The following is a 44,087-nucleotide window of genomic DNA, read 5'->3' on the forward strand; positions in this document are numbered from 1 at the left end:
AAAGTGCTCAAAAGCCTCAAAGCCGCCGCCGAGCTCAAATCCAAGCCGCTCGAGATGAAATTCACCGCCGTCGATGGCCGTGAAGTCGATCTGGCGAAGATGCGCGGCAAAGTCGTCCTCATCGACTTCTGGGCCACCTGGTGCGGCCCCTGTGTGCAGGAGCTGCCGAACGTAATCAAAGCCTACAAAGAACTGCACCCGAAAGGCTTCGAGATCGTCGGCATCTCACTCGACTCCGACAAAGAGAAGCTCGAATCCTTCGTGAAGGACAAAGGCATGGAGTGGCCACAGTTCTTCGATGGCAAAGGCTGGAAAAACGAGATCGCCACCACGTACGACATCCATTCCATCCCAGCCATGTGGCTCATCGATCAAAAAGGCATGGTCGTTGACACCGCCGCTCGCGGAGGACTAGAGGAGAAAGTGGCCAATCTCCTAAAATAAGACCTTCCATCTGTACAGCCTTCAAACCCGAAAGCCGGAGACCATCGTCTCCGGTTTTCTTTTTACCGGCGCATCAGGAACTCATCCAGATTCATCACCACATTCGCCACCGTGGTCCAGGCGGCGAGTTCGGCGATGTTGGCGGCTTTGGGTGCAGGGCCGATGGGATCGTTCGCCATCTTCGCCGCACCCTCCTTGTCCTGCTGGAAGCTAGCGAGGCTTTCATCGTGCAGCCGCATCAATGCAGCGATCTCCTTGGCACTTGGTTCGCGAGAAACGCAGAGTTTGAACATGAGCTTCAAGCGCGCAGTGGTGTCTGCTGCCTCCCTGCTCACTCGACGTGCCATGGCCTGATGCGTCTCGATGAAAACGGGATCGTTCAGCGTCACAAAGGCCTGTAGCGGCGTGTTCGTCCGGCCACGGCGAATCATGCAGACCTCGCGATTCCCGGCATCAAACGTGGCGAAGCTTGGATACGGGCTGTTGCGACGAACTTCCGTGTAAAGGCTGCGGCGGTGCTTGTCCTCCCCCTCGCTGGTGGTCCAGTCATTGCTGCGGCCAAAGGCGGTGCTCAGTCCCATATTCGGAGCGATGGGCCGCACGCCAGGACCGTACATTTTATCACTCAGCAGTCCGCTCACCGCCAGCGCCTGATCACGCAGCATCTCGCCCGTGGGGCGGAAGCGCGGACCACGAGCCAGCATCCGATTGTCAGGATCACGCTCAGCAAGTTCAGGCGGCGTGATGGAAGTCTGGCGATACGCTTTCGTCATCACCATGAGCTTGATCATGTGCTTCACATCCCAGCCGCTGTCCATGAACTCAGCCGCGAGCCAGTCGAGCAGTTCAGGATGGAAAGGCAGATCGCCCTGGCTCCCGAACTCCTCGCTCGTGCGCACGATGCCGACGCCGAAGAGCGTCTCCCACAAACGATTCACCTGTACGCGGGCCGTGAGCGGGTTGTCCCGGCTCACCACCCACTTTGCCATGGTGAGGCGGTTGCGAGGTTCATTGGCTGGCAGCGGATGCAGTGCCGCCGGTGTGCCTTCGCTCACTTCATCGCCCAGCGCCTGCCAGTTTCCGCGCAGTTGCACCTTCGTGGCACGTCTCATCTTCGGGTCGAGGTCCTTCATGACTGGCACCGTGACCGGCTTCATCGCGGCAAGCTGCTTCTTTAATGCAGCGAGTTGCTGGCGCTCGGGCTTGGCTTCCTTTGCCACCGTGCGGACATAATGATCCGTGATCGCCTGCTGCTGCACCGGCGTGCGTTTCTCCGTGGTGATGGCAGCGAGCACGTTGGCTGGCAAAGCAGTGACCGTTTGTACACGTGCATCCTCCGTCGTCAGCAGTCGGAAGCGGCTGAGCACATGCTGCTTGTGCGCCGACTTTTGCTCCAGCGTGACACTCAGCCGCGAACCCGCCGGCACCAGAATCGGCGATGCGCTGAGCAGCGTGAGGGTATGTGCCTTGTCAGTCTGCGGCGCGATGGCCCAGCCTTGGTTCGTCTTGTCCTTCGGCAAAAGCACGGACGCTGCGGTGAAACCACTCTGCTCATGATCAGCCATCGCCGTGGCGAAGGTCACGCTCGTCGGACCGCCGATGGTGAAAGCCTTGTCTTTCTCCGGCGCAGACGTCGCCTCGCTCTTCCACACCGTCTGACGTTTCGCATCCAGCAGCACGACGCGGAAGCCATCGAGCCGCTTGCCCACAGCGCCATCCGTGCGGTTCCAGACCACGACGCGCTCCACTGGCAGATCGCCCGCGAGTTCCACTTCCCACCAGGGATCGCTGTCCTGACCACTCGTGTGCGCCACGCTGCCCTTCGCATAAATCCCATCCGTGTTGCCATCGACCGCGCGGCTCGCGGCGGCATCCGTGTAGAGGCTGCTTTGCTTCGCGGGGCGCTTCACCGCCACGTTTTCCTTGCCGTTAAAAACCTGCACCTCGGCGAGTTGCAGCATCTTGTCTTTCCCCGGCAACTCTACCCGCACAAAACGCGCCTTCGGAGCAGGCAGACTAGCGGGCGGGATGATCTGCGCCTTCACGCTTGTGATGACAAAATTGCCCTGGGCAGGTGTTTCGAGCCTTAGCGCCGTAAGTTTCGCTGTCTTCAAAGGAAGCTCAACGGTGTAGCTGTCCACGTCACGCCTCTCAGGCACAGAGATTGCGCCATCGGCGGCGATGCTGACCTTCTGCTGGCTCTGCGTCGTGACTTTCGTCGGCGCTTCAGCCTTCCAGGCCAGTTCCTGGCTGAACTGCTTTTCCCAATCGCCGAGCCCCGTGAGCCACTTCGCCTCCGGTTTGGCAAAGCGCGACTCCAACGCGGCGATGTCTGTCTCCATCTGCATTTTCTGACGCTTCAGCTCTGGCGTGTAAAACTCGTGCAGCGGCGACTCATCTTTCTTGTCCGCATCGGCACTTTGATTCAGGAAGGCATAGAACTGGAAGAACTCGTTGATCGTGAGCGGGTCATACTTGTGTGTGTGGCACTGCGCGCAGGCCATCGTGGTTCCCATCCACACGGCAAAGGTCGTGTTCACGCGGTCGATCACCGCCGCATTGCGAAACTCTTCATCACTCGTGCCGCCTTCGTTTTGCGTCATCGTGTTTCGGTGAAATGCAGTGGCGATCATCTGATCGTCCGTGGGATTCGGCAGCAGATCACCCGCAAGCTGCTCGATGGTGAACTGATCAAAGCGCATGTTCGCATTCAGCGCACGGATCACCCAGTCGCGATACGACCAGATCTCGCGTGGCTGATCACTCGGATACCCCGAGCTATCCGCATATCGTGCGAGGTCCAGCCATTGAGCCGCCCAGTGTTCGCCGAAGCTGGGTTTGGCGAGGTAATGATCGACCACGCTTTCATAAGGCTTCTTCGTCAGGCGCTCCAGTTCCTCCAGCGTCGGAGGCAAGCCCGTCAAATCCAGCGCCACACGCCGGACCAATGTGATGGCATCTGCTTCCCCCGAGAACTTGAGCTTCTCCTTCGCCAGTCGTTGAGCCAGGAAACGATCAATCTCAGTCAGTCCCGCCGACTGATCACTCGGCACTTCAGACCTTTTCACCACCTCATAGCTCCAATGCTTCCCCCAGGTCGCACCCTGCTTGATCCACTCTTTGAGCAGCGCCACCTGCGCTGTCGGGATGGTCTTGTGCTGCTTCGGCGGCGGCATGACTTCATCAGGATCGGCAGAGAGGATGCGCTGGATGAGCGCACTCTTCTCCGAGTTCCCCGGAATCACGGCGATCACACCATCGTTGTCTTTTTTGGCCGAAGCTTCGTCATCGAGCCGCAACCCAGCCTCGCGTTTCTTTTCATCCGGCCCATGGCAGAAGAAGCAGTTCTCCGACAGGATGGGCCGGATCTCGCGCGAGAAATCGACGGCGTTGGCAGCGACGGGCAGACAGAGGGCGATGGCAAGGAAGGAGCGCATGAGGAACGATCAACCTATACGCCACTGGGGCGCGCTTCCTCACCGTGAAACAGCATAGGACAAACAGAGGTCTTAATTGAGCTCCACCTTGTCCGGCGTGTGCGCCATGAGCTGATAAACTGGCCCCATCTCTTCCAGCACAGCCTTCCACATCTGGGCGGCTGGTTTGGCCGTTAGGATAGTTTTCCGTGACTCCGTCACGATCCATGAGCGGTGCTTGATCTCCTTTTCGATCTGTCCTTCCGCCCAGCCGGAGTAGCCGACAAACCCGCGCACATCATGTCCCATGCTCAGCTCGTGCAGCGCATCGGTGACGGAGAGGTGAGTCTGGCAGCGCAGTGTGCCCTGCTTGCGATTCCAGTGCAGCGAGGCAAAGGCCAGCTTGTCCGTCGCGACCGGCCCACCGATAAAAACAGGCACCTGCCCCAGCGCACCCAGGGTCTGATCCGGCAAAAGATCCGCCACGCGCTGCTCCAAAGGGCGGTTCAGCACATAGCCAAAGGCGCCTTCCTTCGGAGTATGCGCCGCCATGAAAATGACAGTGCGGGAGAAATTGGGATCACGCATCGAGGGCACCGCGAGAAGCAGATTGCCGGTGAGTGAAGATGAGTCAGCGGGGGCGGGCATGGCAGAGGATGACTGTTGTGACTCCAATACAGCAGCCTGCGTTGATTCGCACTGCTTTTTCAGGCGCGGCTTTTGTCTGGTGTTCGGGATGAAGGTGGCTAGCATCGCCGCTCCCACCATGCCCGCTGAAACACCTTCCCCGCTCGACCGCGCCCGACGCAAAGCCTTCTTCCGCCTGCTGCCCGTGCTCTTTGTGAGTTACATGATCGCCTATGTGGACCGGGTGAATGTGGCCGTGGCAAAGCTGACAATGGTGAAAGACATGCCAGCCTTCACAGAGGCCGTCATCGGCTTTGGCAGCACGCTTTTCTTCATCGGCTACTTCCTCTTGGAGATTCCAGGCTCTCTGATGGTGGAGCGCTGGAGCGCACGAAAGTGGATCTGCCGCATCATGGTGAGCTGGGGGCTCATGGCCGCGCTGACGGCCTTTGTCACGACGCCGAAGGAGTTTTACACCGTGCGTTTCCTGCTTGGTCTGGCCGAAGCGGGCTTCTTCCCTGGCGTGATCATCTACCTCACGCATTGGTTCACCGCTCGCGATCGTGCAAAGGCGCTGTCCTACTTCCTCATTGCCACACCCTTTGCCCAAATGCTGAGCCCGATCTCGAGCTGGCTGCTGAAGTTTGGCACCACGGAGGTGCTGAAAAATGGCGAAACTCTCGTGCATCCGCCGTTACTCGGACTCGTGGGCTGGCAGTGGGTTTACATCTTCTGGGCCATCCCCGCCATCGTGCTAGGCGTGGGTGTGCTCTGGCTGCTCACCGACAGGCCGCGTCAGGCGAAATGGCTCACGCCGGAGGAGAGCGAGGCGCTGGAGTCCGAGCTGGAGCGCGAGCGGCAGATCAAGACACGCGGCAAGCGCATGACGGTGTTCGAAGCCTTCAAACACCCGAAAGTGCTGCTGCTCTGCGCCGCCTACTTTTTCATCACCACATGCAGCCACAGCATGGAGCTTTTCATGCCGAGCGTGATCAAGGACTGGTATGCCCTCAGCCGTGATCAATTCACCTGGCTCATCGTTTTGCCACCGCTGCTGGCGCTGTGCGGGCAGCTCTTTGGCGGCTGGAGCTCGGATCGCTTTCAGGAGCGTCGGCTCCATGCCTGCGTGCCCATCGCCATCGGCGCGCTGGCCATGCTCTGCGCACCGCTAACCAAAGGAAATCTCGCACTGACCATGGTCTGCCTCATGGTCGCCTTTGCCGGATTTAAAACGTACATGCCTGCCTTCTGGTCACTGCCCAGCCTCTTCCTCGCCGAGGCCGCAGCAGCGGGCAGCATCGGGCTCATCAACTCCGTCGGCAATCTTGGTGGAGCCACCGGCCCGTGGATGATCGGCTGGATCAAAGACACCACCGGATCGTATGCCAATGGCTTCTACTTCCTAGCTGCCTCGATGACCATTGCCGCGTGCATCGTCTTCTTCCTCGGTCTCGGAATCCGCGCGCCCGCGAAGTCATCCTGACCTCATGCCCACACTGCAGCCAGTCGCCTTGATCACCGGCGGCGCGGGCACACTCGCCTGCGCCATCCGCGCCGAGCTGGAAAGCCATGGCTGGCACGTCCATGCGCCTTCGCATGAAGAGATGGATGTCACGGACAAAACCCAGGTGCAGCGCGTGATCGGTGCTCTCGGGCGACTTGATCTGCTGATCCACAATGCTGGCATCACGCGGGATGCTTTGATGCTCAAGATGACGGAATCCGAGTTCTCCGACGTGCTCGACGTGCATTTAAAGGGAGCGTTTCTCTGCTCCCAGGCTGCATTGAAACTCATGGTGAAGCAGCGTGCGGGGCACATCATCCACATCGGCTCTTACAGCGCCCTTAGCGGTCCCGCCGGTCAGGCAAACTACGCCGCAGCCAAAGCGGGAATCATCGCTCTCACACAATCCATCGCCGCTGAGTATGGCCAGCGCGGCATCCGGGCAAACTGCGTGCTGCCCGGCTTTCTCGACACGAAGATGACTCAGCATCTCCTTGCTGATGAAACGCAGCGCCAAAGCGTGCTCGCCGTTCACACCTTGGGTCGGCTGAACACACCTGCGGAAGCCGCACGCTTCATCGCCTTCCTTCACACAATGGAGAACATCAGCGGTCAGGTCTTCCAACTCGACAGCCGCATCTCACGCTGGACCTGACTCACGGCCACTCCCGCAGCATCGCCAGTCCATCGCGAAAACGTGGGGCGAGGGCGAGGCAGTCCAAAAGATGCTTCTTCGCCTGAGGCGCATCGGTTTCGCGCAGCAGTTTCGCGAGACGGAAATGCGTCATCGCCGCGCCATCGGGATCGAGGATGAGGACGCGGCGGTAGGCGGCGATGGATCGGTCCTTTTCACCAAGAGCATCCGCAGCATCAGCCATGGCCTGCTGCGGTGTGCGGAGGAAGGGATTCAAGGCAATGGCACGCTCGGCATTGGCGCGCACCTGGGGCCAGTCCTGCTTCTTTTGATCCAGCTCGATGAGGCGAAGAAAGATCGGCATGGCACTCGTCTCGTGCTCGGCGATCTGCCGCAGCACGGCGATCTCTTCGTCGTCGCGCTTCAGTTCTCGCAGCGTTGACGCCTTGATCTGATAGCCGCCTTCGTCGCTGAAGTCTTCCGGCACGAGCGTGATCAAACGCTCGGCAAGCGGCAGCACGTCGGCCCATTTCTCCTGCTCGATGAGCGTGTCGATCTGCCGATGAATCGCCCACAAGCTGTCGGGATGTTTCTTCGTGAACTCCGCGAGCGATTCGGGATCGAGCGGGTTCACGTCCTCGGGCTCGGGCTTCTTCCAGTCAGCCTTTTCACCGAAGGCCACCGCCTTGGCTTGGAGGTGCTTTTCAAAGGCGGGCTCCAGCTTCTCCAGCGGCTCCGTGTTATCGGCGATGGCATCATTGATGCGTTTCCCGCTGGCGAGATCACGCAGGATGGCCTGGAACTTTTCCGTGCCGAATTTCTCCAGCAGATAGCCAACGACCTGGCTGCTCTGGTAGTAGGCGAACATGAGGTGGTCATCGCTCTCGGCATTCAGGAAGGCGCTGCTGAGTTGGCTGATGGGCTTTGCGGCTTTTTCATCGAGGATCATACGGCGGAAGGTGGCGTCCATGGGCATGCCCCAGATGGGATTGCGCTGGCTTTCCTCGTGGACGCTGATGCCCTCGCTCAGCCAGCGCGGCATCTTGTTTTGCGTCAGCGTGAGCGTGACGACATGACAGAACTCATGCCAGAGCGTGCCCTGCCAGTTGTTCCGCCCATGAGCGAGTCCGCCGGGACTGTTCATGGTGATGACGGTGCCGAAGCAGACGCCGAGCAAGCCCTGCCCACCGAGACTGCCAAAAGTGCGGATGGCGAAGTCCTGCTGCTGCCCGAAGAACTCGACCATCACGGGCCGCTTCAAATCGAGCCCATACTTCGCGGTGAGCACCGTCTTTGCCTCGCGCAGCAAGGCGAGCGCTTCTTCGCCATAGATGGGCCAGTCGCGCTTCGGCATCTTGAGGATGAAGTCGTCAAAGCTCTGCGTGGTAAAACCCGCCATCTCCTTCTCCAGCAGGCCGATGTTATGCGCCTGCACGTTGTAGCCATCCTTTTCACGGATCTCGGCAGCGATCTTCCAAGCCTCGTCTTCTTCACCAAGCCGCAGCAGATCATGCGTCAATGCGACCTTGGCAGGAAGGTAGTTGGGATCGAACTCCAACGCCTTCCGCTGATGCTTCGAGCCTTCGGCAAAACGATAAGCTCGTGACAGCACACGCCCGATGGTGTGATCGACTTCGGGATTCTTATCCCAGCGCTTCAAACCATTCTCACGCGCCGACTCGAACTTCTTCGCGTCCGCCGCGCTCAGATGCGTGATGGCAGCGAGCAGCGCCCAGGCTTCAGGGCAGTTGTCGCGGTATTCGAGCACCTTCTGCACGAGCCCGGCGGCATCGAGAAACTTCTCCGCGCCGATCATCGACTCCGCCTGATTCAGCAAAGCCACCGAGTGAACCGGGTTCAGCTCGAGCGCGCGTTTGAGGCTCTCCAGCGACTTTTCGCGGTCGCCATTCGCAAAGGCCAGCGCGAGACCGACTCGCAGCTCCGCCGTCTCACCACAGGCTTTCAATCCCGCGCGGAAGACATCGGCAGCACGAGCCGCATCGTCTTTCGACAAAGCCAGATGCCCCTCGGCGAGGTAGGCAGGCTCAAACTTCGCGTCCTTCTTTTGCGCCACCTGGAAGTATTGCTGGATGACCTTCTTCGCATCCGCTCCGAGCGCGAGCGCCGCCTGCCCCAGCGCCACCCATTCGGCAGCCTTGCGATCTTTCGGCTGCTGCGCACGCGCCGCATCGTTCACCGCCTTGAGCGCTTCATCGGCGATGTCCTTCCGCCCGATACGCCGTGCATTGTCATGCTGGAGCATAAGGAGTTCGAGATGACCGGGGAAGGTCTTTACCGCGAGCTGCACCTCATCCCGAGCCTCGACCTCGCGCCCCAGATTCATGAGCGCCTGTATGCGCATAATCCGCCAGTCAGGCGATTTGAAGCCCTGACGGATGGCGCGTTCGCAGATCATGGCGACGTCGTCGTAGCGCCCCGCAGCCAGCACACGGCGCATGGGCTCCAGGTTGTCCTCTTCAAAGATTTTCTCCAAATCCTGGCCGTGTAGAGCAGAACAAATCGTGAGGAGGAGCAAGGCGCGTCGCATGACAGCAAAGAACGCGCCCGACGGTGGCTTTTCTCAAGCCTTTGGCAGCACGCCCGTGTCCTGAAGGATGGCGAGGATGTGATTACGCTCAGATTCGCCGAGATAGTCAAAGGTGCCGCTCGTATCTTTTCCCGACAGCACATCGTTCAGCATCTTGACGACCGTGGACTTCAAAGGCGGCGAGAGATGGCGGAAGGTCAGCGAGTGAATCATGAAACTGCAGCGGTGCTTAAAGAGCCGCGTGTGAAGCTGGAAGTCCTTCAGCGAGCGTCCTTCCGCCGACTTGGGAGCCCTGGCCGTGAAGGCTGTCTGGAAGTCTTCCTCGCCCTCGATGCCACCTTCAGGCAAAGCGGCCTCGTCTTTGAAAAGCAGCGCCTCGATCACGTCCTCGGCCATGTGATCAATGATACGACGTGCCGTGCCGACGGGCTCATGCTGCACCGGCTCACCGAGTTCTTTTTGAAGGCTGGTCTGCATGTGCATGGCTCGCATGGCGGTGTGATTCGCTTTCGTCAGCACATTCTGCACAGAGGTCTGATGCTCCAGCACCATGAGGGCCACGATGTCGCTCTTCTTGCGCTTGTAAGGGGAGGTATCGAAGAAGCTCGTGAGGTCCGCAATGTTCGCCCCTTTTTCGATGGGCATGTCGCAGCTGTTGTCTGGCTTTTCAGTGGCCGTGACATTGCCGCGATGAAGCTGGCTGCCGTGTTTACCAGTGACATACCAGCCACCCCAGCGGTCAGAGAAAGGCGTCGTCGTATCCACCACCGTGCTGCCCTGGCTCATGATCGGGTGGCCTTCTGGCCCAGGAAAAACGGAGCGCACGATGACGCCGGGAACTTCCGGCGTGAAAGGCCCGCCATGGCAGCTCAGGCAGCTCTGATCACGCTCGAAATGCAGCGGCTTCGAGGACTCCACCTCGGGATCGAGCAGATAAAAGATGGGGCCGAGTTTCGGATCGATGGTGGAGACTTCGATTGAGCCGCCGACGGAATAGCCAACGTAGGCGTCATCGGAAAAATAGATCACGCGCGGTGTCTGCGGACTGATGCGGTCGTTCTGCTTGCTCGTCTTGGAGAAGACCATGACCTGTGACTCCTCAGGGATGCCAAAGCACTTCAGCACACCGCGCAGCACACTCCAGGCATCCGTGCGGTCGATCTTCACCTTGCCCGCGAGCAGCATTTTCTCCAGCGCCTGGGCGGCATCACGCGGCTGGGTCTCCGAATAGCGGATCGGTGCCTGCTCATACTCGTCCTCCGCCTGCACCAAGACGGGCAGCACGAGCAGCGGGAGCAGGCAAAGGAATTTCATGGTTCTGACAATACGGGGTTGGCGCTCTGGCTATTGCCCGCCGATTGCTGTGAGCTACGCCAGTATTGTGAACCAATCTCTCTTGGCATGAATCCCCTACTCCAGCGGCGGCAGCTTCGCACTGTAATGCACGGCGCGGTGGCGATTGTCATCGAAGGCGAAGTGCAGCCATTGGCCATCTTTGCTGACGAAGCCGTCGGGGTAGTTCATGCGGCCTTTCGGTCCATCAACGGACTCCTGCTGGAGGACGCGTTGATAGGGCCAGGTCTTCATGCCGTCGAAGCTAATCCACAGTGCCATGGGGCTGCGATGCTTGCTGTTGGGATTGTGCAGGATGGCCACACGATCTCCACCGAGGTTGTAAAGCGTGGTCTTGCTGCCGGGGTTGGGGATGTCCGTGACGCTGGCAAACTCGGGCCAGGTCTTACCACCATCCTTGGACACGGCTTTGTAAAGCAGGCCGCCGAGGCCGTCGGCGCGGATGACCATGGTGATGCGACCATCGGGATGCTCGAAGAGATCGTTTTCCGCCCAGCCGAAGTAGCGGCTGTTCGGCGTGAGGCGGATGTTGCCGTGCTCACTCCAGGTTTTGCCACCATCGCTGCTGATGAGGACGCCATTGCGTGGATTGGTGAAGGCACGGTCGAGCGGTGCCTTGTACTGCTCATCATCGGGGCCGATGTAATGCTGGAACGGAATCATGAGACGGCCGTCTTTGCAGACGATGTGCTTGCGGATGAACGTGCGCTCTTTGAGGCGACCGGGCACTTCCATCGGCTTGCTCCAAGTCTTGAAGGAGTCGTCGCTGGTGAGATACCACGAGCGCCAGTCGTTGGCCCAGTGCTTGGAGTGGGTGGAGAAGAAGAGCGTGCAGCGCTGGCCGATGATCATGAGCTCCGTCGGGCCCTGCCCGATGGTTTTTCCCTCGCGCGGGAAGCCGACATCGAAGGGTGCCAGCGGCGTCCAGGTTTTGCCCATGTCAGTACTGCGCGTCACGCCAGTGTAGTTCAGCGGCGAAGGTTCAGTGTCTCCACCGGCGAGGATGAAGAGAATCCACGAGCCGTCCGGCAACTCACGCAGCGTTGTGTCGCAGACCATTTTATTCGGCGTGATGCCGTCATACGGGATGCTCTTGAAATCCTGCTTGGCGTCCTCGGCAGCCTGGGCGGTCCACTTGGGATCAGGCCTGATCGACTTCGGCAAATGGGGTGCGTGAGCTTTATTCACGACGGTCTTCTTCGGTATCCAGGCCGGGGCTGCGTTGGTGGCGACTGGTTTGGCATGATCCATCGGAGCAGGTGGTGCGGGTTTGCGTGGAGCAAAGTCAGCTTCGGTGAACTTGGTGTGCAGGATCTCCGCATCCGTGTGGCGGTTCCAATCATAGAGGATGTGGATGTCGCCGTTCGGAGCCTGAAAGCCGTCTGGATACGAGACCGACGCGCGATCATCAATGAGCAGGCCTTTGCCCCAGGTCTTGCCGTCATCATCGGAGAGGAAGGCTTTCAAGTTCGTGCGGTTCGGAAGCCTCACATTGATCGGCCCATTCTTCACGAGGATGAGTTTTCCCGAAGCAAGACGGCGAATGAAGAAGCGGGCGCTGGGATTCTGAATCGTGCTCGGCTGCGGCTCGCTCCATGTCATCCCTTTGTCGGTGGAAACGCTCTCGCTGATGCCGTCCTTCGTGCGCGCGAGCATCCACAGGCTGCCGTCTTTGCGCTCGACGATCATGTGCTCGTCAAAGTCTGTGCGCGGGAATGCCACGCCGCTGCGGCGTGTCCATGTTTTGCCTTGGTCGGTCGAGGCGAAGACATTCGCCATGCGGATCACATCGAGGTCCTTGTGAGCTTCTTTATCCACGCCGGGACCGCCCATGCGATCACGGGTCCAGAGCGCCACCGGCAGCAGCCAGTCGCCATTGCTGAGCACGGTGGGCTTGTTCAGCGTGCAGCCATCGGCGAAACGCACAGGAGCGGACCACTTTGGCTCAGCCGCATCAGGATCATCGCAGCGGATATACCAGTCACCGCAGCGACCGTCGAAGTAGCCGATGCTTTGATCAAAGAAGCACCACAAGCGGCCCAGCGGATCGGTCCAAAGATTTCCAACGAGAGCACGTCGCTCATAGCGCACGCCGTTGAGCTCGCCATCCTGCGGGTCAATCACCACACGCGGCTTCGACCACGACTTTCCATCATCATCACTCGTCGCCAGCATGAAGAATCCATTCGGCGAGTCGCCATTCCCCACCCACGCGGCCCAGAGGCGACCTTTCGGCGTGCGGTCGATGCCGATGATCATGTTTCCAGGCCGCACTTGGTCATCATACGCAGGCCCAGGCGTGGTATTAATGACTGGCGGCTCCAATGCGAGATCGAGCAACGCTTTGTCCTGCGCGGGGGCTGGCAGCACAAACAGGGAGAGGATCAGGAGCGTGTGTTTCATGGTTGAGTCCGTAATGAACGGAGGCAGAACGAGGATTCACGACGCCGCAGGGAAATTCATCGTGTTATGTTAACTCACTCATACTCTGACCATGTCGTCATGAGGCTATTGAGGCTGGCATTCGACCGTATCGAAGTCCCACCGCGTATTCTTCGTCCATAGCCTCGTTGGTCACCGGCGCGGACAACGGCTCCATCATCGTCGTAGGATCGTCTGCGGTGGCATGTGCTTTGATGGTCTGATTCACAGCACGCACAGGCTGGTTATACTGACTCGATCTCGGAAATGGTGCCGGTGCTGCTACCAAACGCCTCCGTCTCGACGCCCAAGTTTTGCAGCATGGAGACGAAGAGATTGCAGAGCGGCTTGTTTTGCACGGCGTCGAAGGCGAGGTGCTGGCCGTGTTTGAAACCGCCACCTGCAAGGAGGACGGGGAGATTGGTGCAGTTGTGGATGTTGGCATCGCCGAGGTTGCTGCCATAGAGGACCATGGTTTGGTCGAGCAGGCGGGCATCCTCGCCAGTGGGAGTGGCGGCGAGTGCGGCGAGGAGTTCGCGCAGGTGGCGCATTTGCTGGAGATCGACCTTTTCGAGTTCGGCGAGCTTTTCCTTCGACTGACCGTGGTGACTTAGATTGTGATAGCCGTCGCGTGTGCGCTGATGGTCGTCGATCTCAAAGACAGGCGTGGCAAAACCATCCACCATGAGCGTGATGATGCGCGTGGAGTCGGACTCAAAGGCGAGCCGCGCCATGTCGAGCATGAGCTGGATCTTTGGGAAGAATTTCGCTTTGTCAGGGATGTCCTTGGGCTCTGGTGTCTTGGTAGCGGGCTTTGGTTTTTGCTCCCATTCGCCGGAGATGGCGAGTCGCAGCTCCAGTTCCCGAATGGAAGTGAGATACTGGTCCAGGCGCGAGCGGTCCGAGTTGCCAAGGCCACGTTGAAAGCCACGCATGTCCTCGCTGAGCACATCGAGCACGCTGCCACGATCCTGGAGGCGTTTGAGGGAGAGCGCGGTCTGCCTGGCATCACCCTGGAGGAACATTTTGCGAAACAAGGCCGCCGGGCTGTCCTCGGCGGGCAGCAGCACGCCGTCGCGTGTCCAGGAGAGGCTGCGGTTGGCTTTGTCGATGTTCACGCCGAGATTCAGCGTGGGGAATCGCGTCTGCTGGCCCAGGGCATCGGCGGCTGCCTGGTCGAGCGAGATGCTGTTGCGGAAGCCGCTGCGAGTCGGGTCGGGCGCGGCGGTGAGAAAGCAGTTTTCGGTGCTGTGCCCGCCCGTGACGGCGGGATGCGAAAGGCCGCTGAAGACGGTGAAGTCGTTTTTGAAAGCGGCGAGTTCCTTCAAGTATGGCGACAGCGTGTAACCTGGACCTTTGACCTTCGGGAAGAAGTGCTGCGGCAGCACGCCGAGGTTGTTGGAGATCAGAAGCATCCGCTTGGGCGGCCTCGATCCTGCGGCACGGGCAAAGACCGGCGTCATGCACTCGAGCATCGGAAGTCCGAGAGTAACGCCGATGCCGTGGAGGAAGCGACGACGCGGGATAGGTGCTGCAATGTAAGGTGTGTTCATGGGATGGACTTTGTTCCAAGGAAAATTCCGCTCCCCACCAGCGCGTGCATGAGATCACGGACATGGTAGCCACTCGCGGCACACGCATCGAGCATGGCTTCGATTTCTGTGCGATCCGCGAAACCTACAGGCGTGCCGGTGGCATGCAGCACGAGGTGTTCGAGGAGGTTTTTGGCGAGCTGGCGTGGGTTGGCGGCGAGCTGGCGTTTGACGTCATGGATGTCGCGAAAGGAATCGCCGCCGGGCAGCTTGCCAGAGGCATCGACGGCGGGGCCGACGAAGTAAGTGTAGGGATGACCGGCGGGATCGAAGCCGGTGACTTTCTCCCCTTTCTCCATGCCGCGATAGCGATCCCGCCAGGCGCCCATGACATCGAAGTTCTCCAAGGCGAAGCCCACCGGATCGAACTTGGCATGACAACCGGCACAGCTCTTCGATTCGGTGTGTTTGGCGAGCAGATCGCGGATCGTAGTCGCCCCACGGATGTCCGGCTCGACGGCGGGCACACTTTTTGGCGGCGGTGGCGGCGGCTGGCCGAGCAGCTTTTCCATGATCCACACGCCGCGCAGCACGGGCGAGGTGGTGGTGCCGTTCGCCGTGTGCTTCATGAGGGCGGCTTGCGTGATGAGACCTCCGAAGGGGCTGCCTTTCGGCAAGGACACACGCTGCATGGAGGAGCCGGAAACACGCGGCAGATCATAGTGCCGCGCGAGGCGATCATTGACGAAGGTGAAGTCAGCCGTGACCAGCGTGGTGACGGGCAGGTTCTCACGAACCATTGCCATGAGGAATGCCTGTGTCTCATGCGCCATCGAATCGACGAGGTAGTCGTCCTTGCGATACTCGGGATACAAACGCTCATCCGGGATGTCGCGGCGCAGCTTGCGGAGATCGAGCCATTCATTGGCAAACATGTGCACGAACTGCTCGAAGCGCGGATCGGCGATGAGACGGTCTGTTTGGGCTGCGAGCGTGGCCGCATCGCGCAGTCGCGATGTCCGAGCGAGCCGCATAAGTTCATCATCGGGCCTTTGATTCCAGAAGAGGTGCGAGAGCCGGGCCGCAATGGCGACGTGAACGTCGTCCGATTCTCCACGCGGCTCGGTGAGATAAAGACAGTGCGAGGAGCACAGCAGCCCCTGATAGCCCGCCAGCATGGCGTCCGCAAATGGCACGCCTTTGGCGAGCTTGGCACGAATGAGTTTCAGGAAAGGTTCATGCGCCTGTTCGCTCATCGGCCGCAAGGCAGCGAGGGCGGCGAAGCGGCGAAACAACCGCTCCGCATCGGGGGCTGTGCCTTTCGCAGGCGAGACATCATCAAACAATGTGCGATGCGATGTCGGCGGCCATTGTGCATCGACGAGCGGCCCCGTGACTTCGAGCCATTGGATCGCCACGCCGCGATGACCCTCCGGCGGCATCGGCGGATAATCATAAAAGAAGCCGCCATCGGTGCGGATGAACGGCACAGGCAGGCCGAGCGGACTGTATTCAAAGGTCTCGCCAGCTTTGAGATGGATCGTCGTCTCAAACTCGCGTGCCTCCGGCTGCAAATCGATCCAGCCGCCCGTCTCGCGCACATCGCCGGAGACGTCCGGCCCTGAAGGCTGCCGTGCGCGGAAGCTCATCGCGACGGGTTCATACGCCGGCACGAGGCGAAAGTCCCGCACCTGCCGCACGGCACGTCCTTTGAACCGCACGCGATATGCTCCGCCGGCCTTCGCACGAAAGCCCGGCGGATAACCATAGTAGGGCCACGTCGCTGAGCGGAAGAGTGCCATCTCCAAGGTGGGATCACTGCGCTGCTCAGGCGTCATCTTTTGCACTTCGGTGCTGGTGATCGGCACCATGCGATTGTCCCGCGCAAAGAACATTGCCTCACGCTCACCGAAGGTGTCGAGGCCAGGGAACAACTGCAAGCCGGTGAAGCGCTGTGTGAGCGGTTTCTGCGGCGGAGTGCTGCCGGCCATCGCCGTACGCAAAGCGGTCTCCGTGGCATCGAGATAGCCCTCCATCTGCACTCGAGACACATCGAGCATGTCAGAAACCTTCGTGAAGCCGTGCGAGTCGCGATCTTCCGGCAGCTTGTCCCGCACATCGAGGTCCGGGAGGTTCAGCAGCACGCGTAGATTGTTTTCAAACTCCACACGCGTGAGCCTGCGCACAGGGCCGCGACCGGCTCTAGCCACTTCCGCTTGAGCTGCTGCCAGCAGCTTCGCTTCCAGCTCCTTGGCAAAGGCGTGGCGCTCCGCCGTGCTCACCTTCGACTTTTCCGGCGGCGGCATCTCTCCCCGTTCCACGAGATCAAACACACGTGCCCAGCGTCCGCGATTTCCGGCATCGTCTAGCTGAAAAGCGAGCGCTGTGATGTCGAAGTCGCCTTTGCTCATCGTATCGTCATGGCAGTCGATGCAATGCTTGTCGATGAAGGCGGGAAGATTGCTCACAGCAGTCGATTTCGACGATTTTGACGTTGGCGCGTTAAAGACCTGCACATTCGTAATGCGCATCTCTTCCAGGCTGCTGCCTTTGTCGATCGTGCCATCGATTTGATCCACCAACTGCTCGCGAGTGAACTTCCACACGACCTTTCCACTGCTGTCGATCTCCGCGAGCAAATCACGGCCCTCGTCAGCCTTTTGCAGATGATAATCCCCGCAAGCGATTAGCACGTTGCCATTGGCCAAGCGAGACATGCCGAGCAGGTAGCGGCACTTCAGCCCGAGGTCTTCCATGGTCCAGCATCCGAGCCTTTTCCCACTCGCATCAAGGTGAAGCAACTGACAACCGGTGGACGTGGACACCCACAAGGAGCCGTCCTCGACTGGCAGCATTGCAAAAGCCTTCTTCACCGTGGGCGATGGCTTCAGCAGCGGATCGAGTGGAATCGTCTGCAACACACGCCCCGTCACAGTTTCCACCTTCAGCACCGTTTTGCGCCCGTATTGCCCGACCCAGAACGCCTTCGCCTCCGGTACCTCGCGGATCATGCGATATCGGAAGTGCAGCGGATCGTCTTTGAGATCGGGCAGCGGCGTCTCGCTCACGACGGCACCGCCACGATCCACGATGCGGATCTGACTCACGCCGCTGTCCATCAACGCGAACTTCTTCCCACCTTCCAGCACCGCCACGCTGTTCGCCTCCGCGCCCATCGCACCTGCGCGAGCCTTGTGTTCCATGACCAGCTTCTTCGCCGCATCAAACACCGCCAGGCCGCCTTTGTGAGCATAGGCGATGCCGCCATCCGGCAGCCGCCACGCATCGTAGATGCCGCCATGGCCTGGGTGCTTCAGTAGATCGGTGACCTTACCGGCACGATTGATCTCAATGACTTGAGTGTCCGCCGCGAGCAGGAAGCGCTCCTCAGCATGAAGAGACGCCGAGAGGAGGAAAACAAAGAGTATTTTCATGCCTTCGAGAGTGAGGGGTTGAGCGCTGCCGTGACCATCGCGCCAGCCTTCTTCACCAAGGGTGCCAGCTTTGTCATGCGCTCCTCCGAAAGGCGCTGGCTCGGCCCCGTGATCCACAGGCTTGCGCTCGCATGACCTTCGGCATCGAGAATGGGGGCACCCAGACAGTGATGCCCCTCCATGTGCTCGCCAGCGTCCACCGCCCAGCCTTTGCTGCGCACCTCGTTGAGGCATTTCATAAACTCCTTCCGGCTGGAAATCGTCCACGGCTGGAAGCGCTCGAACTTCATCCCGGCGATCACAGCATCCCGCTCAGTCTCCGGCATGAAGGCCAGCATCACCTTGCCCGGACCACTCGTATGAAGCGGAAAACGTGTGCCGCGCTCCACATAAAATTTAATCATCGCCCTCCCGATCACCCGCTCCAGCACGATGCCCTCGTGGCCGCTGATGATGCCCAGGTGAGCGGCCTCGCCTGTCTGCTCGCTCAGCCAGCGCATCGCGGGCAGCGCCGCCTCCGCCAGTGGCACGTCATCCACCACCGGCTGGCACAACGCCAGCATCTGCGCCCCGATGCTGAAGCGCTTCTCCGCGTCTCGCACCACGTAGCCATGAGCCACCAGAGACTGCGTGACGCGATACACGAAGTTGACGGAAAGCCCGACCTTGGCTGCGATCTCTGAGAGCGTCAGACCCGACCGCTGACCACCCAGGGACTGCATGATGGCAAGCGCACGGTCGAGACTCGGCGTGCTGAATCCTGAATCGCGAACAGGAGAAACGATTTTGCGTTTGATAGGGCGTGAAGTCGGCATTTTTCTATATCTCGATTTCAATGCATATATAGAAATACGAAATGCGCCAAATTCTTTCACTGATCACAGCTTACGTGACGGACACATGAAGCTTCGACATGTTTTACTGGCGAATCCGATACGCTGAGAGCGTTGGTTCAGCGCATGAGAGTATCCAGTTCACAGGCGCACATCGGCTGCGGCCGCGTGCTGCGATGCACCTGCCCGTCATTTCTGGCATAGCCGATATGGTCACGCTGAAACTCATGGCACCGATGCAGGCCATCACCTCCGAGGCCGGATTGTATCTTGATTGAAAAAAAATCGCCCCGCTCACCAGCGGCGACACGCCCACCGCGACCTTGCAAGCCTCGCCGAATGATCCAATCCGCTCCAAACTCCGCAGCCGAGGCTGGGTGCCTACAAAGTTCTATTCGAAGTCCAAAGTCCCGCGCACGCCCGGCAGCGTGGAAGTAGATGCAGCGGATGACGGAGAGAAGGTTTTCGATGCCAACAAAGATGAGTAAATACTTGGGAATTGCACGTTGGCTTAGCACGTCTTTCCGAATGAACCTCGCACGCCTCCAGCCAAACCAATCCGACGAACTGGCAAAGCTCCTTCATGCATCGCTCGATGTCTGGCACCGCACGCGACTGAACACAGATCGATTTGGCACAGACTGGGAACCGTTCCGGTTCACCGTGGATGTTTATGAGGCGCTTGCCCCAGGGTGCTGCGTCGTGGCATTGGATGACTCTGGGGCACTCATCGGATCGGCATTCTTCCATCCGCGTGAGACGCATCTCGGCGTTGGCGTCGTCGCCGTGCATCCCACCGCGTTTGGCTGTGGCGTCGGACGTGCGCTGATGGAGGAAATTATTCGCCATGCCGATGGCAAACCACTGCGCTTGGTCTCGAGCGCGATGAATCTCGATTCGTTCTCGCTCTACACACGGCTGGGCTTTGTGCCCCAGATGATGCTGCAATCCATGACGCTCGATGTCCCGCCATCCGGCTTCGCTGGCTCGAGTGCGCGGATGAGGATGGCGACGATGGCGGATGTGCCAGCAATCGCTGACTTCGAGTTCCGCCTCAACGGCATCCGCAAAGAGAAGGACTACCGCTTCTTCGTGGAGAACCGATCCGACTGCTGGCGGCTCGCACTCATCGAGAAAGCGGATGGCGCGATCTCCGGCTTTCTCGCGGCATCAGCCTTCCCCACGGATAATCTGCTCGGCCAGGGCGTCGCCGAGGATGAGACGACGATGCTGGAGTTGATGCACGGGATGCTGGCCCAGCATTTTCGCGGACAAACCGTGGCCTTCATTCTTCCATCGAGATGTTCGTCACTCGTGCGACAAGCCTACGCCTGGGGCGCGAGGAATCGCGAGACGAATCTGCTCAGCGTCCTCGGCGAAGCCCCGCCGATGCAAGGAATCACTCTGCCAACCTTTTTACCTGAAAGCGGCTGATCATGAAACACATCGTCATTTTTTGCCTCAGCATCACTCTGCAAGATGTTTCGCTGGCTTTTGCGGCGGAGACTGCCGCTAAAGCCGTCACCATCGAGCAAGCCGACGGCGTGTGGTGGTTTCGCTCGCCCACAGAGGGAAACTTCCTTTCCATCGGCGCGAATCATGTGGAGCCGCTTTACTGGCAGAGTCCGCGGAATGCCGACTTCGTGCGCGAGACGTATGGCGGGGAGATTTTTGCCAAAGACGGCACTTTCGATGAGGAGTCGGCGGCAGTGAAAAAGTGGTCGGCGAATGTGGCGGCGAACTTCAAGGACTGGGGCTTCAATACGCTCGGGTTTCACAATCCACTCTCACGTAGCCTTCAGGAAGCCATTGGCGGCTACTATGTGTGCCAGTTGGCGATTCCGGTGTCGTGGGGTTGGAACATGAAGCGGTCGGAACTCGTCGCCAGCTTCGCGAAACGGCCCATGGATGTGTTTGATGAGGCGTTTCGGGCGCAGCTCGATGAGGTGGCCGATCAGCTCGTGAAACCGCGTGCGCAGGACCCGCAATTGCTCGGTTACGCCTACACCGACGGCCCGCCGTGGACGGTGGACGATGATGCGGGCAGCCCGGCCTTTGCCAAACTCTCGCCTGCACAGCAGCAGCTTCATCCATGGGTTCATGCGCTGATGTCTCTGCCTGCCACAGCGGCGGGAAAGCAGGCGTGGATCGCGCTTTTGCAGAAGCGACATGCCGATCCTGCCAAGGCGGCGGCGGTTTATGCGGTGAAGACGGCGACGTGGGATGAACTCGCGGCTTGCACGCAGTGGCATCAGCTTGGCGATGCCAAAGCAGCCGTTGCGGACAGTCGCGCGTTCCTTTTCATCCTCATGCGCCGCTGGTATGAGGAGCGGCATCGCAGCATCCGCCAGCACGACGCTGCGCATCTCATCCTCGGCGACAAGCTGAACATGAATCGCGACCGCAAGTTCCCTGTGCAGCTCGCGAACAGTCTCAAGGCCATGCGTGGCTTCGTGGATGTCATCAGCGTGCAATACTATGGCCCCGCCGACGAGCAGGTGGCCACGCTCGCCATCGTGCATCGCGAAAGCGGCCTGCCCATCATCAATGGCGACACCACCTGCAAGCCCTTCTGGCCCGACAACCCCCTGCGCGGCGAGAATCCCGCGTTTTATCAATCGCTCGGCCAAACCTACGACGAGACACTGACAAAACTCTTCGCCCAGCCCTGGTTCATCGGCTGGCATCACTGCGGCTATATGCGTGGCCTGCGCAAGCCCTACATCGACGCCGTGAAGAAGGGCAACGACAAGGTAGTCGCCAGCTACGAGCAACGCGGCGTGCTTTACCGTGAAGGTTTCATCGATGACCACGAACGCCCCATCGAGCCTATCCTCACCCCGCTGAAAGCCGCCATCGCGAAGTGTGAGGGGCTGCATCGGGGTGGTGGCAAAGCGAGGCAATAACTCATCATCCGAGCACCACATGAACCCTGCCACGCGCCACCACTCCTTTACCTCTGCCGGAGTCGCCACGCTCGGCGCATTCTCCTGAAAGTGATGCGACTATCACCTCGCTGCGGAATGTTCGCGTGGGGGGCAGAGCCGCTGATCGCTATTTGTGACGAAACACTGTTTTGTCACATAAACATCTGCATCTAGCGGCTTATGAATAGACGTCTGAAATGAACTCCATTTGTATCCTCACCCTGATTGGCATCGCATCGACAAGCGTCGTGGCGCAGGAGGTGGTCTTCAGTGCAGAGCAGGTTGTGTTTTTTGAGAAGCATGTGCGGCCGGTGCTCGCGGAGCATTGCTACTCGTGCCATGGCGCTGAGAAGGCGAAAAGCGGGCTGAGGCTGGACTCGCGGGATACGGTGCTGCGTGGCACGGATGCGGGCAAGGTCGTCATTGTGGGTGATCCTGAGGCGAGTTCCCTGATCAAATCCGTGCGTCATGCGCCGGGTGTGGAGCCGATGCCGACGAAGAAGCCGCAGCTCGCATCGGCGCAGATCGAGGCGCTGGCGCAATGGGTCAAAATGGGGCTGCCGTGGCCGAAGGAGGCGACGGTGGCACAGACCAAGCCCAAGTGGCAGGAGCATTGGTCCTTCAAGCCTATCGCCAAACCGGCAGCGCCGACTTCGGTGGATGCGCTGGTCGCTGGGAAGCTGGCAAAGGCGGGCCTGGACTTTGCTCCACCGGCGGATGCGGCGGTGCTGTGCCGGAGGCTGCATCTGAGCCTCACGGGGCTGCCGCCGAGCTTTGAGGAGGTAGAGCAGTTTAAACAGGCATCTGCAGCGACAAACGTGCCGAATGCGGCGGCGGCGTTGATCGACAAGCTGCTGGCTTCTCCGCGCTATGGAGAGCGCATCGGACGCATGTGGCTGGATGTGGCACGCTACGCGGATACTTGGGGCTACGCGGGTCCAGGCGCGGACAATCGTCTGCCGAATGCGCACACCTACCGCGACTGGGTGGTGAAGGCACTCAACGATGATCTGCCCTATGACCAGTTCATCACGCAGCAGCTCGCAGCGGATCATTTGCAGGCTCCCGGCAAGCCGGTGGGTTCGCTGGCAGCGCTTGGCTTTCTTACGGTGAATGACAGCTTCGTGGGCGATGGCACCTTGCAGATCGATGACCGCATTGATGTGATCTCACGCGGCTTGATGGGCCTCACCGTGTCCTGCGCACGCTGCCATGATCACAAATATGATCCGGTGCCAACGGCGGACTACTATGCGCTCTACAGCGTGATGAACAGTTGCGTCGTGCCACCGGAGTTTCCGATCATCGGTGAGTCACCGGACGCTGCGGCAGCGGCGGCGTTTAAGCAGAAGGTGGCGGCGGTGGACGTGAAAAAGAAGGCGTTCCGCGAGGAGGTTTTCAGCGAGCTGCGCAAGCCGGACAAACTGCGCGACTACCTGCTCTTTGCCCAGCGGGCGACTGCCATGACGCCGGACGCATTCAAGGCAACTGCTGCCACGGAGATGTTCCGCGAGAGTGTGGCGACGAAGTGGCGCGACTTCCTCACGACCTACGCGCTGGTGCCGAAACCGCATCCAGTCATGCTCGCGTGGACAGAGTTTGCCAAGCTATTGGAGCCTGAATTCGCAGCGAAGGCACCCGAGCTAGCCCAACGCCTCGCCAAACCCGAGAGCGGTGCGAATGAAGTGCTGCGCAATGAGCTCGCCAAGCGGCCACCGATGAAAAATTTCGGTGAAGTGGCCGCGCTCTATCAGGAGGTCTTTCTCGCCTGCGTCAGCGGTCTCGTGCCGGATAATCCGCCGTGGCTGGAAATGCGCGGACTACTGCAAACTCCCACGTCGCCGATGTCGGTGCCTGCGGATGGCATCGACCAGTTTTTCAACGTGAAGGACAGCCTGCGCATGCAGGAGATAGATAATGAGATCAAGAAGCTCGCTGTCGAAGACCCCGGTGCCCCCATTCGCGCCATGACCATGCAGGATCGGCCGCAGCCTGCGGACGTGAACATCTTCATCCGTGGCAATCCGGCGCGTCAGGGAGCACTCGCTCCACGCGGCTTCCTGACGATGTTTGGCGGGCAGAAGTTCTCGAAGGGCAGCGGCAGGTTGGAGCTGGCACAGAGCATCACCAGCAAGGAGAATCCGCTCACTGCCCGCGTGATGGTGAACCGCGTGTGGATGCTGCACTTTGGCAAGCCTCTAGTGAGCCTGCCCAGCGATTTTGGCATGCAGACGCCGAAGCCCGAACAGGCTGAACTGCTCGATTACCTCGCCGCCACCTTCATGCAGGAAGGCTGGAGCTTGAAGAAGCTGCAACGCCTCATCCTGAACTCCCGCACCTATCAGCAGAGCTGCGCCAGCACGCCCGACAAGGATGTAAAGGACGCGGAAAACGCCCTGCTCTCGCGCTTCAACCGCCTGCGGCTCGATTACGAGCAGATGCGTGACTCCACGCTCGCCGTCTGCGGCTCTCTCAATGTCGCGAATGCAGGTGGACGCGCCACACCACTCGCCGCACCGGAGGTGGACACCCGCCGCAGCCTCTACCTCTTCATCGACCGTGAAGTGCAGGCCAGCGTGCCCGCCATGTTTGACTTTGCGAATCCTGACATTCACAGCCCCCAGCGCTCCGTCACCACCGTGCCGCAGCAGGCCTTGTTCCTCATCAACTCGCCTTTCATTCAAACGCAGTCGGGCAAGCTCGCGGCCACGCTCCAGGCCAGCACCGGAGGCATTGTGGATGCCCGCACCCTTGAGGCGCTGTATCACCGTGTGCTGCTGCGCGGCCCCAAGCCGGACGAGGCCGAGATGGCTTTGCGCTTCGTGAACAGCGCCCCTGCCACGCCAGCTCCAGCACCGCAGAGCCCGCTCGCCCAGCTCGCGCAGGTGCTCCTCATCGGCAATGAGTTCCAGTTTGCTGACTAACCGCTCACCAACACTTCGCGCCCTTATGTTGCCACCGTCCTCCATCACTCGTCGAGATCTGCTCGGCCGCATCGGCATGGGCTTTGGTGCCATGGGGCTTGGCGATCTGCTCGCGGAGACGTCCTCCATTTCACTGAACCCGCTCGTCGCGCGGCAGCCGCCGCTGCCTGCCAGGGCGAAGCGCGTGGTGCATCTGTTCATGAACGGCGGTCCTTCGCATCTGGACACCTTCGATCCGAAGCCATCTCTCGATCAATATGACGGCAAGGCCATTCCCTCGCCGTTGAAGACCGAGCGTCCCACTGGTGCTGGCTTGAAGTCACCGTATGCGTTTCAAAAATACGGCAAAAGCGGCATCGAGGTCAGCGAGCTGTTCGCCAAGACCGCGCAGCACGCGGACGATCTCTGCATCATCCGCTCCATGCACACGGACCTGCCAAACCACGAGCCATCGCTCGGTTTGCTCAACTGTGGCGAGGCGCGGCTCAATCGTCCCAGCCTCGGCTCCTGGATCACCTACGGCCTCGGCTCCATGAATCAAAACCTGCCCGGCTACATCGCCATGTGCCCTGGCGGCATGCCCATCCGCCGCACCAAGAACTGGCAGGCAGGCTTTCTCCCCAGCGCCTACCAAGGTGCCTACGTCAACACCGACCACGAGAGCGTGGACAAGCTCGTCGAGTTCATCCGCAATGGCTCACTCGACAGCAAACGCCAGCGCGAGCAGCTCGACTTGTTGCTGGCCTTCAACCAGCGCCACCTCGCCGAGCGGCAAAAGGACACCCAGCTCGAAGCCCGCATCCAGAGCTTCGAACTCGCCTACCGCATGCAGATGGAGGCCAGCGATGCCTTTGACATCATGAAGGAGCCGGAGGCCGTTCGTGCGATGTATGGAGTGAAGCCCGGCCCGGAGGGTTCTTTCGCCCGCCAGTGCCTCATCGCTCGTCGTTTGCTGGAACGTGGCGTGCGCTTCCTCCAGCTCTGGACGGGCGATGGTCAGCCCTGGGACAACCACGACGATGTGCTCGATCACAAGCCACTCGCCGCCAAAGTGGACCAGCCCATCGCCGCCCTGCTCACCGATTTGAAGCAACGCGGCCTGTTTGATGAAACGCTGGTCATCTGGGGCGGTGAGTTTGGCCGCACGCCCGTCGTCGAACTGCCCACACCTGGCCTCAACGCTGGCAAGCAACGGGGTCGCGACCACAACCCGTACGGCTTCACCACCTGGCTCGCCGGAGGCGGCGTGAAGCGCGGCCACATCCACGGTGCGACTGACGAGTTTGGTTTCGCCGCCGCCGAAAAGCCCGTCCACATCCGCGATCTTCACGCCACCATCCTCCACCTGCTCGGCTTCGATCACCACAAGTTCACCTATCGCTACGCCGGCCTCGATTACCGCCTCACCGGCGTCGAAGAAGGTCCAAAGGTCATCACGGAGCTGCTGGCGTAGTTTTTATTTACCTCATCACCTCTCACATGCGGCTCATTTCATCACTAATCATCTTCGTCACCGCGATCAATCTCTCTGCCGCGCAGCCGAACGTCCTCTTCATCATCGTCGATGACCTCACGACGACGCTCGGCTGCTATGGCAATACGCATGTTCGCACGCCAGGGATGGATGCGCTGGCGGCGCGTGGGGTGCGGTTTGATCGGGCTTACACGCAGTTCGCGTTGTGCAATCCCTCGCGCTGTTCGTTTCTCACGGGCTGCTATCCGGAGAAAACGGGCGTGATGGATCTCACGACGAGCCTGCGCAAGGCATTGCCGAACGAGGTGACGCTGCCGCAACACTTTAAAGACAACGGCTATGCCACCGGACGCGTCGGCAAGGTCTACCATGTGCCTGATCCGAAGACGAAGCTCGATGTCGAACTCGGCTCCGCGCTGCACCGGGACAACGAAATCCTCAGCGAGGCCAAAGCGTCGAACGATCCCGACGACAAACCCCGCACGAAAGCCAAGGGCGATGGCTACAACCGCACGTACGCGGCCTCAACCCGGCCAGCGGCGGATTTCACGGATTACGCGATCGCCGATGATGCCATCGCCACGCTGGAGCAGTTCAAAGCGAAGCCGTTTTTCCTCGCGGTGGGCTTCATCCGGCCCCACACGCCGTTTGTGGCCCCGAAGGCGTTCTTTGAGGCCATCGACAAGACCCAGCTCACACTGCCGCCGTTTTATCGTGAAGGCGGTGAAGACCTTACCCATTTGCCCAAATCCTCGCTGCGGCCCAACAACAACGTTTTCCGCTACGCGGCGCCGACAGCCGATGAAGCTCGCGATGCGCTGCAAGCCTACCTGGCCTCCACGAGCTTCGTGGACTCTCAAATCGCCCGCGTGCTCGAAAAGCTCGATGAACTGCATCTCGCCGAAAACACCATCGTCGTGCTCACCGGTGATCACGGTTACCAACTCGGCGAACACGGCCTGTGGGCCAAGCAAACGCTCTTTGAAGGTGCGAACCATGTGCCGCTCATCATCGCCTCACCCGTTGTGAAGCCTGGAGCCCGCAGCGGCCTCGCCGAGCAAGTGGACATCTACCCCACGCTCTGCGATCTCGCCGGATTGCCCAAGCCGAAGCATCTGCAAGGTCGCAGCCTCAAACCGATGCTCGATGATCCGAGCACAAAAGGAAAACAGGTGGCCATCAGCACCATGATCGCCCCGCACACCAAACAACGCGGCCACAGCCTGCGCACGGATGCCTTTCGCTACATCGTGTGGGAAGGCGGCGAAGAACTCCTCTACGACCTGCGCACCGATGCCAATGAACTCCACAACCTCGCCAAAAACCCCACCCAAGCCGAGCGCATGACGCGCATGCGGGAACGGCTCGCAGCGCATTTGAAGAGTGTGGTTGAGTCCTCTGGACTCAGATGAAAGCTGCAGTCCAGAGGACGGCACTACATTCTCACCTCGGGCAACTGCAAGTCGGTGAACAGCGCTGCGTTTGCTTCAATCCATGAAACTGCTTTTGCTACTCGCCTGTCTCGTCACTCCGCTTTTGGCGGAGGAACTTCCTGTCCTCGCCGCGCCGGATTTTAAATCACCGCTCGATGCATCATGGAAGATTGCGCATGGCATGTATGAGCCGAAGGATGGAGTGCTGGTGTGTGCGGAAAAGGCGGAGAACAAGCATGTGGCGGTGCTTTGGCACCAGGTGGGCTGGAACACGGGCGTGATCGAAATGGAGTTCCGCCTGGATGGCTCGAAGACGTTCATTTTGGGCTGCGATGGCACCACAGCGGCCGGCTTGAAGCATGTGGGGCGATTCGTCGTGACGCCGAAGCAGATCAGTATCGCCGAGGATTCGGTGAAACCGAGCCACACGCTCGCGAAACTGCCAGCGGACCTTAAACCCGGCGTTTGGCACAAACTGCGGCTGGAGTGGAAAGGCGATCAAATCGCCATTCAACTCGATGAACTGGCTTTGCAGGCCCAGCATGCGTTTCTCGCCACGCCGAAGATGCGGAGCTGGATCGCTGTTGGCGGCCAGACGGCCTCGATTCGTTCGCTGAAAATCAGTGGCAAACCTTGAACCCATGAAACGCCTCCTCTTTGTCCTCCTCACCCTCGGTGGCGCTCTGCAAGCTGTGCCACCGAACTTCCTGCTCATCTTTGCCGATGATCATGGCTATGGCGATGTCTCGGCATATCATGCGTCCGATGTGCAGACGCCGAACATTGATCGCATTGGCAAAGAAGGCCTTCTTTTCACCGCGATGCGTGCGAACTGCACCGTGTGCTCGCCCTCACGCGCGGCATTGCTCACGGGACGCTATGCGGATCGCGTGGGTGTTCCGGGTGTGATCCGCACGCAGCCGGAGGGCTCGTGGGGTTACTTCAAACCGGGTGTGCCGACGATCGCGGATGAATTAAAGAAGGCAGGCTATCACACCGGCATCATCGGGAAGTGGCATCTCGGCCTCGAATCTCCCAACACACCGAATGAGCGCGGCTTTGACCACTTCCACGGTTTCCTCGGCGATATGATGGACAGCTACACGACGCATCTTCGCCACGGAAACAACTACATGCGGCTCAATTCCGAAGTCATCGATCCGAAAGGCCACGCGACGGATATCTTCACCGACTGGGCGGGCGATTATCTGCGTGAGCGGGCAAAGTCGAAGGACAAGCCGTTTTTCCTCTACCTCGCCTACAACGCGCCGCATTTTCCCATCGAACCGCCCACCGAATGGCTCGCGAAGGTCAAAGCCCGTGCGCCGCAGCTCGACGAAAAGCAGGCGATGAACGTGGCCTTCGTCGAGCATCTTGATGATCGCATCGGGCGAGTCCTCGCGGTGCTCGATGAGGTCGGTTTGGAGGAAAACACCGTGGTCGTCTTCAGCGCAGACAACGGCGGCTCTGTGCCTCATGCGCAGAACAACGACCCGTGGCGTGGCGGGAAGCAGGATCACTACGACGGCGGTCTGAGAGTGCCCTTCATGATGCGCTGGCCTGCGCAAATCAAGCCCGGCAGCCGGAGCGATTACCAGGGACTGAACTTCGATCTCTTCGCCACCTTCCTCGAACTCGCCGGAGCCAAGCCCTCGCCCGAGCTCGATGCCATGAGCCTCGTGCCCATCCTCAAAGGCGGCACACTCACCACACCACGCGATCTTTACTTCGTCCGTCGTGAAGGCTGGAAAACCTACGGCGGAAAGAGCTACGAGGCGATCATTCGCGGCGACTGGAAGCTCATGCAAAACGACCCGTTCAGCCCGCTGGAGCTCTACAACCTCAAGAACGACCCGCAGGAGAAGACGAACGTCGCCACCAAGGCTCCGAAGATCTTCAATGAACTCTCCACGGCGCTCAGCTGGCACATCCAGCGTGGCGGCAGCACGCCATGGCAGAAGCCGTGACGCTTCGAGAACATGTCCGGTGAACAATCGTGTTTGCGTTCCCTCTGGAGGCGGTGTCGTCTTGAGCACTGTTATCCTATGCGCCCCCTCTTCCTCTTCGCTCTTTGCACTCTGCTTTTAGCTCAGGCAGACGAAAAGCCCTTCACCCTGCTCACCGACGAGCTCCTCGCGAAGCTCCCCGAAGCGCAGCGCAGCGAGTGGATCGCCTACATCGACAAATCGCGTGCCTTTGCCGCGAAGGAGCACCGCCTTCTCGATGAAGAACGCACCAAAGCCGAGGCAAAGCCCGCGCCGGGCAATCGCGCCGAGTTTGAGTTCGATAGCGACACGCCTGCGGAGTGGTTCGCCAGTGCGGAGAATCAGAAGCTCGCCGACATCGTCATCAGCTACCAGACACCCACCGGCGGCTGGTCAAAGGCCGTCGATTACACGAAAGGCCCGCGCCAGCCCGGCACGCACTGGACCTCGCAAAAAGGCGACGCCTGGCACTACTGCGGCACCTTTGACAACCGCACCACGACCGAGCAGATCAAGTTCCTCGCCGGAGTCTTCACCGCCACGAAGCGCGACGACGTGAAAGCCGCGCTGATGAAGGGTCTCGACTACGTTTTCGCCGCGCAGTATCCGAACGGCGGCTGGCCTCAAAACTACCCCGTCGAGCGCGGCTACCACGAGGCCATCACGCTCAATGACGATGCCATGGTCCACATCCTGGAGGTCCTCCACGACCTCGCCGAGGGCGACAACCACTTCGCCTTCGCCGATGCCGCGCTGAAGCAGCGTGCGCAGGCCGCGTTCGACAAAGGCATCGCCAACATCGCCGCCATGCAGGTCCGCATCGACGGCCAACCCACCGTCTGGTGCGCGCAGCATCATCCGCTCACGCTTGAGCCCGTCAAAGCCCGCGCCAAAGAGCCGCCGTCTCTCAGCGGCGGCGAGTCCGCGAACCTCGTGAAGTTCCTCATGCGCAGCGGCCCCACCACGCCCGAGGTCGTCGCCATCATCGAGGCCGCGCTGAAGTGGTTCGACGCCCGCCGCCTCACCGGCCTGCGCAAAACCAAGAATGACCAGGGCAAGACCGACTACATCGCCGACCCCGCCTCCACCGACGTCCTCTGGGCCCGCTTCTACGACCTCCAAACCGCCAAGCCCATCTTCGCCGGTGCCCAGGACGGCATCGTCTATCACACCTTCCACGAAATGGCCGCCAAAAACAAAGTCGCCTACGACTTCTTCAGCACCCGCCCCGCCGAACTCCTCGGCAAGGAACTGCCGAGGTGGAGGAAGCGGCTGGAGAAGGGGAAGTGAGCACCCCCTTGGCTTTTCGAGGCATTTCAGGCCCTTGTATGCAGGCTACCCTCGTGGCAAACTATCTCCGTGAGCACTCAAACAGCCTTCCAACGCGGGGTTTCGCCGATTCTCCAGCTTCTTCTGCGTGGCAAAGAGGATTTGATCATGGCCTCCGAGCCTGATCGGTCACTGCGGGATCGCATCGACCAACTCGCCAGCAAAAGCACCGAAGGCGAGCTTACGGATGAGGAGCAGGCCGAGTATGATGGCTACATTCGGGCGAACAAGTTCATCGCCCTGATGATGCAAGAGGCGAAACGCTTCAAAGCCCAGTCTGTGGCATGACCGAGGCGGTCCGACATCTCGATCAGAGGAACCAATCCAAAAACAAAACCATCAACCAAGTGTGGCCGCGAAAAAGCCCATTATGAAAACGGCATTTTTAATCCTGATTTTGATTTCGCTCTCCGGCTGTTATCTCCTTGATCCAAACCTCCCGATGCCAAAGCGTGAGTATGGCTGTTCATCACAGAATACGATCTCGGTTACAGCACAAACCGGCTTTCGTCGTCCTGGGGTTCATTATGTCTCGAAAGGAACGACCTTGCGCCAATTCTTGGTAATTGCCTCGATACTCCCGAATAGAGAATGGGGCGCCGCCGAGTTTTTTTGCGGTTGTAGGGTTCAACAATTGCGTAACGGCCAAGCCGCAGGGTTTGTAACTCCCGCAAGGCCAACCGAAACACAACTGGATGAAGTCTTGGAAGACGGAGCAATGGTCTCAATCCTCAAGTGGAACAATTGACCCCTGCTGGTTTTCCCCCCATGCGCCTCCTCCTCTTACCCCCTGCTCTCACCACCAGAAACCGTTTGCCAGCAGGGCACGAAGCAGGATCATTCCGCATCGAAAATGAGCTTCCAACAACTCTCAGCCAAGCTCCGCCAGATTCGCTCCAAGATGCCGCGAGTCACCTCCGAGCGTGCCTACGCGCAGATGGAACATCTGATGGGACGGACGACTTCGAGCGCCCCGAAAAAGAATGGGCAGCCCTCCACGTCTGGGCCGAAACACGCGGCCTGATTCTTCCGGCTGGCTTTCCACCGCCAGAGCGTGACGGAGGGCGCGAGCATGATGTGCGCTACGATGCCACGACCGGTCTTTGGTGGAAGTACACCAAGCCCAATCTAGCTGGCTACACCGTCAGTTGGACCGATGGAAAGCCTTGGCTGCACAACGCGTTCCCGCTCGACTATCTGGAACGCATGCTCTGGCAGAACGAGTTGTTTGGCGATGAGGTGAAACTCATCGGCCTCTGGCGTCCAGGGCCGCACGACTGGTCCATCATCACCACTCAACCGCATGTCGAAGGCCAAAAAGCCACGCTGGCCGAACTGGAGCATGCCTTCGCTGAATCAGGCTTCGAAATCCTGCCCTGGCGCGGCCTTGGATATGCGGAGTCATTGTCCGTCCGCAAAGATGACTTCGATGTTTGGGACATTCATCCTGCCAACGTGCTCCTGACCGAATCCGGCCTGCCACTGCCATTTGACGTGATGATCACGCCCATTCCACATCGGCTTCCATCGGGTGAGCATGAGTAGCACCATGCGCCTCCTCCTCTTCGCTCTTTGTCCTTTGCTCTCCGCCTTCCCTGCGGAGCCGCCCAACATGCTCCTCGGAACGCAGGCCATCGGCGGACGGTATCAGTTCACGAAGGACGAGCCGTTGCTGGAGAGCGCGAAACTGATCGCGGAGCTGGGATCGGGCATCATGAAGTTCTCGATCTCGAAGCAGGCCTCGTTTGGCAAAGTGAAGGCGAATGTGCTCAAGAATGAGTTGGGACTGCAAACACTCGCGGAGATCGCGGCGAAGGAGCCGACGCATCGCGCGGTGCTCGACATGCCGTTCACGCACGTTTTCATCTGGGCCTATCCCTTCACCACGCACGGCAGCGCGGGCACCTTTAAGCCTGCGGAGCGGGATCTGGAGTATCGTGAGATGTTTGACCTCACCGCGCATCTGCTGCGAACTTACAGCGGAAGCTGCAAAAAATTCTACCTCGGCCACTGGGAGGGCGACTGGCATCTGCGACCGCACTTTGACCCGAAACAGCCCTTCCCGTCGCCCTTTGGCGACAACTTCATCGCCTGGCTCAAGGTCCGCCAGCAAGCTATTGACGACGCGAAGCGCGACACGCCACATCAAAACGTCGAAGTGTGGCACTACACCGAGGCGAACCTCGTCGAGCCCTTCCTCAAAGGCGGCCAATGCCTCGCCAACGACATCCTCCCGCAGGTCGATGTCGATTTCGTCAGCTACTCCTGCTACGACAGCCTCCAGCGCGGCATCCGCGACGATCTCCACGCCACGCTCAACCACCTCGAGTCCAAGCTGAAGCCCAAGCCCGGCATCTCCGGCAAACGCGTCTTCATCGGCGAATACGGCTTCCCCGCACGGCGCTACTCGCCCGAGGAGCAAAACCGCAAGAGCATCGAAACCATGATCGCCGCCATCGAATGGGGCTGCCCCTTCGTGCTCTACTGGGAGCTCTACGACAATGAAGGCACCCCCGAAAAACCCGGCGGCTTCTGGCTCATCAACGAAAAGAACGAGAAACAGCCCCTCTGGCACACCCACCAGCGCTACTTCGAGTGGGCGAGGAAGCACATCGCCGACTCCCAACAACGCAATGGCAAGCCCATCACCGACGCCGAGTTCCGCGCGGTGGCGCTGGAATATCTCAAGCGTTAGCCCGGCGCAGTCCTCGACGAGTACAGGAATATCGCCTCAAAGGCATCTCCAGGCCTCTTTTTGCCAAGGTTCACGCTCGAAACTACTTTCAACACCGCGTTAAATAAGGCTTCAAACCATGTCCGCATTTTCCGATCCCTTCAAAGAAGCCCGCGCCGCAACAGGCTTGATGCAGTGCCCGTTTCACGGCGAAAACATCACCATGATTCTGCGTCATGAAGATGTGCGCAAAGCTGCGAAGGATTGGCAGACGTTCAGCTCAGACGCTCCCTTCCGCGTACCGATTCCGTCGGAAGAGGATGTCCGCTCCATGCGGCAGCTTCCCATCGAGACAAATCCACCCGAACACACCGACTACCGCGCCATCGCCGAGCCTTTCTTCCAGCGAGCGAAGGAACCGGAGATGATGGCGAAGGTCGAAACGCTGCTCAATGGCATGCTCACGCAAGCGCTGGGTCGTGACTCCATCGAGATCGTGAACGAGTTCGCGCTGCCCGTGCAATCACGGGCACTGACGTATCTACTCAACACTTCCGAGGCCGAAGCGGACACATGGATCGGCTGGGGCATCCACGTTTTCAAAGTGACGGGTGGTGAGTTCAAGAAAGGCACGGTGCTGGAAGATTACCTGCACCAGAAGTTCAACGAGGCCGAGGCGAATCCCGGCGCGGACTTCTTCAGCGCGCTGGTGAAGGCAGAATATCGCGGGCGCAAGCTCACGCGGGAGGAATGCATGGGCTTCGCGAATCTCGCCTTTGCCGGTGGTCGCGACACGATCATCCACACGATCTCCTGCGCGCTCGGTTACCTCGCTGAGCATCCCGAGGCACTGGAGTTTCTCCGCGCTGATCCCAAGCGCATCACGCTCGCCAGCGAGGAGTTTTTCCGCGTCTTCATGCCGCTCACGCATATCGGCCGCGTGTGTCCTGCCGACACGTATGTGAATGGCGTCACTGTGAAAGCGGGCGAGCGCATCTCGCTCGCCTGGGCCTCTGCTAACTTTGACGAAACCGCCTTCCCACAGCCTGAGAAAGTGCGTCTCGACCGCAAACCGAACCCGCATCTCAGCTTCGGCTTTGGCACGCATCTCTGCCTCGGTGCTCCTCATGCGCGGCTCATTCTGCGCACGTTGTTAAAGCTCTGTTGCGACCGTGTGAAGCGCATCACCATCGTGAAAGCCGAAGAACGCGTCGAACATGAAGCCAAATTCGAACGCACGCTTGGCTATGATTCGCTCGTGGTGAAGTTGGAGGCGCTGTAAGTCCTACCACCCGATCAGTCGCGTGATGGCAGCCCGCAGCCCGGTTTCGAGGATCGCTGCCTCGGCGTGGGTGACGGGGATCGTGACTTTCTTCACCGTTTTCGTCGCTCCCTCCTGGCGGGACATGCTCATAAAAAACGGTGCCTTCTGCGGATCATCGCGATAGGTCAGTTCGAAGGCGCTGTTCGCCTTTTCGGACTGGTGGAAGAGCTTCGCCTGCTCCTGGCGGCCTTGCAACGTTGCCAACACACTGCCGAGGTCGTTGAGCCCCCATTTCATGGTGATCTTCGATTCCCAGTCGAACTGCTTCTCGCCGCTCTGTGTCGCTGCATCGACGAAAACGGCTCCTTTGGTGCGATTGAACTCAAAGCGGATCACACCGCCATTGCCGCGACCGTTTGGCTTGTAGATCGCATATTCGGCGTTGGGCTTCGCGGTGGCAGGAGTAGCGGATTTCGCATTCATGGCAGTCGGAGCCTAAAACAATCGGCGGTTTGACGTAAAGGCCAAATTGCCGGATCCGACACCGCATTTGCTGAGATGTGGAGCGCCCGAGCTCCGTTGTAGGCGGCACTTTATGCGCCGACTTATTCTTCTCTCACTCCTCGGTTCCTCCGCACTTTACGGCCAGGACGGCTTCAAGCCGCTCTTCAATGGCAAAGACCTCACGGGCTGGGATGGGAATCCGGAGCTTTGGAAGGTGGAGAATGGCGAGATCGTCGGCAGGACGACGGGGCCGGAGCAGTTGAAGTACAATCAGTTCCTCATCTGGCGTGGCGGGGTGCTGAAGAACTTCGAGTTGCGGGTGAAGGTGAAGCAGAAGGGCAACAACACGGGCATTCAGTATCGCAGCCGGGAGTTTGCGGAGACGGGCAAGTGGTCGGTGGGTGGGTATCAGTGTGACATTCACTCGGCCGCGCCGAACAATGCGATGGTCTATGGCGAGAAATGGGGCGGCATTCTGGTGCAGAACGGCCAGAGCGTGGTGATCGACCTCGAGGGCAAAAAGTGGCTCGTGGCGGAGCGTGAGCCGGTGAGCGTTGACATCGCGGAGTGGCATGAATACACGGTCATCGCGCAGGGGAATCATGTGGTGCATAAGATCGACGGGCAGATGACCATCGATTTGCTCGACTTCGGGACGAAAACTCAATTGCTCGAAGGTTTGCTCGCGTTTCAGCTTCATCGCGGTCCGGCGATGGTGGTGCAGATCAAGGACGTGATGCTCAAGGAGTTGCCGGAGGCTCCGGTGCCTGCGTTTGACAAAAACGTGATCGCCAACGCGAAGCCGGTGGAAAAGGCGGATGCGAAGTCGAAGGGCAAAGGCAAGGCGAAGGCCAACTCGAAGGCCGAAACGGCGGCAGCACCAATCAAGGCCTCTTCGGAGTGGAAATGGCTCTGGAGTGATTCGCCGGATGCGAAAAGCGCGGCGCGGCTGAAGAAGGAGTTCGATCTCGGCGACGCGAAGGTGAAGGAAGCGATCCTGCGGGTGAGCTGCGACAATGGCGCGGAGGTTTTTCTCAATGGCGAGCCGGTTTTGACGAATCCTGACTGGCAGCGGCCCACGCAGGCGAATGTGACCAAAGCGCTGCGCAGCGGCAAAAACGAGCTGCGGGCCGAGGCGACGAACAAAGGCAGCGCGGCGGGTTTTCTCGCGGTGCTGACGCTGAAGCTCGCGGATGGCAGCGAGCGCGTGATCTTCACCGATGCATCGTGGTCGGCTGCGGCTCCAGGAACGGAAGAGTGGAAGTCGGCGAAGGTCGTGAACACGTATGGCAACAAGCCTTATGGCGAGATCTTTGATCGCTCGCGTCAAAAAGAGACGAAGCCGACTTCGGATGAAGTCATCGCGCAGAAGGACATCAAAACGCTGCCGGGCTTCAAGGTGGAGATGCTGCACAAGGTTTCGAAAGAGAGCGAAGGCTCATGGGTGGGCCTCACGGTCGATGATCGCGGCCGTTTGCTCGCCACGGATCAATACGGCGGCCTCTTCCGCGTCACGCCGCCGCCGGTGGGCAGCGGTGACAAGGCGCAGGTGGAGAAACTCAGCGCCGAGATCAATGGGGCGCATGGTTTGCTGTATGCCTTCGATAGTATTTACGCGTTGGTAAATGAGAAGCCGAATGTCGCGGGCTTGTATCGACTGCGCGACACGAAGGGCACTGGGCAGTTCGATGAGAAGACGCTGCTGCGCGAGATCAAAGGCCAGGGCGAGCATGGCAATCACAGCATCACGCTCTCGCCCGATGGAAAGAGTCTCTACATCGCGTGTGGCAATGGCACCGCGCAGCCGCCGATCGAGCACACACGCGGCTCGCGGCCTTTTGCGGATGATCAAGTCGTGCCGCGCACGAGCAAAGGCGCTGAGTTCTCCGACACGGAGCCGCAGGCCTTCACGTGCAAGGTTTCGCCGGATGGAAAACGCTTTGAGATGATCGCCGACGGCTTGCGCAATCATTTTGATACGGCCTTCAACGCGCTCGGTGATCTCTTCACCTACGACAGCGACATGGAGTGGGACGCGGGCACGCCGTGGTATCGGCCCACACGCATCTATCATCTCGTCAGCGGTGGTGATTACGGCTTCCGCGAGTCATCGGGCAAGCTGCTCGGCTACTGCCCAGACATTGTGCCGCCGCTGGTCGATGTGGGGCCGGGTTGCCCGACCGGCGTCGTGAGCGGACTTGGCGCGGCGTTTCCCGCGAAGTATCAACACGCCATCTACGCCTGCGATTGGACCTACGGCACGCTTTACGCCGTCGTGCTAACGCCAAAGGGCGCAGGCTACGACGCGAAGCTGGAGGAGTTCGTCTATGGCAAGCCCTTGCCGCTCACCGATGCCGTCATCGGCAAGGACGGCGCGATGTATTTCGCCATCGGCGGACGTCGCACGCAGTCGGCGCTGTATCGCGTGACCTATGAGGGCAAAGAGAGCACCGCGCCTGCCGCCGCACCCGTCGAGACGCCGGAGCACAAGCTGCGTGTCGAGCTGGAGCGCCTGCACGAAGAAGGCACCGGCCCGGAGGCCATCGACCAAGCGTGGCCACATCTCGGACACGCGGATCGTCTCGTGCGCTACGCCGCCCGTGTGGCCATCGAGCGCCAACCGTCGAAGCTTTGGGCCGCGCGTGCTTTGAAGCAAAGCGAACCCTGGGCGGTGATCGAGAGCGGTGTCGCGCTCGCACGCATGGGCGGCAAAGAAAATCAGGCCGCACTGCTTGCGATGCTCCATGCGCTCGACTTTGCGCAGCTCGACTTTGCGCAGCTCGATGCCGCGCAGCAGCTCGCGCTCGTGCGTGTGTATCAAATCAGCATCGCTCGCCATGGCCTGCCGGAAGGTGATTCGCTCACGAAGACCATCGCACGGCTCGACGCTGTGTTTCCTGCAAAGACGAACGACCTTAATCGCGAGCTGTCACGCACACTGGCAGCGCTTGGCTCCTCCGAAGTCGTCGCGGAGACGATCCAGCTCATGCGCGCGGCGAAGGACGATCCCGTGTCGTGGCTCTCCGTTGAGCGCATGGCCCGCAACGACCGCTACGGTCCCAACTTCCTCCGCAGCGGCGATGCACGGCCAAACACGCAGCAGATCGCGTATGCCTACGGCCTGCGCTTTGCCAAGAACGGCTGGACGCCCGAGCTGCGCCGCGAGTTCTTCGCGTGGTTTGCCAAAACGGGCCCGTGGCTCGGCGGGAACCAGTTCCGCGGCTTCATCGACACCATCCGCAATGATGCGCTCGCTTCCGTGCCAGACGCCGAGGAGCGCAAAAAACTCGCCGTGCTCGCCACACCGAAATTTATCGCCATCAAGCCCGAGGCGATCAAACCTCCCAAAGGTCCCGGCAAGGTGTACACCGTCGATGAAGTCACCGCGTTGGCCTCGAAGGTGCAAAGCGGCCGCTATTTCGACCGCGGGCGCGAGCTTTTCATCGCCGCTGCGTGTCAGGCCTGCCATCGACTCGGCAACGAAGGCGGCGGAGTCGGCCCCGATCTCACCGCCGCAGGCAATCGCTACACGCTGCGCGACCTCGTCGAAAACATCGTCGATCCCAGCAAGGTCATCTCCGATCAATACGAGAGCAGCATCCTCACGCTGAAAAACGGCACCACCGTCATCGGCCGCATCACCGCCGACGAAGGCGGCATCCTCCAAGTCGCCACCAACCCCGCCGCCCCCGGCCAAACCACCGACGTCCGCCACGACGCCCTCCAAAGCCGCCAAGTCTCACCGACCTCGCTGATGCCTCCAGGTTTGATCAACGCCATGAACCCCGACGAAGTCGCCGACCTGCTCGCCTACATTTTGTCCGGCGGAGACAAGCGGGGGAAGATGTTCAGGAAGTGAAGCTCAGCCCTGACCTCACTATGAAACGCTTTCTCTCTGTGTTCCTCTGTGCCCTCTGTGGTTTCACTCAGGCTGCCGACAAACCGAACATCATCCTCTTTTACACCGACGACCACGGGCACGCCGATCTCGGCATCCATGGCGTGGTGAAGGACATCCAGACGCCGAACCTTGATGCACTTGCTCGCAGCGGCGTGGTGGCGACGCATGGTTACAGCACCGCGCCGCAGTGCGTGCCTTCACGCGGCGGCGTGATGACGGGGCGGTTCCAGGGCCGCTTCGATCTCGACAACAACGGCTCCGCGCTCGACGGCTTCAACAAGCAGACCACCATCGCCACGCGACTGCAAAACGCGGGTTACGCCACGGCGCAGTTCGGCAAGTGGCACCTCGGGCCCACGGACGCGATCACGAAGCATGGTTTTAAGCATGTGTTTTCGCAGAACGCGCAGCGGCCCTTCTCGGCGAACATCACGCTCGATGGCCAGGACCGCCCGATGAGCGACCTGCCGCCGAGCGAGTATCACCTCGATGGCTGCTCGAAGGCCGCTGCGGCGATCATCGAGCGCTACAAGGACCAGCCGTTCTTTCTCTACGTGGCCTATCGCGGCCCGCACACGCCGCTGGATGCGCCGAAGCGCTACATGGACCGCTTCCCCGGCGAGATGCCGGAGCGGCGGCGTGCCGCGCTGGCGATGCTCTCGGCCATCGACGACGGCGTGGGCCTCATCACCAGCACCTTGAAGAAGCACAGCCTCACCGAAAAGACGCTCATCTTCTTTATCGGTGACAACGGTGCCCCGCTGAAGATCCACAAGGTCGATTCCCCACTCAACGGCGATGCCGGTGGCTGGGACGGCAGCCTCAACACGCCACTCAATGGAGAAAAAGGCATGCTGGCCGAAGGCGGCATGTCCACCCCCTTCCTCATCGCCTGGCCCGGCACGATCCCTGGTGGGCAGGTTTATGAGCATCCCGTGAGTGCGCTCGACGTGGCCGCCACAGCAGTTGGAGTCCAGCCTTCAGGCGACTCTGAAAAATCGGCTAAAGCCTCGACTCCAACAGACCTCGACGGAGTCAATTTGCTGCCCCACCTCACTGGCGAAAACAAAGCGCCGCCGCACGACGCCCTCTACTGGCGCTGGATGGCCCAGAGCGCCATTCGCGAAGGAAACTGGAAACTCCTGCGCGGTGGTGATCGCGAATACCTCTACGACCTCGCCACCGACCGCGAGGAGAAGCAAAACCTCGCCACGAAGCACCCCGAGATCGCCACGCGACTCCGCGCCAAGCTCAAAACCTGGGCCGACGGCCTCACTCCACCCGGCATGGCCCTCGGCCCCATGGCCGCGACTTGGAACGACTACTTCGATCACTACCTCGAAGGCAAAACCATCGCCCCACGCGCCGAAGCGCCCGCCGCCACCGCTTCCGAAACCCACGGCTGGGAAGCCCGCAACGGCCAATTCACCGCCAAAGACGGCCTTCTCATCCTCACACCCGACAAAGCCGACAAACCCACCTTCATCACGAAAGCCAAGCTCAAGCTCGCCGGTCCCGTCACCGCCAAGCTCACCCTCAAAAGCGCCGCCACCGGCCAAGGCGTGATCGCCTGGCGCAACGACGGCGACAAAGACTTCCTCCCTGCCAATCGCCTCACCTTCCCCCTCCAAGCCACAGCCGATTGGCAAACGCACACGCTCGAAATCCCGACGACTAGCCGCGTCATCCATGTGCGGGTGCATCTGACTGCGGGTGCGGCAGAGTTTCGGGAGATTGAGTTGAAGGGGGGAAATCGTTAGTTTCGCCTATCTCCTAGGACTTGTTGCCTTCAAACCATAGCTCGTCTGTTGCTCAGGGGGAAACTGCTCTTGCCATCATGTGTAGCATAGCCTTTCTAGACTGTGTCTGGCAGATAGCTCACAGGCTAGAAAGCCTATGCTACTTCGGGGCGCTTCACCCAAAGCCACTTCATTGCCGCTACACCGAGCCACGGTGCGAGACCGGCGATGACGAGACCTTGATCGTACGAATGCGTGGTGTCAGCGATCCAGCCGAAGAGCTTGTGCAGTGGTGAAGTCACCGCCCACACCCACATGCTGAGCAGGCCCGTGAGCCGCCCCACATGATGCGCGGACAGCTCCTGCACAAAGCTGTAGTAGCAGGGAAACAGCGCCAGCGCTCCGGCACCGATGATGAGTAACACACCGAGCAGCGGCCAGCCTTTTTCCATCGACGGGATCAAAACGCTCAGCGAGGTCAGCAGACAAGCTCCGGCATAGACCCAGCGGCGTGCGTCATGCGCACTGAGGCTGCGTTTGCGGATCAGCCAGAGGGAAATGAGGCCCGCGAGGAAGCAGCCGACATCGGTGGAGATGTAGTAGGCGGATTGGAAATCCAGCGCCGCAGCCTCGGTGTAGCCGCGCCCGGTTTGCAGGAACTTCATCATCCACACGCGGTAGATGTGCCACACAGTCTGCGTGCCGGTGATGAGCAGTGCCAGAGCCCAAAAGCTGCGGCTGAAGAGGATGTCGCACAAAGGCAGACGCGGCTTGTCTATTGGTGGTATCTTTGGCGCGGCATCCAGCCCGCTCCCACGCATCATGATGAGCCACACCACCACCCAGAGGAGCCCAAAAGCCCCCACGACCACAAAGGCAGCACGCCATGAGCCCACCTGCTCCGTCATCAGCAGCTTCATCACCTGCGGCGTGATGATTGCCCCGATGGAGGCGCCGCTTTGCAGCACGCTGTTTCCCATCGTCCGGTCCTTTTCGCTCAGCAGGGCAAAGGTCGTCTTCAGTGCACAAGGCCAGTGTCCGGCTTCGAAAAAGCCGAGCGCCGTGCGACAGACGAGGAGCTGTGTGTAGCTCTCCGTCCAGCCCGAGATCATGCCCATCACCGACCATCCCGCGAGCACGCAAGGATACAGCCAGTAAACGCGAAACCGGTCCGCCATGAATCCGAACACGAGCGACCCCACAGCAAAAGCCCAACCAAAGGCAAGTTCCAGGTTCCCATACTGCTGCTCGCTCAGGCCGAACTCCTGCGTCACCCGCACTGACGCATTCGCCAGCGTGACGCGGTCCATGTAATTGATCGTCGTCGCCAGCAGCAGCAGGCCGGTGATCCACCATTTCCAAGATGAGGAGCGGGAGTTAGAAATCATGGTTTTGATGATGAGCTTTGAACACGCCGATAGTGCATCCAATACAAGTGTCTGAAATTCTCCTTTGGCACTGGACCCCAGACGCGTGAATCAGAGCTGTTCGAAGTATTGTCACCAACCACGAAATAGTGGTCATTTGGAACTTTATAAGGCTCGGTTAGAGCATAAATCCCTGTGAAGCCTGGATTGATGTACTCAACCACAGGAGTCCCAAAAACCTCAACCTGAGGTTTACCGTTCACCCAAAGCCTTTTGTCTCTGACAACGAGTTCATCACCTGGAAGGCCTATGACCCGGTGAATGTACATCTGAGGCTTTTCGGTGTAGATTCCCTTAATGCCTTCCGTGCTAAACGAACGCACATCTCCTCGCTGAATAGTTTTTGAATGGGATGAAAACGCCTCCACTACAATGTTATCCCCAGGGTTGAGGAATGGCGTCATTGAGCTGGTCGGTATCTCATAGAATCCAACCCATCCAAACACTCGAAAGAGGATCGTGATGAGGATTAACAGGCCAAAGCCAACTCCAGCAACGATCAAGATTCGGTCAAAAAGCTTTCTCATATAGAATCATCCTTCCCAAGTTTTCCCATCCCACACGATCATCCGGCGCAGCATTGCCACCGTGCCAGCGGTGAATGTTTGGAACAAGGCCTCCCCCTTCTCCGCACTCGCGGTGTTGGGATCACCGACATGGCCGGGCTCGCTGCGGTCGGTCATGATCCAGCCGCGTGAGGCGGGCTCGAAGGAATTGCCAAAGGGGACATTGCCCACGGTCGTGTGTCCCTTCACCAGATGCGGGGCGAGGAGCAGGATCATGGAGGTTTCCCATTCGCAAGCATGCCCCATGACCTGCTGCCTCAGATCAGGGTGCGCGCTCGCCGGATCAGGAACGAGATTCCAGTAGGTGGCGAAGAGCAGCAGCAGTTCACTCCGCGAGCGATGCTTCTGCCGCATCTCGAAGACCGCCTGCTTCCCTGGCACATCATTCCCGCCGTGTCCGTTCAGGATGATCAGTCGCTTGAAGCCATGAGCGATGAAATTCTCCAGCATCCCGCAAAGCAGATCCAGATAGACGCGCGGCTCGGCGGACATCGTGCCCGGAAACTCCATGTGATGATGCGAGTTACCGAGCCATTGCAGCGGCGCAAACAGCACCTCCTCCTTCAGTTCCACCTCTGCTCTTCGAGCGATCTCACCCATCAGCATCGAGTCCGTGAAGACCGGCATATGCCGCCCATGCTGCTCCAGAGCCGCCACAGGAAATACAACAGGTGTGTCTTTGCTAAGGGCGGCGATGTCAGGCCAGGTGAGGTCAGCGAGGAGCATGGAGGAAGAGCTTTTGGGAAGGTGAGAAGAACGGCTCAACGCAAAGAAATCACTCAGGGTTCCACCGTATCAGATCGAGAGAACTATTGCTTTGAAGAGGGTTTTTATCGTGCCGAATGTCAATTTTCATCATCCATGGGTAGTTTCTCTCAACTCCATCGACTTGTTAAATGTTGTCGTTATCCAAAGGGTGGCGACAGCCATTGCCGTCCTATACTTTGCAGAGGGTTGGAGTCATCACCGAATATGTAGTGCTAGTGGATGAGCGGTCTCAGCGTGATGAATGCGAGTGCCCAGCGTGGTGGAATGGAGCCTTTAGGTCTAGCCATTCATGCCTGAAAAATTGTGTTGGATTAGGCCGTGTTTGAAAACCTGTCGATTGGCAAAGTTGAAGGGGTGGTGTAAATAAGGCGACCGATGAAAACACAACGCTTCGCATGGTGGGGGCCGCTCAAAGAGCGGCTCAAA

Annotated in this window: 31 protein-coding genes; 19 read left to right on the forward strand and 12 right to left on the reverse strand. The window is 59.8% G+C overall.

Annotated features, from left to right (window positions below):
* Window positions 1–444: TlpA family protein disulfide reductase (locus AC6FTP_RS10060; protein WP_497206781.1), on the forward strand; the 444-nt coding region annotated here is incomplete at its 5' end.
* A gap of 62 nt (window positions 445–506) precedes the next feature.
* Here the strand turns inward: AC6FTP_RS10060 and AC6FTP_RS10065 are convergent.
* Window positions 507–3,881 (reverse strand): DUF1553 domain-containing protein, encoded by a 3,375-nt coding sequence (locus tag AC6FTP_RS10065; RefSeq protein ID WP_497206782.1) that lies wholly within the window; start codon window positions 3,879–3,881, stop codon window positions 507–509.
* 72 nt (window positions 3,882–3,953) lie between these two features.
* Window positions 3,954–4,508 (reverse strand): YqgE/AlgH family protein, encoded by a 555-nt coding sequence (locus AC6FTP_RS10070; protein ID WP_497206783.1) that lies wholly within the window; start codon window positions 4,506–4,508, stop codon window positions 3,954–3,956.
* Window positions 4,509–4,626: 118 nt separating this feature from the next.
* Between AC6FTP_RS10070 and AC6FTP_RS10075 the strand changes: the two genes are divergently transcribed.
* A complete protein-coding gene (locus AC6FTP_RS10075) occupies window positions 4,627–5,970 on the forward strand; it encodes an MFS transporter (RefSeq protein ID WP_497206784.1) in 1,344 nt (447 codons plus the stop codon).
* A 4-nt stretch (window positions 5,971–5,974) separates the two neighbouring features.
* Window positions 5,975–6,646 carry an SDR family oxidoreductase gene (locus AC6FTP_RS10080; RefSeq protein ID WP_497206785.1) on the forward strand — a complete coding sequence of 224 codons (672 nt, stop codon included), beginning with the start codon at window positions 5,975–5,977 and terminating at the stop codon, window positions 6,644–6,646.
* A 1-nt stretch (window position 6,647) separates the two neighbouring features.
* Here the strand turns inward: AC6FTP_RS10080 and AC6FTP_RS10085 are convergent, their stop codons facing one another.
* From AC6FTP_RS10085 to AC6FTP_RS10110, 6 genes are all read right to left on the reverse strand, one after another.
* Window positions 6,648–9,173, reverse strand: coding sequence for a peptidase MA family metallohydrolase (locus tag AC6FTP_RS10085; protein ID WP_497206786.1), 2,526 nt, complete (start codon window positions 9,171–9,173; stop codon window positions 6,648–6,650).
* Between the two features lie 33 nt (window positions 9,174–9,206).
* Window positions 9,207–10,487: a hypothetical protein gene (locus AC6FTP_RS10090; RefSeq protein ID WP_497206787.1), complete on the reverse strand. Its 1,281-nt coding sequence runs from the start codon at window positions 10,485–10,487 to the stop codon at window positions 9,207–9,209.
* A 96-nt stretch (window positions 10,488–10,583) separates the two neighbouring features.
* Window positions 10,584–12,929, reverse strand: a complete 2,346-nt coding sequence (locus AC6FTP_RS10095; protein WP_497206788.1) for a sialidase family protein — start codon at window positions 12,927–12,929, stop codon at window positions 10,584–10,586.
* A 263-nt stretch (window positions 12,930–13,192) separates the two neighbouring features.
* Window positions 13,193–14,500, reverse strand: coding sequence for a DUF1552 domain-containing protein (locus tag AC6FTP_RS10100; protein ID WP_497206789.1), 1,308 nt, complete (start codon window positions 14,498–14,500; stop codon window positions 13,193–13,195).
* Window positions 14,497–17,913 (reverse strand): DUF1592 domain-containing protein, encoded by a 3,417-nt coding sequence (locus tag AC6FTP_RS10105; RefSeq protein ID WP_497206790.1) that lies wholly within the window; start codon window positions 17,911–17,913, stop codon window positions 14,497–14,499. The genes AC6FTP_RS10100 and AC6FTP_RS10105 overlap by 4 nt, the downstream gene beginning before the upstream one ends.
* A complete protein-coding gene (locus AC6FTP_RS10110; RefSeq protein WP_497206791.1) occupies window positions 17,910–18,728 on the reverse strand; it encodes an IclR family transcriptional regulator in 819 nt (272 codons plus the stop codon). Before AC6FTP_RS10110 ends, AC6FTP_RS10105 begins: the two co-directional genes overlap by 4 nt.
* A 341-nt stretch (window positions 18,729–19,069) precedes the next feature.
* Here AC6FTP_RS10110 and AC6FTP_RS10115 point away from each other — a divergent pair, with 341 nt between their 5' ends.
* The 14 genes from AC6FTP_RS10115 (at window position 19,070) to AC6FTP_RS10180 (ending at window position 34,774) form a co-directional block, all read left to right on the forward strand.
* On the forward strand, window positions 19,070–19,234 hold the full coding sequence (locus AC6FTP_RS10115) for a hypothetical protein (protein WP_497206792.1): 165 nt from the start codon (window positions 19,070–19,072) through the stop codon (window positions 19,232–19,234).
* A 40-nt stretch (window positions 19,235–19,274) separates the two neighbouring features.
* Window positions 19,275–20,180, forward strand: coding sequence for a GNAT family N-acetyltransferase (locus tag AC6FTP_RS10120; protein ID WP_497206793.1), 906 nt, complete (start codon window positions 19,275–19,277; stop codon window positions 20,178–20,180).
* Between the two features lie 2 nt (window positions 20,181–20,182).
* Window positions 20,183–21,652, forward strand: coding sequence for a hypothetical protein (locus tag AC6FTP_RS10125; RefSeq protein ID WP_497206794.1), 1,470 nt, complete (start codon window positions 20,183–20,185; stop codon window positions 21,650–21,652).
* A gap of 218 nt (window positions 21,653–21,870) precedes the next feature.
* Complete coding sequence (locus tag AC6FTP_RS10130) at window positions 21,871–24,597, forward strand: PSD1 and planctomycete cytochrome C domain-containing protein (protein ID WP_497206795.1); 2,727 nt, start codon at window positions 21,871–21,873, stop codon at window positions 24,595–24,597.
* A gap of 25 nt (window positions 24,598–24,622) precedes the next feature.
* Window positions 24,623–26,050, forward strand: a complete 1,428-nt coding sequence (locus tag AC6FTP_RS10135; protein ID WP_497206796.1) for a DUF1501 domain-containing protein — start codon at window positions 24,623–24,625, stop codon at window positions 26,048–26,050.
* 26 nt (window positions 26,051–26,076) lie between these two features.
* Window positions 26,077–27,483, forward strand: coding sequence for a sulfatase (locus tag AC6FTP_RS10140; protein ID WP_497206797.1), 1,407 nt, complete (start codon window positions 26,077–26,079; stop codon window positions 27,481–27,483).
* An 82-nt stretch (window positions 27,484–27,565) separates the two neighbouring features.
* The gene (locus AC6FTP_RS10145) at window positions 27,566–28,141 is read left to right on the forward strand and encodes a hypothetical protein (protein ID WP_497206798.1); all 576 of its coding nucleotides are present in this window, start codon (window positions 27,566–27,568) and stop codon (window positions 28,139–28,141) included.
* A gap of 4 nt (window positions 28,142–28,145) precedes the next feature.
* Window positions 28,146–29,471 carry a sulfatase family protein gene (locus AC6FTP_RS10150; protein ID WP_497206799.1) on the forward strand — a complete coding sequence of 442 codons (1,326 nt, stop codon included), beginning with the start codon at window positions 28,146–28,148 and terminating at the stop codon, window positions 29,469–29,471.
* Window positions 29,472–29,549: 78 nt separating this feature from the next.
* The gene (gene pelA / locus AC6FTP_RS10155) at window positions 29,550–30,779 is read left to right on the forward strand and encodes a pectate lyase (protein WP_497206800.1); all 1,230 of its coding nucleotides are present in this window, start codon (window positions 29,550–29,552) and stop codon (window positions 30,777–30,779) included.
* A gap of 69 nt (window positions 30,780–30,848) precedes the next feature.
* Window positions 30,849–31,106: a hypothetical protein gene (locus tag AC6FTP_RS10160; RefSeq protein ID WP_497206801.1), complete on the forward strand. Its 258-nt coding sequence runs from the start codon at window positions 30,849–30,851 to the stop codon at window positions 31,104–31,106.
* Between the two features lie 82 nt (window positions 31,107–31,188).
* Window positions 31,189–31,566, forward strand: coding sequence for a hypothetical protein (locus AC6FTP_RS10165; RefSeq protein WP_497206802.1), 378 nt, complete (start codon window positions 31,189–31,191; stop codon window positions 31,564–31,566).
* Between the two features lie 20 nt (window positions 31,567–31,586).
* On the forward strand, window positions 31,587–32,363 hold the full coding sequence (locus AC6FTP_RS10170) for a hypothetical protein (RefSeq protein WP_497206803.1): 777 nt from the start codon (window positions 31,587–31,589) through the stop codon (window positions 32,361–32,363).
* A gap of 4 nt (window positions 32,364–32,367) precedes the next feature.
* Entirely contained in the window at window positions 32,368–33,513 is a 1,146-nt protein-coding gene (locus AC6FTP_RS10175) for a hypothetical protein (RefSeq protein ID WP_497206804.1), read from the forward strand.
* Window positions 33,514–33,631: 118 nt separating this feature from the next.
* Complete coding sequence (locus AC6FTP_RS10180) at window positions 33,632–34,774, forward strand: cytochrome P450 (RefSeq protein WP_497206805.1); 1,143 nt, start codon at window positions 33,632–33,634, stop codon at window positions 34,772–34,774.
* Window positions 34,775–34,777: 3 nt separating this feature from the next.
* Here AC6FTP_RS10180 and AC6FTP_RS10185 read toward each other — a convergent pair whose 3' ends face one another.
* Window positions 34,778–35,239 carry a hypothetical protein gene (locus AC6FTP_RS10185; RefSeq protein ID WP_497206806.1) on the reverse strand — a complete coding sequence of 154 codons (462 nt, stop codon included), beginning with the start codon at window positions 35,237–35,239 and terminating at the stop codon, window positions 34,778–34,780.
* Between the two features lie 112 nt (window positions 35,240–35,351).
* Between AC6FTP_RS10185 and AC6FTP_RS10190 the strand changes: the two genes are divergently transcribed.
* On the forward strand, window positions 35,352–39,119 hold the full coding sequence (locus AC6FTP_RS10190) for a 3-keto-alpha-glucoside-1,2-lyase-like domain-containing protein (protein WP_497206807.1): 3,768 nt from the start codon (window positions 35,352–35,354) through the stop codon (window positions 39,117–39,119).
* A gap of 20 nt (window positions 39,120–39,139) precedes the next feature.
* Window positions 39,140–40,921, forward strand: coding sequence for a sulfatase family protein (locus AC6FTP_RS10195; RefSeq protein WP_497206808.1), 1,782 nt, complete (start codon window positions 39,140–39,142; stop codon window positions 40,919–40,921).
* A 134-nt stretch (window positions 40,922–41,055) separates the two neighbouring features.
* Here AC6FTP_RS10195 and AC6FTP_RS10200 read toward each other — a convergent pair whose 3' ends face one another.
* From AC6FTP_RS10200 to AC6FTP_RS10210, 3 genes are read right to left on the reverse strand one after another with little or no spacing between them, the layout of a single operon-like run.
* On the reverse strand, window positions 41,056–42,288 hold the full coding sequence (locus tag AC6FTP_RS10200; protein ID WP_497206809.1) for an MFS transporter: 1,233 nt from the start codon (window positions 42,286–42,288) through the stop codon (window positions 41,056–41,058).
* Entirely contained in the window at window positions 42,285–42,854 is a 570-nt protein-coding gene (lepB, locus tag AC6FTP_RS10205) for a signal peptidase I (RefSeq protein ID WP_497206810.1), read from the reverse strand. The genes AC6FTP_RS10200 and lepB overlap by 4 nt, the downstream gene beginning before the upstream one ends.
* Before the next feature lie 6 nt (window positions 42,855–42,860).
* Window positions 42,861–43,619: a creatininase family protein gene (locus tag AC6FTP_RS10210; protein ID WP_497206811.1), complete on the reverse strand. Its 759-nt coding sequence runs from the start codon at window positions 43,617–43,619 to the stop codon at window positions 42,861–42,863.
* Between the last annotated feature and the right edge of the window lie 468 nt (window positions 43,620–44,087).

This window comes from Prosthecobacter sp., assembly GCF_044378005.1.
Taxonomy (GTDB): domain Bacteria; phylum Verrucomicrobiota; class Verrucomicrobiia; order Verrucomicrobiales; family Verrucomicrobiaceae; genus Prosthecobacter.

Bases quoted from the DNA above. Each gene is read 5' to 3' on its own strand.
- AC6FTP_RS10065 (WP_497206782.1), bottom strand. From the start codon at position 3,881: ATGCGCTCCTTCCTTGCCATCGCCCTCTGTCTGCCCGTCGCTGCCAAC.
- AC6FTP_RS10070 (WP_497206783.1), bottom strand. From the start codon at position 4,508: ATGCCCGCCCCCGCTGACTCATCTTCACTCACCGGCAATCTGCTTCTC.
- AC6FTP_RS10075 (WP_497206784.1), top strand. From the start codon at position 4,627: ATGCCCGCTGAAACACCTTCCCCGCTCGACCGCGCCCGACGCAAAGCC.
- AC6FTP_RS10080 (WP_497206785.1), top strand. From the start codon at position 5,975: ATGCCCACACTGCAGCCAGTCGCCTTGATCACCGGCGGCGCGGGCACA.
- AC6FTP_RS10085 (WP_497206786.1), bottom strand. From the start codon at position 9,173: ATGCGACGCGCCTTGCTCCTCCTCACGATTTGTTCTGCTCTACACGGC.
- AC6FTP_RS10090 (WP_497206787.1), bottom strand. From the start codon at position 10,487: ATGAAATTCCTTTGCCTGCTCCCGCTGCTCGTGCTGCCCGTCTTGGTG.
- AC6FTP_RS10095 (WP_497206788.1), bottom strand. From the start codon at position 12,929: ATGAAACACACGCTCCTGATCCTCTCCCTGTTTGTGCTGCCAGCCCCC.
- AC6FTP_RS10100 (WP_497206789.1), bottom strand. From the start codon at position 14,500: ATGAACACACCTTACATTGCAGCACCTATCCCGCGTCGTCGCTTCCTC.
- AC6FTP_RS10105 (WP_497206790.1), bottom strand. From the start codon at position 17,913: ATGAAAATACTCTTTGTTTTCCTCCTCTCGGCGTCTCTTCATGCTGAG.
- AC6FTP_RS10110 (WP_497206791.1), bottom strand. From the start codon at position 18,728: ATGCCGACTTCACGCCCTATCAAACGCAAAATCGTTTCTCCTGTTCGC.
- AC6FTP_RS10120 (WP_497206793.1), top strand. From the start codon at position 19,275: ATGAACCTCGCACGCCTCCAGCCAAACCAATCCGACGAACTGGCAAAG.
- AC6FTP_RS10125 (WP_497206794.1), top strand. From the start codon at position 20,183: ATGAAACACATCGTCATTTTTTGCCTCAGCATCACTCTGCAAGATGTT.
- AC6FTP_RS10130 (WP_497206795.1), top strand. From the start codon at position 21,871: ATGAACTCCATTTGTATCCTCACCCTGATTGGCATCGCATCGACAAGC.
- AC6FTP_RS10135 (WP_497206796.1), top strand. From the start codon at position 24,623: ATGTTGCCACCGTCCTCCATCACTCGTCGAGATCTGCTCGGCCGCATC.
- AC6FTP_RS10140 (WP_497206797.1), top strand. From the start codon at position 26,077: ATGCGGCTCATTTCATCACTAATCATCTTCGTCACCGCGATCAATCTC.
- AC6FTP_RS10145 (WP_497206798.1), top strand. From the start codon at position 27,566: ATGAAACTGCTTTTGCTACTCGCCTGTCTCGTCACTCCGCTTTTGGCG.
- AC6FTP_RS10150 (WP_497206799.1), top strand. From the start codon at position 28,146: ATGAAACGCCTCCTCTTTGTCCTCCTCACCCTCGGTGGCGCTCTGCAA.
- pelA (WP_497206800.1), top strand. From the start codon at position 29,550: ATGCGCCCCCTCTTCCTCTTCGCTCTTTGCACTCTGCTTTTAGCTCAG.
- AC6FTP_RS10165 (WP_497206802.1), top strand. From the start codon at position 31,189: ATGAAAACGGCATTTTTAATCCTGATTTTGATTTCGCTCTCCGGCTGT.
- AC6FTP_RS10170 (WP_497206803.1), top strand. From the start codon at position 31,587: ATGCGCCTCCTCCTCTTACCCCCTGCTCTCACCACCAGAAACCGTTTG.
- AC6FTP_RS10175 (WP_497206804.1), top strand. From the start codon at position 32,368: ATGCGCCTCCTCCTCTTCGCTCTTTGTCCTTTGCTCTCCGCCTTCCCT.
- AC6FTP_RS10180 (WP_497206805.1), top strand. From the start codon at position 33,632: ATGTCCGCATTTTCCGATCCCTTCAAAGAAGCCCGCGCCGCAACAGGC.
- AC6FTP_RS10185 (WP_497206806.1), bottom strand. From the start codon at position 35,239: ATGAATGCGAAATCCGCTACTCCTGCCACCGCGAAGCCCAACGCCGAA.
- AC6FTP_RS10190 (WP_497206807.1), top strand. From the start codon at position 35,352: ATGCGCCGACTTATTCTTCTCTCACTCCTCGGTTCCTCCGCACTTTAC.
- AC6FTP_RS10195 (WP_497206808.1), top strand. From the start codon at position 39,140: ATGAAACGCTTTCTCTCTGTGTTCCTCTGTGCCCTCTGTGGTTTCACT.
- AC6FTP_RS10200 (WP_497206809.1), bottom strand. From the start codon at position 42,288: ATGATTTCTAACTCCCGCTCCTCATCTTGGAAATGGTGGATCACCGGC.
- lepB (WP_497206810.1), bottom strand. From the start codon at position 42,854: ATGAGAAAGCTTTTTGACCGAATCTTGATCGTTGCTGGAGTTGGCTTT.
- AC6FTP_RS10210 (WP_497206811.1), bottom strand. From the start codon at position 43,619: ATGCTCCTCGCTGACCTCACCTGGCCTGACATCGCCGCCCTTAGCAAA.